54 protein-coding genes and 1 pseudogene (1 of these 55 running past the window's edge) are annotated in these 55,494 nt (G+C 63.2%); 31 read left to right on the top strand and 24 right to left on the bottom strand.

Annotated elements, in window-relative coordinates:
- On the top strand, nt 1-280 hold the 3' end of the coding sequence (locus AC0L2X_RS13545) for a gamma-glutamyl-gamma-aminobutyrate hydrolase family protein (protein ID WP_473557738.1). The gene continues 494 nt to the left of window position 1, outside the view; 280 of the gene's 774 nt are visible here — the last part of the coding sequence; the start codon falls outside the window, past its left edge; it ends in the stop codon at nt 278-280.
- A 6-nt stretch (nt 281-286) separates the two neighbouring features.
- Here the strand turns inward: AC0L2X_RS13545 and AC0L2X_RS13540 are convergent, their stop codons facing one another.
- The 6 genes from AC0L2X_RS13540 to AC0L2X_RS13515 all read right to left on the bottom strand — a co-directional run bounded on the left by AC0L2X_RS13540 (nt 287) and on the right by AC0L2X_RS13515 (nt 4,593).
- On the bottom strand, nt 287-682 hold the full coding sequence (locus AC0L2X_RS13540) for a hypothetical protein (RefSeq protein WP_352492673.1): 396 nt from the start codon (nt 680-682) through the stop codon (nt 287-289).
- 152 nt (nt 683-834) lie between these two features.
- Entirely contained in the window at nt 835-1,815 is a 981-nt protein-coding gene (locus AC0L2X_RS13535) for a 2-hydroxyacid dehydrogenase (protein ID WP_473557740.1), read from the bottom strand.
- Nucleotides 1,812-2,834, bottom strand: coding sequence for a LacI family DNA-binding transcriptional regulator (locus tag AC0L2X_RS13530; RefSeq protein WP_023676245.1), 1,023 nt, complete (start codon nt 2,832-2,834; stop codon nt 1,812-1,814). The genes AC0L2X_RS13535 and AC0L2X_RS13530 overlap by 4 nt, the downstream gene beginning before the upstream one ends.
- Before the next feature lie 68 nt (nt 2,835-2,902).
- Nucleotides 2,903-3,787, bottom strand: a complete 885-nt coding sequence (locus tag AC0L2X_RS13525; RefSeq protein ID WP_473599928.1) for a DMT family transporter — start codon at nt 3,785-3,787, stop codon at nt 2,903-2,905.
- A 198-nt stretch (nt 3,788-3,985) separates the two neighbouring features.
- Nucleotides 3,986-4,393 carry a DUF2000 family protein gene (locus AC0L2X_RS13520; protein WP_473599927.1) on the bottom strand — a complete coding sequence of 136 codons (408 nt, stop codon included), beginning with the start codon at nt 4,391-4,393 and terminating at the stop codon, nt 3,986-3,988.
- A 65-nt stretch (nt 4,394-4,458) separates the two neighbouring features.
- A complete protein-coding gene (locus tag AC0L2X_RS13515) occupies nt 4,459-4,593 on the bottom strand; it encodes a hypothetical protein (protein WP_352751874.1) in 135 nt (44 codons plus the stop codon).
- Between AC0L2X_RS13515 and AC0L2X_RS13510 the strand changes: the two genes are divergently transcribed.
- A complete protein-coding gene (locus tag AC0L2X_RS13510) occupies nt 4,546-5,319 on the top strand; it encodes an AraC family transcriptional regulator (RefSeq protein ID WP_473599935.1) in 774 nt (257 codons plus the stop codon). The two genes, AC0L2X_RS13515 and AC0L2X_RS13510, sit on opposite strands and share 48 nt — an antisense overlap.
- A 1-nt stretch (nt 5,320) precedes the next feature.
- On the opposite strand, the gene AC0L2X_RS13505 is transcribed toward AC0L2X_RS13510, so the two are convergent.
- Together AC0L2X_RS13505 and AC0L2X_RS13500 are read right to left on the bottom strand one after the other, a co-directional pair.
- A complete protein-coding gene (locus tag AC0L2X_RS13505; RefSeq protein ID WP_254816029.1) occupies nt 5,321-5,803 on the bottom strand; it encodes a MarR family winged helix-turn-helix transcriptional regulator in 483 nt (160 codons plus the stop codon).
- A gap of 203 nt (nt 5,804-6,006) precedes the next feature.
- Entirely contained in the window at nt 6,007-6,729 is a 723-nt protein-coding gene (locus AC0L2X_RS13500; protein WP_473599926.1) for an intradiol ring-cleavage dioxygenase, read from the bottom strand.
- Between the two features lie 199 nt (nt 6,730-6,928).
- Here AC0L2X_RS13500 and AC0L2X_RS13495 point away from each other — a divergent pair, with 199 nt between their 5' ends.
- Together AC0L2X_RS13495 and AC0L2X_RS13490 are read left to right on the top strand one after the other, a co-directional pair.
- Nucleotides 6,929-7,978 (top strand): CobW family GTP-binding protein, encoded by a 1,050-nt coding sequence (locus tag AC0L2X_RS13495; protein ID WP_352492679.1) that lies wholly within the window; start codon nt 6,929-6,931, stop codon nt 7,976-7,978.
- 154 nt (nt 7,979-8,132) lie between these two features.
- Nucleotides 8,133-9,107, top strand: a complete 975-nt coding sequence (locus AC0L2X_RS13490; RefSeq protein WP_352490370.1) for a WD40 repeat domain-containing protein — start codon at nt 8,133-8,135, stop codon at nt 9,105-9,107.
- 8 nt (nt 9,108-9,115) lie between these two features.
- Here the strand turns inward: AC0L2X_RS13490 and AC0L2X_RS13485 are convergent, their stop codons facing one another.
- Nucleotides 9,116-9,571: a hypothetical protein gene (locus AC0L2X_RS13485; RefSeq protein WP_473599925.1), complete on the bottom strand. Its 456-nt coding sequence runs from the start codon at nt 9,569-9,571 to the stop codon at nt 9,116-9,118.
- A 157-nt stretch (nt 9,572-9,728) separates the two neighbouring features.
- On the opposite strand from AC0L2X_RS13485, the gene AC0L2X_RS13480 reads away from it, so the two are divergent.
- The 3 genes from AC0L2X_RS13480 (at nt 9,729) to AC0L2X_RS13470 (ending at nt 13,355) form a co-directional block, all read left to right on the top strand.
- The gene (locus AC0L2X_RS13480; RefSeq protein ID WP_473599924.1) at nt 9,729-11,111 is read left to right on the top strand and encodes an aspartate aminotransferase family protein; all 1,383 of its coding nucleotides are present in this window, start codon (nt 9,729-9,731) and stop codon (nt 11,109-11,111) included.
- Nucleotides 11,112-11,125: 14 nt separating this feature from the next.
- Nucleotides 11,126-12,547, top strand: coding sequence for a glutamine synthetase family protein (locus AC0L2X_RS13475; protein WP_352915179.1), 1,422 nt, complete (start codon nt 11,126-11,128; stop codon nt 12,545-12,547).
- 85 nt (nt 12,548-12,632) lie between these two features.
- Nucleotides 12,633-13,355 (top strand): UdgX family uracil-DNA binding protein, encoded by a 723-nt coding sequence (locus AC0L2X_RS13470; protein ID WP_473557854.1) that lies wholly within the window; start codon nt 12,633-12,635, stop codon nt 13,353-13,355.
- 1 nt (nt 13,356) lies between these two features.
- On the opposite strand, the gene AC0L2X_RS13465 is transcribed toward AC0L2X_RS13470, so the two are convergent.
- The 4 genes from AC0L2X_RS13465 to AC0L2X_RS13450 form a co-directional block, all read right to left on the bottom strand.
- Entirely contained in the window at nt 13,357-14,622 is a 1,266-nt protein-coding gene (locus AC0L2X_RS13465; protein WP_352490374.1) for a glycerate kinase type-2 family protein, read from the bottom strand.
- Entirely contained in the window at nt 14,619-15,122 is a 504-nt protein-coding gene (locus AC0L2X_RS13460; RefSeq protein WP_352490375.1) for a heme-degrading domain-containing protein, read from the bottom strand. Before AC0L2X_RS13460 ends, AC0L2X_RS13465 begins: the two co-directional genes overlap by 4 nt.
- A gap of 74 nt (nt 15,123-15,196) precedes the next feature.
- Complete coding sequence (gene guaD / locus AC0L2X_RS13455; RefSeq protein WP_352490376.1) at nt 15,197-16,510, bottom strand: guanine deaminase; 1,314 nt, start codon at nt 16,508-16,510, stop codon at nt 15,197-15,199.
- A gap of 1 nt (nt 16,511) precedes the next feature.
- Nucleotides 16,512-17,729, bottom strand: a complete 1,218-nt coding sequence (locus tag AC0L2X_RS13450; protein ID WP_352490377.1) for a urate hydroxylase PuuD — start codon at nt 17,727-17,729, stop codon at nt 16,512-16,514.
- 139 nt (nt 17,730-17,868) lie between these two features.
- Here AC0L2X_RS13450 and AC0L2X_RS13445 point away from each other — a divergent pair, with 139 nt between their 5' ends.
- The 4 genes from AC0L2X_RS13445 (at nt 17,869) to dps (ending at nt 21,762) form a co-directional block, all read left to right on the top strand.
- Entirely contained in the window at nt 17,869-18,789 is a 921-nt protein-coding gene (locus AC0L2X_RS13445; RefSeq protein ID WP_352464534.1) for a LysR family transcriptional regulator, read from the top strand.
- A gap of 75 nt (nt 18,790-18,864) precedes the next feature.
- On the top strand, nt 18,865-19,878 hold the full coding sequence (locus tag AC0L2X_RS13440) for an LLM class flavin-dependent oxidoreductase (RefSeq protein WP_473599923.1): 1,014 nt from the start codon (nt 18,865-18,867) through the stop codon (nt 19,876-19,878).
- Nucleotides 19,875-21,128: an LLM class flavin-dependent oxidoreductase gene (locus AC0L2X_RS13435; RefSeq protein WP_473557763.1), complete on the top strand. Its 1,254-nt coding sequence runs from the start codon at nt 19,875-19,877 to the stop codon at nt 21,126-21,128. Before AC0L2X_RS13440 ends, AC0L2X_RS13435 begins: the two co-directional genes overlap by 4 nt.
- 145 nt (nt 21,129-21,273) lie before the next feature.
- A complete protein-coding gene (gene dps, locus AC0L2X_RS13430) occupies nt 21,274-21,762 on the top strand; it encodes a DNA starvation/stationary phase protection protein Dps (protein WP_473557765.1) in 489 nt (162 codons plus the stop codon).
- Nucleotides 21,763-21,771: 9 nt separating this feature from the next.
- Here dps and xdhC read toward each other — a convergent pair whose 3' ends face one another.
- The 4 genes from xdhC to uraH form a co-directional block, all read right to left on the bottom strand.
- Nucleotides 21,772-22,761, bottom strand: coding sequence for a xanthine dehydrogenase accessory protein XdhC (gene xdhC / locus AC0L2X_RS13425; protein WP_473557856.1), 990 nt, complete (start codon nt 22,759-22,761; stop codon nt 21,772-21,774).
- A 62-nt stretch (nt 22,762-22,823) separates the two neighbouring features.
- Nucleotides 22,824-25,175 (bottom strand): xanthine dehydrogenase molybdopterin binding subunit, encoded by a 2,352-nt coding sequence (gene xdhB, locus AC0L2X_RS13420; protein ID WP_473557768.1) that lies wholly within the window; start codon nt 25,173-25,175, stop codon nt 22,824-22,826.
- Nucleotides 25,175-26,656: a xanthine dehydrogenase small subunit gene (gene xdhA, locus AC0L2X_RS13415; protein WP_473599922.1), complete on the bottom strand. Its 1,482-nt coding sequence runs from the start codon at nt 26,654-26,656 to the stop codon at nt 25,175-25,177. Before xdhA ends, xdhB begins: the two co-directional genes overlap by 1 nt.
- Before the next feature lies 1 nt (nt 26,657).
- Nucleotides 26,658-27,032 carry a hydroxyisourate hydrolase gene (uraH, locus tag AC0L2X_RS13410; RefSeq protein WP_473599921.1) on the bottom strand — a complete coding sequence of 125 codons (375 nt, stop codon included), beginning with the start codon at nt 27,030-27,032 and terminating at the stop codon, nt 26,658-26,660.
- 173 nt (nt 27,033-27,205) lie between these two features.
- On the opposite strand from uraH, the gene puuE reads away from it, so the two are divergent.
- The 4 genes from puuE to AC0L2X_RS13390 all read left to right on the top strand — a co-directional run bounded on the left by puuE (nt 27,206) and on the right by AC0L2X_RS13390 (nt 30,644).
- On the top strand, nt 27,206-28,639 hold the full coding sequence (puuE, locus tag AC0L2X_RS13405) for an allantoinase PuuE (RefSeq protein ID WP_473599920.1): 1,434 nt from the start codon (nt 27,206-27,208) through the stop codon (nt 28,637-28,639).
- A gap of 63 nt (nt 28,640-28,702) precedes the next feature.
- Nucleotides 28,703-29,551, top strand: coding sequence for a bifunctional allantoicase/(S)-ureidoglycine aminohydrolase (locus AC0L2X_RS13400; RefSeq protein ID WP_473599919.1), 849 nt, complete (start codon nt 28,703-28,705; stop codon nt 29,549-29,551).
- Complete coding sequence (locus AC0L2X_RS13395; protein ID WP_473599918.1) at nt 29,548-30,051, top strand: ureidoglycolate lyase; 504 nt, start codon at nt 29,548-29,550, stop codon at nt 30,049-30,051. The genes AC0L2X_RS13400 and AC0L2X_RS13395 overlap by 4 nt, the downstream gene beginning before the upstream one ends.
- Nucleotides 30,051-30,644, top strand: a complete 594-nt coding sequence (locus AC0L2X_RS13390) for a nucleoside deaminase (protein ID WP_473599917.1) — start codon at nt 30,051-30,053, stop codon at nt 30,642-30,644. The genes AC0L2X_RS13395 and AC0L2X_RS13390 overlap by 1 nt, the downstream gene beginning before the upstream one ends.
- A 9-nt stretch (nt 30,645-30,653) precedes the next feature.
- Here AC0L2X_RS13390 and AC0L2X_RS13385 read toward each other — a convergent pair whose 3' ends face one another.
- On the bottom strand, nt 30,654-30,965 hold the full coding sequence (locus AC0L2X_RS13385) for a BrnA antitoxin family protein (RefSeq protein WP_473557784.1): 312 nt from the start codon (nt 30,963-30,965) through the stop codon (nt 30,654-30,656).
- The gene (locus AC0L2X_RS13380; RefSeq protein ID WP_473557858.1) at nt 30,952-31,206 is read right to left on the bottom strand and encodes a BrnT family toxin; all 255 of its coding nucleotides are present in this window, start codon (nt 31,204-31,206) and stop codon (nt 30,952-30,954) included. Before AC0L2X_RS13380 ends, AC0L2X_RS13385 begins: the two co-directional genes overlap by 14 nt.
- Before the next feature lie 182 nt (nt 31,207-31,388).
- Between AC0L2X_RS13380 and AC0L2X_RS13375 the strand changes: the two genes are divergently transcribed.
- The 6 genes from AC0L2X_RS13375 (at nt 31,389) to AC0L2X_RS13350 (ending at nt 39,531) form a co-directional block, all read left to right on the top strand.
- Nucleotides 31,389-33,371, top strand: coding sequence for a CocE/NonD family hydrolase (locus tag AC0L2X_RS13375; protein WP_473599916.1), 1,983 nt, complete (start codon nt 31,389-31,391; stop codon nt 33,369-33,371).
- Nucleotides 33,372-33,526: 155 nt separating this feature from the next.
- Complete coding sequence (locus AC0L2X_RS13370; protein WP_352490389.1) at nt 33,527-35,113, top strand: ABC transporter substrate-binding protein; 1,587 nt, start codon at nt 33,527-33,529, stop codon at nt 35,111-35,113.
- Nucleotides 35,114-35,129: 16 nt separating this feature from the next.
- On the top strand, nt 35,130-36,089 hold the full coding sequence (locus tag AC0L2X_RS13365) for an ABC transporter permease (RefSeq protein WP_023718086.1): 960 nt from the start codon (nt 35,130-35,132) through the stop codon (nt 36,087-36,089).
- A gap of 11 nt (nt 36,090-36,100) precedes the next feature.
- Nucleotides 36,101-36,928: an ABC transporter permease gene (locus AC0L2X_RS13360; protein ID WP_352469848.1), complete on the top strand. Its 828-nt coding sequence runs from the start codon at nt 36,101-36,103 to the stop codon at nt 36,926-36,928.
- Nucleotides 36,928-38,598 carry an ABC transporter ATP-binding protein gene (locus tag AC0L2X_RS13355; RefSeq protein ID WP_473599915.1) on the top strand — a complete coding sequence of 557 codons (1,671 nt, stop codon included), beginning with the start codon at nt 36,928-36,930 and terminating at the stop codon, nt 38,596-38,598. The genes AC0L2X_RS13360 and AC0L2X_RS13355 overlap by 1 nt, the downstream gene beginning before the upstream one ends.
- 93 nt (nt 38,599-38,691) lie before the next feature.
- The gene (locus AC0L2X_RS13350) at nt 38,692-39,531 is read left to right on the top strand and encodes an alkaline phosphatase family protein (RefSeq protein ID WP_473599914.1); all 840 of its coding nucleotides are present in this window, start codon (nt 38,692-38,694) and stop codon (nt 39,529-39,531) included.
- Nucleotides 39,532-39,611: 80 nt separating this feature from the next.
- Here the strand turns inward: AC0L2X_RS13350 and AC0L2X_RS13345 are convergent, their stop codons facing one another.
- A complete protein-coding gene (locus tag AC0L2X_RS13345; protein ID WP_473599934.1) occupies nt 39,612-40,616 on the bottom strand; it encodes a zinc-dependent alcohol dehydrogenase family protein in 1,005 nt (334 codons plus the stop codon).
- 503 nt (nt 40,617-41,119) lie between these two features.
- Between AC0L2X_RS13345 and AC0L2X_RS13340 the strand changes: the two genes are divergently transcribed.
- From AC0L2X_RS13340 to AC0L2X_RS13325, 4 genes are all read left to right on the top strand, one after another.
- Entirely contained in the window at nt 41,120-41,683 is a 564-nt protein-coding gene (locus AC0L2X_RS13340; protein ID WP_473557797.1) for a sigma-70 family RNA polymerase sigma factor, read from the top strand.
- Nucleotides 41,680-42,348 (top strand): anti-sigma factor, encoded by a 669-nt coding sequence (locus AC0L2X_RS13335; protein ID WP_473599913.1) that lies wholly within the window; start codon nt 41,680-41,682, stop codon nt 42,346-42,348. Before AC0L2X_RS13340 ends, AC0L2X_RS13335 begins: the two co-directional genes overlap by 4 nt.
- On the top strand, nt 42,338-43,789 hold the full coding sequence (locus AC0L2X_RS13330) for a S8 family serine peptidase (protein WP_473599912.1): 1,452 nt from the start codon (nt 42,338-42,340) through the stop codon (nt 43,787-43,789). Before AC0L2X_RS13335 ends, AC0L2X_RS13330 begins: the two co-directional genes overlap by 11 nt.
- 417 nt (nt 43,790-44,206) lie before the next feature.
- Nucleotides 44,207-44,644: a YybH family protein gene (locus AC0L2X_RS13325; RefSeq protein WP_473599911.1), complete on the top strand. Its 438-nt coding sequence runs from the start codon at nt 44,207-44,209 to the stop codon at nt 44,642-44,644.
- 156 nt (nt 44,645-44,800) lie between these two features.
- On the opposite strand, the pseudogene AC0L2X_RS13320 reads toward AC0L2X_RS13325, so the two are convergent.
- The 3 genes and pseudogenes from AC0L2X_RS13320 to AC0L2X_RS13310 form a co-directional block, all read right to left on the bottom strand.
- Nucleotides 44,801-44,905: pseudogene (locus tag AC0L2X_RS13320) on the bottom strand (transcriptional regulator); the annotation flags it as partial.
- A 73-nt stretch (nt 44,906-44,978) separates the two neighbouring features.
- Nucleotides 44,979-45,473 carry a hypothetical protein gene (locus AC0L2X_RS13315; protein WP_473599910.1) on the bottom strand — a complete coding sequence of 165 codons (495 nt, stop codon included), beginning with the start codon at nt 45,471-45,473 and terminating at the stop codon, nt 44,979-44,981.
- A gap of 23 nt (nt 45,474-45,496) precedes the next feature.
- Nucleotides 45,497-46,315, bottom strand: a complete 819-nt coding sequence (locus AC0L2X_RS13310) for a class I SAM-dependent methyltransferase (protein WP_352566969.1) — start codon at nt 46,313-46,315, stop codon at nt 45,497-45,499.
- Between the two features lie 95 nt (nt 46,316-46,410).
- Here AC0L2X_RS13310 and AC0L2X_RS13305 point away from each other — a divergent pair, with 95 nt between their 5' ends.
- Entirely contained in the window at nt 46,411-47,319 is a 909-nt protein-coding gene (locus tag AC0L2X_RS13305; RefSeq protein ID WP_473599909.1) for a LysR family transcriptional regulator, read from the top strand.
- Between the two features lie 82 nt (nt 47,320-47,401).
- Here AC0L2X_RS13305 and AC0L2X_RS13300 read toward each other — a convergent pair whose 3' ends face one another.
- On the bottom strand, nt 47,402-48,424 hold the full coding sequence (locus AC0L2X_RS13300; protein WP_031213013.1) for a substrate-binding domain-containing protein: 1,023 nt from the start codon (nt 48,422-48,424) through the stop codon (nt 47,402-47,404).
- A gap of 362 nt (nt 48,425-48,786) precedes the next feature.
- Here AC0L2X_RS13300 and AC0L2X_RS13295 point away from each other — a divergent pair, with 362 nt between their 5' ends.
- From AC0L2X_RS13295 to AC0L2X_RS13275, 5 genes are all read left to right on the top strand, one after another.
- Nucleotides 48,787-50,142 (top strand): ABC transporter substrate-binding protein, encoded by a 1,356-nt coding sequence (locus tag AC0L2X_RS13295; protein ID WP_352452249.1) that lies wholly within the window; start codon nt 48,787-48,789, stop codon nt 50,140-50,142.
- Nucleotides 50,143-50,370: 228 nt separating this feature from the next.
- The gene (locus tag AC0L2X_RS13290) at nt 50,371-51,384 is read left to right on the top strand and encodes a carbohydrate ABC transporter permease (RefSeq protein WP_473599908.1); all 1,014 of its coding nucleotides are present in this window, start codon (nt 50,371-50,373) and stop codon (nt 51,382-51,384) included.
- Between the two features lies 1 nt (nt 51,385).
- Entirely contained in the window at nt 51,386-52,540 is a 1,155-nt protein-coding gene (locus AC0L2X_RS13285) for a carbohydrate ABC transporter permease (RefSeq protein WP_473599907.1), read from the top strand.
- Between the two features lie 4 nt (nt 52,541-52,544).
- Entirely contained in the window at nt 52,545-54,209 is a 1,665-nt protein-coding gene (bglA, locus tag AC0L2X_RS13280) for a beta-galactosidase BglA (RefSeq protein WP_473599906.1), read from the top strand.
- 25 nt (nt 54,210-54,234) lie between these two features.
- Complete coding sequence (locus AC0L2X_RS13275; protein ID WP_352667390.1) at nt 54,235-55,347, top strand: ABC transporter ATP-binding protein; 1,113 nt, start codon at nt 54,235-54,237, stop codon at nt 55,345-55,347.
- Nucleotides 55,348-55,494 lie beyond the last annotated feature (147 nt).

Genomic DNA, 55,494 nt, shown 5'->3' with positions numbered 1-55,494 from the left:
GGCCGGGGTCTTCGGCGCCGGCGACGTCATGGTCAATTCGGTGCATCGCCAGGCCATCGACCGGCTTGGCCCGAAGCTGCAGGTCGAAGCGGTCGCCGCCGATGGCACTGTCGAGGCGGTTTCGGTGCGCGATGCACGGGCTTTCGCCGTCGGCGTCCAGTGGCATCCCGAATACTGGGTCAAATCGGACAGCATCTCGTTAAAGATATTTCGCGCATTTGGCGATGCGGTGCGCCTGCATGCTGCCGCAAAATCCGCGTCGCGCGCCGCGGCAGAATAGCGCTCGTCAGTTGCCGGTCGACGCCAGCGTCAGCAGCGGTAGCGCCGGCGCGTAGGATTCGTAACCATCGCCGTCGGCGACTGAGAACATGACGATCGGATCGGTACCGTTGGCGCTGAAGGTGACCGTGCCGTCATCCTGCTCTCGCCAGAACTTCGCCTGCTCGACGCCGGGCAACACCCGGCGGCAATTTGCGGCGACGGTCAACAGCGACAGGCCTTGCGAAATCTCGGCGCCGCGGCTGACCGCACAAGACGCCTCGTCGCCATGGGCTACCAGCCTGTAGTTGCCGGATGAAGGTGGTGCCTCACTGGCTGCACGGCTTTCACCGCTACCGGCGTAAAACAGTTGGGCGCTGCCGAACAGCGCAGCGACTGCCATTAATGCGGGAAGCGTCTTCATCCTGGTTCTCCGCGCATTTCAGGCGCGCCGCGTTCGAAGAGATCAGGGAGGCGCGCTTCATTTTGCTGTCATGTGCTGTCAGGCGGACAGACACTGCGAAGGGCTCAGAATGATTCCCAGGGGTTAAGCTGAAGTTAACAATAAAATGGCGGTCACAGCCTCGCCTTGACGTTTGCCGTCTCCGGCACCGGCGTCAGCGCCTTGCGCTGCGAAAACCACGAAACCAGATTGTCGACGCACAGGTCCGCCATGGCGCGGCGGGTGTGCTGCGAGGCCGAGCCGACATGCGGCAAAAGCGAGGTGTTGGGCGCGGCAAGCAACGCCGCCGGCACATTCGGCTCGTCGGCAAAGACGTCTAGCCCGGCAGCGGCGATGCTGCCGCTGGCAAGTGCGGCGGCAAGGGCTGGTTCGTCGACCGTACTGCCCCGGCCGATATTGACGAAGACGCCGTTCGGCCCAAGGGCCGAGAGGATTTCGGCATTGACGGCCTTTTCCGTCGAGGCCCCGCCGGGCGCCACCGAGATCAGTGTGTCGACCGCCTCGGCGAGACCTTTCAGCGTCGGGTGATAGTCATAGGACAGGCCTTCGACGCAGCGCCGGTTGTGGTAGGCGATGGGCAGCCCGAAAGCGTCGAGCCGGCGGGCAATGGCGAGGCCGATGCGGCCCATGCCGAAGATGCCGACATGGCGACCGCGCAGAGTCAGTCGGCTCAGCGGATAATTGCCTTTGCGCAGCCAACTTCCGTCGCGCAGCCAGGCCTCGGCGCGCGGCAGTTCGCGGATGGTATTGATCAACAGGCCGAGCGCCGTATCGGCGACCTCCTCGGTGAGCACGTCCGGGGTGTTGGTGACCATGATGCCGCGCCGTGCGGCGTGGCGGACATCGACAGAATCATAGCCGACGCCGAAATTGGCGATGATCTCGAGCTTAGGCAGCGCATCCATCAACGCGGCGCTTATGCCGCCAAAGGCGGCTATGCCGCGCACCGTACGACGCATCTGATCGGTGACCAGCGACGGATCGGCGCGTTCGGTCTGGACGCGGCAGAACGCCGCGTCGATGCGGCCGACCGCATGATCGTTGAACTGGCCCGGCACCAGAATGGCGACAGCTTGCTGTTCGGTTTTTGTCATGCACGTTCCACCGGTTTGCCGGTCGACTGGCGCACATGCAGTTCCGGCTTGATCAGTTCCTGCGACGGCCGCACCGTCTGTCCGTTGAGTTTGTCGAGCAGCGCGCTGGCGGCCCGGCGGCCAACCTCGCGCTGGCCGTTCCACACGGTGGTCAACGCCGGCGTCGCGATCGCCGCCTCCTCGAGGTCGTCATAGCCGGTAACCGAGATGTCGATGCCCGGCACCAGACCAGCGCGCGCAATGCCGTTCATCAGTCCGATGGCGACGAGGTCGTTCCAGCAGCACGCCGCCGTCGGCCTGTCCTTCAGCGCCAGGAACTGCCCGGCAGCCTCGAAGCCGGCCTGCTTGGTGCGCGGGCCGGCAATGCGCCATGACGGCCTGACCTCAAGCCCCGCCGCCTCCATGGCGTTGACATATCCCTGATAGCGGTCGCGGCCGGTCGACGTCTGATCAGTACCGCCGATCATTGCGATGCGCTTGTGGCCAAGCGAGATCAGATGATTGGTGGCAAGCCCGGTGCCGTAGGCATCGTCGCCGCGAAACACCGGCACGTCGGCACCTTCGACGGTGCGTGCAATCAGCACTGCAGGGAGACCGTTCTCCTCGGCCATGATGATGTCTTCGGGCGGCGTGCCGATGGCCGGCGACATGATGACGCCGTCAGCGCCGAGTTGCAGAAGCGTGTCGATGAAGGTGCGTTGTTTCTCGAGCTGGTCGTAATGGTTCGACAGGATGAAGGTCTGGCGGCTGCGGTCGAGTTCGCTCTCGATCGAACGCAGTATCTCGGCAAAGAACGGGTTCATGATGTCGTGGACGACGACACCGACTATTCCTGAGCGCGAGGTGCGCAGGCTGGCGGCGCGGCGGTTGTAGATATAGCCGATGGCGCGTGCATGTTCCTTGATGCGATCGCGGGTGCCGCCGGCGACCAGCGGGCTGTCGCGCAAGGCCAGCGAGACCGTGGCCGTGGACACGCCGAGCGCATCCGCGATGGTCGAAAGCTTGATCTTCTGTGCCAGCGCCCTGCGCTCCCGAAGCAATTTAAACTGTTTAAAGGCCGGCTCTTATGCCATCGATCCCGAGCAAATCAAAGTTTTTTTGCCAGCGCTTCCGTCTCCGCGTCCAGCGTCGTGCGGTTGCGCAAGCGAAGCCGGTGCTCGCGGTGGACGATGTAGAGGCCGCTGGCGACGATCACTGTGGCACCGGCCAGTGTCCAGCGATCGGGAAACTGGTTGAAGACGATCAAGCCGGAGACGATCATCCAGATCATCTGCGAATAGGGATAGGGGGCCAGGGCCGTGGTGGTGGCAAGGCGATAGGCCTGCACAAGTAGCCAATGGCCAAGGGCGCCGAAAACGCCAAGCATCAGCAATATGAACCAGTGCCAGCCATCCTGCGGCAGCGAAAGCGAAAACGGCAGTGTCGGCAGCAGCAGCACAGCCGGCGCCAGCGCCGAAAACAGGATGAGGCTTTCCGAGGTTTCCGTCGTCGACATGCGGCGCGTCATGATGACGTAGAAACTGTTCGATAGCATCGAGCCGAGCGCAAAGAGATGGCCGACGCCAAAAACCCCGACGCCCGGTCGGGTGATGATGAGGACGCCGACAAAGCCGCCCATGATCGCCAGCCAGCGCCGCCAGCCGGCCCATTCGCCGAGCAACGGACCGGCAAGCGCAGTGATCACCATCGGGCCGAAGAAGTAGATCGAGGTGGTTTCCGCCAGCTGCAGCGTCCGCAGCGCGAGAATGTTGCATATCGTCGATCCGAACAGGAGCAGACCGCGCGTGAGATGCGCCGGCAGGTTGGCAGGACGAAAGCGCAGCGGCTCGCGCCATCCACGCAGAAAGACGCCGACGATCAGCACATGGACCGCGAAGCGGGTCCAGGCGACGATCAGCGCCGAGACGCCGGCCAGCACAAGGTATTTGCTGCTGGTGTCGAGAAAGGTGAAAAACACGTAGACGGAAAGCATGCACAGGATCGCCGCCGGCGATGTCGCGCTTTCGTCATGTCTTGGGGGAGCATTCAATTTCAGGCCGGACGGGAAGCAAGGCAGTCCCTCACCAATGCGGCAATTGTCGCCTGCGGGCAAGCCAAAACAGGCTGGCACAACGACAGCCGCCGACAGGCTCAGTTTTTTGTTTTGGTGGCCGACCTAGTGGCCGACGACTCAGGCGTGCATGCGGGCGCCCTTGGTGATCTTGTCGACGAGCTTCTTTTCGGCGCGAAGCGCGATGCCGACCACCTTGGCATCCTCCGGCGCAAATTCGGCAAAGACGGCACGGTTGGCCAGATCATACCCAGTCGAAAACATTTCCTCGACATAGAGCGAAACCGTCACACCACGCTCCAGCGCCCGCCGCTGGATCGCGCCGAGCGTCTGGCCGTCCGCCGAAAGCACGATGACCGGCTGGATCGACAGCGGGTTGTAGATATTGCCGGCGCGATCACAGTAGGGCTCGCCGATAATGTCGGGAAACTGCGCGACAATGCCGCTGGTCAGAAAGGCGGTGACGTTGAGCTTTTGCCAGACGGGAAGATCATCCTTGAGCACGATTGCAAATTTCGTATCGAACATGCGACAGTTTCCAATCCGAAAAGGGGGGCCAATCCGAGGCTGCGAGTGAAGCGATGCCGCACGGTCTAGACGGGGAAGCCTTTCAGGGTCTTGGACGTTTGTGCGTGGATGCAGCCGAAAACTGCATCGTACCGGCACCCCGTGCTGCCGGCATGGAACGCATCGAGGCCCGGTTCCACGGCAACGCCTTCGATCTCCATCGCCACGACACCTATGCGATCGGGGTGACGCTTTATGGCGTGCAGCGCTTCCGCTATCGCGGCCAAACGCGTCAGAGCTTGCCTGGCCAGATCATTATCCTTCATCCCGACGAACTGCACGATGGCGGTGCCGGCACTGAAGACGGCTTGCGATACAGAATGCTCTATTTGGAGCCGTCCCTGATGCTCGATTGTCTCGGCGGCGGATCACTGCCATTCGTCGGGAATGCCGTGGTGACAGACCGCGATCTCCGGGCGACGCTGCTTTCGGCGCTCGGGCCGCTGAATCAGGAACTGGACGAGCTGTTTGTCGTCGATTTCATGACGCAGCTTATGCAAAGCCTGGCCCGGCACGCCGGTCAGCCGGCGAAACCGGTAGCGAAAACTGCGTGGCGCGCCGCCAGCCTGGTGCGCGACTATCTGGAGGAAAATGTCGCGCGGATTGTACGTTCGGATGAATTGGAGGCGATCACCGGATTGGACCGTTATGCCCTGTCGCGGCATTTCCGCGCCACCTTCTCCACCAGCCCGCACCGGTTCCTGCTGATGCGCCGGCTTCAACGAGCCCGTCGGATGATCGAAGCCGACGAGCCACTGGCGCAAATCGCCATCGCAGCCGGCTTCAGTGACCAAAGCCATTTCAATCGGCATTTCAAAAAGGCGTTCGGCGTCACACCGGGACGCTGGTCGGCACTCACGCGACGGCCGTCAGTGGCGAACGCGTGAGTTATTCAAGCATCTTGTCTTCGATGTCCAGTTCGTCATCGGGGAGCACCATTTCGCCGTTCGACAGGTTCGCCTCGACACGGGCAAGCAGCTTGAACAGCGCTTTCTGATCCTTCTTGTCGAGACCCTTCAATGCCTGCTTTTCGGTCTTCTTCACCGATTTCTCGATGGCATGGATGATTTCGCGGCCGGTATCGGTGAGGAAGATATGCGCCTGGCGGGCATCGGCGGACGAGGCGCGCTTTTCCAGAAAACCCTGCGCCTGCAGCCGGTTGATGGTCTTGGTGATGGTCGGTGGACGCACGCCGAGGCGGCCGGCAAGATTGCCGGGCGTCTGCCCGTCCTCGCGGTCGAGCGCCAGCATGATCTGGTCCTGGCCGGCATAGAAGCCATGCGCCAGAAGCCGGGCGGCGAGCGCCGTCCGCGCCAGCCGCGCCGCCGAATGCAGCCGGCTCATTGTTGCAGTCTTGTCCGCCTTGGCCATGCTCATCCCTCCTCGGCCGAACCGGTGCGGGCAGCATAGAAGCAGGCCGCCGATTGGCAATGACGATCGAAAACATTCCGGCTGGGAAAATAGCTTTGCCGGCAAGCTTCGCGGTGTTCGCCGTGGCTAATGCCAGATGTTTATTTCAGTTAGATGACAAACGACTTTCCGCAATGGCTGGATGGGGACATGACGAGGCGTTCTCAACCAGCCTTCACCGCGACCACCATCAAGGCCTGAAAAGCGTCCGCCATTTCCCGCAGCGCTGCCTGCGACAGCGGCCCGGCCTGCCGCGCAATGCCGTCCCGCGCGTTCGATGTGTCGCGTTTGCCGGGACGGTCGTTATAGGGCGCGACGGTGGCGAATATCTGCTCGCTGAGGCTGTCGGGGAAGAACATCTGGCCAGTCATCACCGAGCGGTCATCGGGGAAGATCTTGAAATGGATGTGGGTGGTGCGGCCGCGATACCAGCCGGGATAGATGGTGGCGAAAGAAGCAATGCCGCTTTCATCGGTTCTCTGCCAGCCGCGGAGAAAGCTCTGGCCGGACGTGTCGATATCCTGCCCGTCGCCCTGCCCGGGATAGCCGGAATAGGCGCCCTGGGCGTCGCAATGCCAGATATCGACGCGTGCGCCGGGAAGCGGCCGGCAGGCGGCGTCGACGAGTTGCAGCCGCACATTGAGGGCGATGCCCTTCTTGCCCTCGGTGACGTCGGTGCGTTCAAGCTTCGGGTCGAAATAGAACGGCCCTTCGGTGACCTCGGGCGTGATGGCGCAGACGCCGGCACCGGCTTCGAACAAAGCAAGCCCGGCATAGGGCGAAACCTGCCCGGCCCTTGCACCGGCGGGCAGGAATATGCCGCCAGCGGTAACCGCAACGAGACGGAGCGCCTGCCGACGGCTTAGTGGCGAGGACTTGTCGGACATCTGGCGTCTCTTCAATGCGAACAGCCCCCGTGAATGGCCCTTTGCCTATCTAAGCCCGTACCGCCAACGCGCCAATGAAAGTTCGGCAATGTGAGGAAAGTTCGGCAATACCAGCCTCTCTTTGGTCCACCGGTTTGCCTCGTGCAAAAGCCGAGCACACATCCTATATGGAGCCGACAATCCCTATTCGAGGCACAATATGAGCGACGCACAGACGCAGATCCCCGTAACCGTCCTCACCGGCTATCTCGGCGCCGGCAAGACGACACTGCTCAACCGCATCCTTTCGGAAAACCATGGCAAGCGCTACGCCGTCATCGTCAATGAATTCGGCGAGATCGGCATCGACAACGAGCTGATCGTGGAATCCGACGAGGAAATCTACGAGATGAACAATGGCTGCGTCTGCTGCACCGTGCGCGGCGACCTGATCCGCGTCGTCGAAGGCCTGATGCGCAGGCCCGGCCGCTTCGACGCCATCGTCGTCGAGACCACAGGCCTCGCCGATCCCGTGCCGGTAGCGCAAACCTTCTTCATGGACGACGACGTGCGTTCCAAGACCAGGCTCGATGCCGTGGTGGCGCTGGTCGACGCCAAGCACCTGCCGCTGCGCCTCAAGGATTCCCGCGAGGCCGAGGACCAGATCGCCTTTGCCGATGTCGTCGTGCTCAACAAGACCGATCTGGTCACCCCCGAAGAGCTGAGCAAGGTGGAGGCGACGATCCGCGCCATCAACCCGGCGGCACGAATCCATCGCACCACTCGCGCCAGCGTGGCGCTGTCCGAGGTGCTCGATCGCGGAGCGTTCGACCTGTCCCGGGCGCTGGAGAACGATCCGCACTTCCTCGAGGCGCATGACGATCACGACCATCACCACCATGATCACGACGGCCATGATCACCACGATCATGACGGGCATCATCATCATGCGCACGCTTCCGACATCCATGACGTGACGGTGCAGTCGGTGTCGCTGCGCGGCGGCGAGATGGACCCGAAAAAGTTCTTCCCGTGGATCGAGAAGGTCACCCAGATGGAAGGCCCGAACATCCTGCGGCTGAAAGGGATCATCGCGCTGAAGGGCGATGACGAGCGCTATGTCATCCAGGGCGTGCACATGATCATCGAGGGCGACCACCAGCGCGCCTGGAAGGACGGCGAGAAGCACGAGAGCCGGCTGGTGTTCATCGGCCGCGAACTCGACGCCGAGCGGCTGAAGACAAGCTTCGAGGCCTGCCAGGCCGCTTGATTTAGCTGCCCTTTCTTCCTTCTCCCCTTGTGAGAGAAGGAGCAGCCCGCAACGCTGGCGGTCTCTCCTCACGACGATCCGAAGCACGGGTTGAGACCCGCAGCTCAACCCCTTAAGGGTGAGGCAGCAGAAATCTCAAACGGAATGATCTCTCATGCCGACAGTCGCCCCGCTCGATCTCGAAGGCCACTGCCTCGCCGCCGTATTCCTCGGTGACGTGCCGCATTTTGCGCTGGCTGACGGCACAATCCATCGGCTCGACCACGGCCACAAGACGGTGCAGGCCAATGACGGAATGCTCGCCGCCTTCCATGATGCGGCAAACGACCGGCTGATCACCGGTGGTGAGGACGGCAAGATCTTTGCCGTGACCGCAGGCGGCAATACTGCGGAATTGGCGGCCGCGGGCAAAAAATGGATCACCAGCGTCGCCGCCGGGCCGCAAGGCGCTGTTGCCTATGCTTCGGGCAAGATTGCCTATGTGCGCTTTGCCGACAGCAAAACCAGGGAATTCTCGCATCCGCGCTCGGTCGAGGGGCTTGCCTTCTCGCCCAAGGGCATGCGCTTCGGCGTTGCCCGCTACAACGGCGCGACGCTGCATTTCCCGGCCGCCGACGGCAAGCCGGTCGAGCTCGAATGGGCCGGCGCCCACACCGGCATCACCTTCTCGCCGGACGGCGGCTTCGTCGTCACCACGATGCAGGAAAACGCGCTGCATGGCTGGAAGCTCGCCGACGGCAAGCACATGCGGATGTCCGGCTACCCCGGCAAGGTCAAAAGCCTGTCGTGGAGCGCCAAGGGCAAATGGCTGGCGAGTTCCGGCGCGCCGGCAGCGATCGTCTGGCCGTTTTCCGGCAAGGACGGGCCGATGGGCAAGGCGCCGCTGGAACTCGGCACGCGCGGCAATGCGATGGTCACCTCCGTCGCCTGTCACCCGAGCCAGGACGTCGTTGCCATCGGCTATGATGACGGCATGGTGATGGCGGTGCGCTTCGCCGACGCCAGGGAAGTGCTGTTGCGCCGGCCGGGCAAGGGCGCCATCACCTCGATGATGTGGGACAAGGAAGAGCGCCGCGTCGCCTTTGGCAGCGCTGCGGGCGATTGCGGCGTCATCGATATTTCGGCGTAACCTGTTACTTACTCGGCTCCGCAAGATACTTTGCCGGTCAATTCATCCGGTTTGCCGTCCTTTTCGGCATCAGCCGTAACATCATAGATTGAGAGCAAATAGCGGCCGTCATAGACGCCTTCGTCACTGGCCTTGGTCAGGATCGCCAGTTCGACATAGCCGTAGGCGTTTTCGACCTGCCGTTCGTGGTAGACGAGCAGCCGCAATTCCTTGTTGTCGAGCCAATATTGCGTGAGGTTCTGATCCCCGAATACCGTCTTGCGCAGACTGTCGCCAGCCGGCCTGCCCAGAATTTCGAGCTCGCCGCTAAAATTGAAGGTCGGCCCGCCCATGCCTCTGGTGACCCCGGCACCGACCTGAAATTTGACGGCTGCATCCTCGGCGGAACACCAGATGCCGCCGGACGCCAGAGCCGCACCAACCGACGACAGCAGCATTACTGCGCAGACGATCGCCCGCACCATCTTGTCCCCTCCAGCCGAAGTGCCATTGGCGCCCGAAGGCGGCTCGCGGTCAAGCGCCTGTTTTCATTCAAATGACCGCTGACCCAACACAGGGCAGCCACCCGGCCAATTGCGGTGGCGGATGCCGATTGTCTAAAGTGCGACTGAGAGGGCCGCCATGAACGTCATCAACCATGCAAAGACTTCCATCGGCGGCATCGGCCCGGCGCGGATCGCCAAGTTGCGCGCGACCGAGGCAGAAGTCTTCCGCCGGGCGCGGCCGAAATCGATGGCGAAAATCGGCAATGGCCTGCCCGGCTTCTTCGGCGGCGTGCCGATGCATTGGATGAACGACTGGCCGACGCCGTTCCCGATCCTCGTCGATAGCGCCAGGGGCGCCATCATCAGAGATATCGACGGCAACCGGCTCGACGATTTCTGCCTTGGCGACACCGGTTCGATGTTCGGTCATTCGCCGCCGCCGGTCGCACGCGCCATCCGCAGGCAGGCCGGACGCGGCCTGACCTACATGCTGCCTGCCGAGGACGCGCTTGTCATCGGGCCGCTGCTGCTGCAGCGTTTCGGTTTGCCGTTGTGGCAGATCGCGACGACGGCGACCGATGCCAACCGCTTCGCGCTGCGGGTTGCCCGCGCCGTTACCGGCCGGGAGAAGATACTGGTCTTCAACGGCTGCTATCATGGCTCGGTCGACGAGACGATGGTGCGGCTGGTCGCCGGCAGACCGGTGAATCGACCCGGACTGGCCGGCGAGTTCCGCGACCTGACGCGGGCAACTGATGTCGTCGAATTCAACGATCTGCCGGCGCTCGACGCTGCACTCCGGGGCAACGATGTCGCCTGCGTCATCGCCGAGCCGGTGCTGACCAATTCCTGCATGGTGCTGCCCGAAGCCGGCTTTCACGATGGCTTGCGGCGTCTCACCCGTGCGACCGGCACGCTGCTTCTAATCGACGAGACGCATACGATCTCGACCGGTCCCGGCGGCTATACCAGCAAACACGGGCTGGAGCCGGACCTGTTCGTGCTCGGCAAGCCGATTGCCGGCGGCGTACCGGCGAGCGTCTGGGGCATGAGCGAAGACGTTGCGGCCCGCTATGCCGCTTATATCAGCCGGAAGGAGCCCGGCTATTCCGGCATGGGGACGACGCTGTCGGGCAATCCGCTGCAATTCGCGGCGATGCGCGCCACGCTCGAACATGTCATGACCGACGCGAATTACAGCCATATGGACCATCTGGCGCGGCGGCTCGATGCCGGGCTGACCGCCGTCATCGATCGCTATCGTCTGCCCTGGCATGTTGCTCGCGTCGGCGCCCGCGTCGAGTTCATCTGCGCACCGGGCCCGTTGAGGAATGGCGGCGAGGCGGAAGCTGCGCATGCACCGGAGCTCGAAGCGGCAATCCATGTCGCGCTGGTCAATCGCGGCGTGCTGATCGCACCTTTCCACAACATGATGCTGATCTCTCCTGCGACCAGCGCCGCCCAGGTGAACCGGCTAATCACTGCCTTCGGCGCGGTTGCGGCAAAGCTTACGGCGTGAGACAAGCTTGCGGCATGAAACAAGCGCCCAAGCAAAGTTTGAACCTGGTCACGGCATCCCCTTCGGGCTCGACGCCTGCCGAGGCGCAGGCCTTTCTCGACGCTCATCCCGAGATCGAGGCGTTCGACATCGTGCTGACCGACGCCAATGGCGTCGGGCGCGGCAAGATCGTGCGCCGACATGAGTTGATGAGCATCTTCGAGGGTGGCCGGCACATGCCGATCTCGATCCTCGGCCTCGACATCACCGGCGAGGATGTTCACGAGACCGGGCTGATCTGGACGACCGGCGACGGCGACCTGCGGGCGTGGCCGATCCCCGGCACACTGGTGCCGCTGTTCGGCACCCAGCCGCCGCGCGGCCAGGTGCTGATGGCGATGTACCATCTCGATGGCCAGCCGATGTCGTCCGACCCGCGCCTGGCGCTCGCCCGCCAGGTAGACATCCTCGCGGCCAAGGGCCTGCATCCGGCCGGCGCATTCGAGCTCGAATTCTTCCTGCTCGCCAACGAGCGCGATGCCGAAGGCAAGGTACAGCCGGCGCACGCGGTGCTCGACGGACGCCGCTCGGCCAAGACGGAGGTCTATTCCGTCGACCATCTGCACGGCATGGAGCCGCTGTTTTCCGACATCTACGCCGCAGCCAAGGTGCAGGGCATCCCAGCCGAGACGGTCATCTCGGAATACGCGCCCGGCCAGTACGAGCTGACGCTGAACTACCGCAAGGACGTGATGCGGGCGGCCGACGATCTCGTCATGCTCAAGCGGCTGGTGCGGGCGCAGGCGCGCCGTCATGGTGTCACCGCTTGCTTCATGGCCAAGCCGATCGAGAAGTATGCCGGCTCGGGCATGCATTTTCATGTCTCGCTGCTGGACGATGCCGGCAAGAACGTCTTTGCCGAAACCGGCGGCGAAAGCTGGTCGCTGCCGCTGCTGCGCGGCCTCGGCGGACTGATCCAGACGATGGCGGAATCGATGCTGGTCTTTGCGCCGCACGCCAACTCATGGCGGCGCTTCGTATCGCAATCCTATGCGCCGGTGGCGCCGACCTGGGGCGTCAACAACCGTTCGGTGGCACTGCGTGTGCCGGCCGGCGATGCCAAGAACCGCCGCATCGAGCACCGGCCATCCGGCGTCGACGCGAATCCTTATTTGGTGGCAGCAACGGTGCTGGCAGGCATCGTCAAGGGCCTCGACGAAGGCCTCGATCCCGGTCCCGAGACCACCGGCAATGGCTACGAATCGGCCGTCACGCGCACGACGATGCCGGTCGACTGGCGTGCGGCGATCGAGGCGGCAAGGGCGTCGACCTTCCTCAAGGGCGCATTGGGCGAAGACCTGCACCGGACGTTCGTGGCGATCAAGCAGTCGGAATATCTGCGCGTGGCGCGCACGGTCAGCGAACTGGATTATCACCTGTATCTGCACGAGGTGTAGGCATCACATCGTCGGCCATCCGCTGGTGAAGGCCCATGCCGAATAATTTCAGCGGAACCTTCGGCAGGCTTTGCTCATTGCGTGTCTGATTGCAGGAGCGAACAAGGCCGCCCTAGTCATGATCGCCAAGATGCAGACAACCCCGACGCCGCACCATGCCAAAGTGCAGGCAAGACGCTTGCCGACCGGCAAATCCCCGGAAACGACAGAAATCGACGCCAGGACGATTCCCGAACTGCGCGAAACGGCTAAAATCTGCCGCCGTTGTCCGCTTTGGCACGACGCCACGCAGACTGTTTTCGGCGAAGGTCCCGACAGGGCCAAGGTGATCTTCGTCGGCGAACAGCCGGGCGACCAGGAGGATCTGGCGGGCAAGCCTTTCGTCGGACCGGCCGGCAAGGTGTTCGACGCGATCCTGGATGACGCCGGCGTCGATCGGCTGAAAGTCTACGTCACCAACGCGGTCAAGCATTTCAAGTTCGAGCCGCGCGGCAAGCGGCGCATCCACTCCAAGCCCAACGCCGGCGAGGTGCAGGCTTGCCGCTGGTGGCTCGACAAGGAGATCGATCTGATCAAGCCCAATCTGGCGGTAGCGCTCGGCGCAACGGCGGCGCAGGCGCTGCTCGGCAAGGTGGTGCCGATCATGAAGATGCGCGGGGCGGTCGTAGAGCGCGACGATGGCTTGCGTGTCTTCGTCACCATCCACCCGTCCTTCATCCTGCGCATTCGCGAGCCGGCGGACAAGCAGGCAGAACGCAAGCGGTTCCTGCAGGATATGAGAGCGGTGAAAAAGCTGATGGCCGCCTGAGCTATTTGATCAATATCGCCCGGAGATCGTTGACGTTTGTGCCGGTCGGACCGGGTACAAAAAGGTCATCTACGGCATTGAATGCCGTCCAGGCGTTGTTGCCGGCAAGCATGGCCTTGGCGTCGACGCTCGCCTTATGCATCCGCGACACTGTCGAGCCGTCGGCGAAGGCGCCGGCATTGTCTTCCGAACCGTCTATGCCGTCGGTGTCGGCGGCCAGTGCGTAGACGCCCGCCATGCCGCTGATGCCGATGGCGAAGGCGAGCAGGAATTCAGAGTTGCGGCCGCCCTTGCCTTTCGCGCGCAAGGTCACGGTCGTCTCGCCGCCCGACAGGATCAGCACCGGCTTTGCGAATGGCCGGTTGCGCGTCGCCACTTCGCGCGCGATCGCGGCGTGGACGCCGCCGACCTCACGCGCCTCGCCCTCGATGGAATCGGAGAGGATGACCGCTTCGATACCTTGGTGCCTGGCCTCGGCCGCAGCCGCTTCCAGCGATACGCCGGCCGAGGCGATCAGATGTACCTCGTTGCGCGAAAAACGCGAGTCGTCCGGACGCGGTGCATCGGCCGCCGGCGAATTGATATGCGCCATGACCGAAGCCGGCAGGCTCATGCCATAGGCAGCGATCGACGCCAATGCGTCCTCACGGCTGCTTATATCCGGCACGGTCGGACCAGAAGCGACCAGCGCCGGGTTATCGCCCGGAATGTCGGAGACCACCAGCGACACCACCCTGGCTGGATAGGCAGCGGCCGCCAGCCTGCCGCCCTTGATCGAGGAAAGATGTTTGCGGATGGTGTTCATCGCGGCGATCGGCGCGCCGGAGGCGAGCAGCGCCTCGTTGACGGCGATCTCATCGGCCAGCGTCAGACCTTCGGCAGGTGACGGCAGCAGCGCCGAACCGCCGCCGGAAATGAGCGCCACGACAAGGTCGTCCGCAGTCAGTCCCTGGATTTTTTCGAGCAGCCGTCGGGAAGCTTCGAGCCCCGCGGCATCCGGCACCGGATGCGCTGCCTCGATGATCTCGATGCGCCGGCAGGCTGCGCCATAGCCGTAGCGTGTGACGACCAGCCCCTCGATCGGCCCGTCCCACGCTTCCTCGAAAGCCGCCGCCATCTGCGCCGAGCCTTTTCCTGCACCGATGACGATGGTGCGGCCCTTCGGCCTTGCCGGCAAATGATCCTTGATCGTCCTCTGCGGATCGGCGGCGGCAACAGCGGCGTTGAAGATCGAGATGAGAAAGAGCTTGGGGTCTACCTCTGTCATTTTGCTTCCGCCGGCAATGCCAGCTCGCGCGCATTTATGCCGAGATACTCACAAAGCGCATTGACGACCACGCCGTGGTCCTCGCGCTCCGGCAGGCCGGAGACGGCGATCACGCCGATGACGCCGGCGCCCTTGACAGCGATGGGAAAGCCGCCACCGGCCAGCACGTAGTCGGCAACGTCCAGCCCCTCGCCAGGCTTGAAGCTGCGGTCGGGGCGCTGCTGCTCCAGCACCATGCGATAGGTGCTTTTCAGGAACCGCCGCACGACGTTGATCTTGCGCCGCGCCCAGTCCGGATTGGAAGCGTTCGAGCCGGGCATTGCCGCATAGAACAGCGGCCGGTCGAAGGTTCTGATATCGACGATGATCGGCAGGTTTTCCTCGAGGGCCCGGTCGTGGATCGCCGTGCCGATCTCGAAAGCGACAGCCTCGTCGAAGGCGGAGAAAACGAGCGTGGCTTCCTGTTTCTCGATCAGAGCGATGTCGTCCGCAACGGCCATGTCGTTCCCCTGTCAATCTCGCCTGTTGCTTTGGCGGATGGCTGCCGCCCGGTCAAGCCGGCCGCATACGACGGCTAAACCGCCATATCCGTCTTGGCCGCGCAGCCGGCGACATAGACCTCGCGCACGGCGCGGTCGTCGCCGAGCGTCTGCAGCAGAAACAATTCCTCGGCGAGCGTGTCCGCCGTCTCTACCCGCAGCCGCATCGCCGGCGTGGCGCGGGCGTCGAGCACGATGATATCGGCGTCGCTGCCTTCCTCCAGGGTGCCGATCTTTTCCACAAGCGACAGCGCCTCGGCATTGCCGCGGGTCAGTTGCCAGAAGGACTGGAACGGATTGAGCTTCTCGCCGTTCAGCGCGATCACCTTGTAGCCCTCGTCCATGGTGCGCAGCATCGAATAGTTGGTGCCACCGCCGACATCGGTGGCGGCGGCGATGCGAAGCGGCTTCTCGCGGCGACGATAGCGCTGATAATCGAACAGGCCCGAGCCGAGAAACAGGTTGGAGGTCGGGCAGAACACCGCCACCGAGCCGCTATCGGAAAGCGCATCCGCCTCGCGTTCCGACAGGTGGATGCAATGGCCGAACAGGCTTCTGCGCCCGAGCAGCCCATAGCGCTCATAGACATCGGTATAGTCCCGCGTCTGCGGGTACAATCGCTGTGTGAAGGCGATCTCCGCGTGGTTTTCCGACAGATGCGTCTGCATGTGCAGATCAGGATATTCGCGGCAGAGCGCGCCCGCCATCTCCAATTGCTCGGGCGACGAGGTGATGGCGAAGCGCGGCGTGATGGCATAGTGCTGGCGCCCCTTGCCGTGCCACTCATCGATCAACGTCTTGCTGTCGTCATAGCCCGATTGCGGCGTGTCGAGCACGCCGTCCGGCGCGTTGCGGTCCATCATCACCTTGCCGGCGATGTTGAGCATGTTGCGGTCGTGCGACTCGGCAAAGAACGCTTCGGCAGATTCCTTGTGTACCGAGCAATAGGCCGCGACTGTCGTCGTGCCATGCCGCAATACTTCATCCAGGAACAGCCTGGCGATACGGCGGCCATGCTGGGCGTCCTGGAATTTTGCCTCTTCCGGAAAAGTGTAGGTGTTCAGCCAGTCAAGCAGCTCGGCGCCGAAGGAAGCGATGACCTGCATCTGCGGAAAATGCGCGTGCGCATCGATGAACCCGGGCAGCAGCAGATGCGGCCTATGGTCGATCTTTTTTGTTCCCTCGCCCGCCTTTTTTTCGATCTCGGCATAGGCGCCCGCGGCAACGATCCTGCCGTCGCGGAGCAGCAAGCCGCCATCTTGCTCGTAGCGCCAGGCGGAATGGTCGTCGATGGTTTCGGGCCAGCGCAAAAACGACAGCGTGCGGCCGCGCAGCAGCGTGCTGGTCATGCTATTTCCCCGCGCCTTCGAACCATGCCACCAGCAGCGCCCGTTCCTTGTCGGTGATCTGGGTGACGTTGGCGGGCGGCATGGCGTGGCTGCGCCCGGCCTGCAGGTAGATCTCGCCGGCGTGCTCGGCGATGCCGGCATCGGTATCGAGCATCACGCCCTTCGGCGCGTGGTAAATGCCCTCGTAGGACGGCTCGGCCGCGTGGCACATCGAACAGCGGCCAAGCACCGTATCACGCACGGCGGGAAAATGCGCCGAGGCGACGTAGACCTGTGCCGCCGAGGACGTTTTGACCTCGCCGGTCAGCAGTTTCGGCACCGTCGACAGCCAGATGATGAGGACGAACAGGACGGCCGCCGCCAGCCAGGTCCAGGTCGGATTGCCTTTGCGCGCATGCCTGGTGTTGAAATAGTGCCGGATCAGCACGCCGATGATGAACACCAGCGAGGCGATGACCCAGTTGAACTCTGTCCCGAACGCCAGCGGATAATGGTTCGACAGCATCAGGAACAAAACCGGCAGCGTCAGGTAATTGTTGTGCAGCGAGCGCTGCTTGGCGATCTTGCCGTATTTCGGATCGGGCTTACGGCCGGCGATCAGGTCGGCGACGACGATCTTCTGGTTGGGGATAATGACCATGAAGACATTCGCCGACATGATCGTTGCGGTGATGGCGCCAAGATGCAGGAAGGCAGCGCGGCCGGTGAACAGGTGGGTCAGCCCCCAGGCCATGAATACCAGCACCCCATACAGCACCAGCATCAGGCCGGTGTCGCTGTTGCCGAGCGGCGAACGGCACAAGAGATCGTAGACCACCCAGCCGACACCGATCGTCGCCAGCGACAGCAGGATGCCTGTAGGCACCGACATCGCAAGCACATTGGGATCGATCAGGAACAGGTCCGCCCCGGCATAGTAGACGACGCACAGCATGGCGAAGCCTGACAGCCAGGTGGCGTAGGATTCCCATTTGAACCAGGTCAGGTGCTCGGGCATTTCAGCCGGTGCCACCAGATATTTCTGCACGTGGTAGAAGCCGCCACCATGCACCTGCCATTCCTCGCCGAAGGCTCCGGCAGGCATGCCCGGACGCTGGCGCAGCCCGAGGTCGAGCGCGACGAAATAAAAGGACGATCCAATCCAGGCGATGCCGGTAACGACGTGCAGCCAGCGCACGGCGAAACTCAGCCAATCCCAGAATATCGCGAAATCCATCATGAAAAACCGTCCCTGCCGATCGACTGACTTTACGGACTGGAGCGCAAACGGAAAGGGCCGAGACGCACGATGACTTTCAAAAAAAATTGGAAAATACTAGGCTGATCATACGCAGCCACATGAGAGCCACGGAAGCCGCATGGCCTATCTCGACAATATCGCCGTTTTTGTCCGCGTCGTCGAGCTCGGCAATTTGTCGGCGGCTGGGCGCGACATGCGCATTTCGCCGGCGGTCGCTTCCAACCGGATCAAGGAGCTCGAGAAGCACCTGGGCGTCAGGCTGTTCAACCGTACGACGCGGCAATTGATGCCGACCGAGCACGGCACGGTGTTCTACTCCGGCGCCAAGCAGGTGCTGGAGGCGGTCACCGAGGCGGAAGCGGCGGTCAGCGCGTTATCCGGCCAGCCGCGCGGCACCATAAAGGTGACAGCGCCGCTCGGCCTCGGGCGGCGGCTGGTGGCATCCGGCATCCCGGATTTCCACGACAGGTACCCAGATATCGAGGTGCGGCTCCGGCTTTCCGATCACAATGTCGATATCATGAAGGAAGGCATCGATGTTGCCTTCCGGCTGGGCATCATCGAGGATTCCAGCCTCAGGATGCGCGGCATCATGGAATGCGAGCGCGTGCTGGTAGCGGCTCCGCAATATCTGGACGTGCGCGGTGAGCCGACCGAGCCGCAGGAGTTGATCGGCAAGAAACACGATTGCCTGATGCTGCGCTATTCCGGCGCGCGCGAATATGTCTGGACGCTGCAGACGCCGAATGGGCCGCAAAAGTTTGAGGTGCACGGCCCCTACGATACCGATGATGGCGACGTGCTGACCGGCTGGGCGCTGTCCGGCCGCGGCATCATCAATAAGCCGCGCTTCGAGGTCGAGCCGTTTATCCGCGACCAGCGGCTGAAGGTGATCCTGAGCAACACGCCGCCGACGCCGGTGCAGTTCGCCGCCGTCTACCCGCACAAAAAGCTGCAGGATCCGAAGGTGCGGCTGCTGCTCGATTTCATGGCCGAGCGCTGCCAACGGCTGATCAGGGATATTCTGGCCGGCAAATGATCGCCCGCTGGCCGGTTGCTTTCCGTCCAGCCGACGAGATAATGCCCAAGGAATCTCGCTCAACAGGGAAAAGCGATGGCCAACGGCGCCACAATGTGTCTCGCCGTTTCACTGTCTCCGGAAGCCGCCCCTTCCCATCCGCCCGACGCCGGCCCGGACTTCAGTCTGCTGACGCGGTTCGTGCAAGAAGCCGAAGCGGCCGGTCTGGACATGGTGTTGCTCGGCGATTCCGCGCCGGTTGCAGGCGGGCTGAACCGGCAAATGCGCTTCGAAGCAACGACCTTGGCGGCGGCCCTGGCGACGCTGACAAGCAGGATTGGCCTCGTCGCCGCGGCCTCGACGGTCGCCCACCAGCCCTACAATCTCGCGCGCCGTTTCGCTTCGCTCGATATTATCAGCCATGGCCGCGCCGGCTGGAACGCGAGCCTGATGCCCGACCCGCGCGAGGCGGCCAATTTCAGCCGACCGGAAGGGTTTTCCGGCGACGATTTCCGCCTGCGCGCCGATGAATTCATCGGCATCGTGCAAGGCTTGTGGAAAGGCTGGGACGCAGACGCGCTGCTGTTCGACAAAGTTGGCGGCCGCTTCTTCGATCCCGAGAAGATGCACCTTCTCGACCACAAGGGCGAATATTTTTCCGTGCGCGGGCCGCTCAACGTGGCGCGGTCGCCGCAGGACACGCCGGTGCTGGTCATGTCCGGCCTGTCCGAGCCCGCCATGGATATCGCCGCACGCACCGCCGATGTCGTCCTGCTGGATGGGCCATCGATCGGGCCGGCGAAGGCTGGCGATCTGAAGCGCCGTGCGCTTGCCTTCGGGCGCAGGCCGGAGGCGCTGAAAGTGCTGATGAACGTTACCGTCAGCGCCGAAATAACCGCCGCACCGGACCTGTTTGCGGACAAGCTCGAAGAGTGCTTTCGCTCGAAAGCCTGCGACGGTTTCAACATCGCCACGCCGCTCACGTCGGCGCTCGACGATTTCATCGGTCTCGTGCTGCCGGAGCTTCGCCGCCGCGGCCTTGTCCGGTCCGGCTACAGCGCGGCGACACTGCGCGCCCATCTCGGGCTCGCCGGGGAGGATCGGCAATGAGCGCCGGTCGAGGCCAGATGAAGCTCGGCGTCTTCCTGTGGGCGACAGGCCATCACATCGCCGCCTGGCGCCATCCGCAGGCGCATGTCACGGCCGGCCTCGACATCGACCATTACATCCAGCTGGCGCGGACGGCGGAAGCAGCCAAGTTCGACATGATCTTCTGCGAGGACGCCGCCGGCGTGCGCGAGGCCAATGTCAACATCGCCAGCCAAACGTCGCGCTCGATCGGCTTCGAGCCGATAAGCCTGCTTGCCGCGCTCGCCGTCCAGACGGAGCGCATCGGCCTCGTCTCCACGGCGTCGACGAGCTATAACGAGCCTTACGGACTGGCGCGGACCTTCCTGTCGCTCGACCATCTGAGCGGTGGCCGAGCCGGCTGGAACCTCGTCACTTCGGCGAGCCAGATCGAGGCCGCCAATTTCGGCTCGACAGGACTGCGCCCACATGCGGACCGCTACGAACGCGCGCGCGAATTCGCTGCCGTGATTACCGGCCTTTGGCGAGGCCAGGGTGGACACGAAGGCAGAAGTTTTTCGGTGCGCGACCCGCTCGATCTGCCGCGCTCGCCACAAGGTGCGCCGGTCATGGTTCAGGCAGGAGCGTCGGACGAGGGCCGCGATCTCGCCGCCCGGACCGCCGATGTGGTGTTCACGGCGGCGCAGACATTCGAGGAGGCGAAGGCCTTCTACGACGGCCTCAAGGGACGGCTGGCGGCCCATGGGCGCGAGCCGGAGGACGTCAAGATCATGCCCGGCGTCGCGCCGGTCGTCGCGGCAAGCGAAGCGGAAGCCCGGGCAAAACATGATGAACTGCAGGAGCTGATCCCGGACGATGTCGGTGTCGCGCTGCTTTCCAGCTATCTCAGCATATCCGATCTCGCGCGCTATCCCATCGACGGACCGCTGCCCGAGCTGCCGGCCAGCGAAGGCATGCAGAGCCGGCAGGCGCTCGTCATCGAGCAATCACGCCGCGACAAGCTGTCCATTCGCCAGCTTGCCCGTCATTTCGCGGGCGCGCGCGGCCATTGGCGCGTCGTCGGAACGCCGGCCCAGATCGCCGACCAGCTCGAGGCACGCTTCGAGGGCGGCGCGGCAGATGGTTTCAACGTCATGCCATCCTATTTTCCCGGCGAACTCGAAGCCTTTGCCACACTAGTCGTGCCGGAGCTGCAACGGCGCGGGCTGTTTCGCACGGACTATGAAGGCAGCACGCTGCGCGACCATCTGGGCTTGAAAAGGCCGGCGTAAAACGACGAGCGGAACGAAAGCCGGACATCGCCGTTTTGGGATGCTGTGCCGCGGCGATGAGGGCGTCTGCGCGCATGTTCGATTGACCTTCCACAGACTTCGCCCTCTTCAAACCACGCGGACGCAACCGCCACAGGAGCCGATCATGGATGCCATCGCCACCCGCAACGACCTGCAATCCAATGCCAAGAAAGAGTGTATCGACCTTCTCAATGCCCGCCTCGCCGACGCCATCGATCTGGCCTTGATCACCAAGCAGGCGCACTGGAACGTCAAGGGACCGCAATTCATCGCCATTCACGCGATGCTCGACACGTTCCGCGAGGAGATCGACGGCCATGTCGACACCATTGCCGAGCGCGCCGTACAGCTCGGCGGCACGGCGCTCGGCACCTCGCAGGAGGTCTCGAAGGCGACTATGCTCGAGGCCTATCCGACCGACATCCACAAGACCCGGGATCACCTGGCGGCGCTGATCGACCGGTATGCCGCAACCGCCAAGCGGGCACGCGCGGCGATTGACGAGGCGGCAGGTGCGGGCGACGCCGACACTGCCGACATCTTCACCGCCTATTCGCGCTCGCTCGACAAATTACTGTGGTTCCTGGAGGCGCACACACAGGAAAAGGAATAGAAGGAAACGTCAGCCGGCCATCTCCTTGCCGCGACGGGCTTTGGACGGCGCTGCCGGTGTTATCGCGTGAGCGGCCAACGCCGTCATGATTTCGGCCGTGGCGAGTGCGGCGATCACCTGTGGGCGCTTGTCCTTGACCGCATCGCCGCCGATCGGCGAGACGAGGCGGGCAAATTCCGCCTCGCTTCCGTCCGCCGATTTCAGGAACCAGTTCCGGAACGTCGCCTTCTTGGTCCTGGAACCGATCATGCCGACATAGACGGCATCGCGGCGTTTCAGCGCCTCGGCGACGATCAGGAAATCCAGCGCGTGGTCATGGGTAAGGACGACGAAGGCGGATCCAGCCGGGGCTTCGCGCACCATTGCCTCAGGCATCGGCGTCAGCTTGGTTTCGACCGTATCCGGCATGCCCTCCAGCGCCTCGGCTCGCGTCTCGACAACGACGACATGCACCGGCAGCAAAGCCACCGCCGAGGCCAGCGCATGGCCGACATGGCCGCCGCCGAAGATGTAGACATGCGGCAGTTGCGCCTCCTCGGCCTCCGCCGCCGCAACAAGCTTGGCTTCAAGGGCGGGGTCAACCAGCCGGATCAGCAGCTCGACCCTGCCGCCGCAGCACTGGCCGATCTCAGGGCCTAGCGCGATGTCGAGGGTGGCGCGGATATCCCTCCCCCTTGAGGGGAGGGTGGCGGCGAAGCCGTCGGGTGGGGTCGCCGCGGCAGTGCTCGACGCGCTGGCGGTACCTTCTGAGACGACCCCCTCTGGCCGCTTCGCGGCCATCTCCCCCTCAAGGGGGGAGAAAAGCATCTGCCGCGCTTTGTCGATCGCCATATATTCGAGCTGGCCGCCGCCGATCGTGCCGAAAGTGGCCGATCCCGAGACGAGCATGAGGGCACCCGTCTCGCGCGGCGTCGAGCCTTTTGTCCCAGCCACCTCAACCAAGGCGACCCGGCCGGCACCGGCAAGAAAGGCTTTCAGGCTCTGCACTTTCGCGTTCATCATTCGCGTTCCCTATCGCGAAATATAGAGTTTTTCGGCCTGAATTGCACGTTTTCCGGGATTCAAGTGCCGGTCCTGGCTTCCCGCTTCAGCCGTTCGATCGCCATCAGCACACGCTCCGGCGTCGCCGGCGGGTCAAGACGCGGGCAGATCTTGTGGCTGGCAACGCTCGCCACAGCGTCCGACAGCGCATGCAGCACCGACATGGCGAGCGGGAAAGGCGGCTCCCCGACCGCCTTGGAGCGGTGCACCGTCGGCTCGCCCGCTTGCGCCCAGTCGGCCAAAGTGACGTTGAAAATCTTCGGCCGGTCCGACGCGAGCGGGATCTTGTAGGTCGACGGCGCGTGGGTGCGCAGCCGCCCCTTGTCGTCCCACCACAGTTCCTCCGTCGTCAGCCAGCCCATGCCCTGGATGAAGCCGCCCTCGACCTGGCCGAGGTCGATGGCGCGGTTCAGCGAGCGGCCGGTTTCGTGCAGGATGTCGGTGCGCTCGACGATATATTCGCCGGTCAGCGTGTCGACGGAGACTTCCGAGCACGCGGCTCCATAGGCGAAATAGTAGAAGGGATGGCCCTCGCCCTTGTCGCGGTCCCAATGGATTTTCGGCGTCTTGTAAAAACCCGCCGCCGAAAGCTGGATGCGCGCCATATAGGCCTGCCTGACGAGATCGGCGAAGGCGATCTCCTGGTTGCCGATGCGCACGCGGTTGGGCAGGAACAGCACCTGATCGCGCGGCACCTGGTATCTCTCGACGGCAAAATTGATCAACCGGTCCTTGATCTGGCGGGCGGCATTCTGCGCCGCCATGCCGTTGAGGTCGGAGCCGGAAGACGCGGCGGTGGCCGAGGTATTCGGCACCTTGCCGGTCGTCGTCGCGGTGATCTTGACCTGATCGAGGTCGATCTGGAACTCTTCCGCCACAACCTGCGCCACCTTGACATAGAGGCCCTGCCCCATCTCGGTGCCGCCGTGGTTCAGATGCACCGAACCGTCGGTATAGACATGCACCAGCGCGCCGGCCTGGTTGTAATGGGTGGCGGTGAACGAGATGCCGAACTTGACCGGCGTCAGCGCCAGTCCGCGCTTGATGAAGCGGCTGTTGGCATTGAAAGCATCGATGGTGCGGCGGCGCCTCGCATAGTCGGAACTCGCCTCCAGCTCGGCGACGATGCGGTGGATGATGTTGTCCTCGACCGTCTGGTGGTAGGGCGTGATGTTGCGGTCGCTAGTGCCGTAGAAATTCTTCTTGCGGATTTCGAGCGGGTCCCTGCCGACGGCAAACGCGACTTCGTCGATGACGCGCTCGGCGCCGACCATGCCTTGCGGACCGCCGAAGCCGCGAAAGGCGGTGTTCGATACCGTATTGGTGTAGAGCGGCGCCGATTGCGCGTGCACCGCCGGCCAGAAATAGGTGTTGTCGCAATGGAACAGCGCGCGGTCGGTGACCGGGCCGGAGAGGTCGGCCGAGAAGCCGCAACGCGCCGCGAACATGAAATCTACGCCCAGAATATTGCCCTCGTCGTCGAAGCCGACCTCGTAGTCGACGAGGAAATCGTGGCGTTTGCCGGTGGCGATCATGTCGTCGTCGCGGTCGGGCCGGATTTTCACGGCCCGATGATGTTTCTTCGCGGCGATAGCAGCCAATGCCGCAAACTGATTGCCTTGCGTTTCCTTGCCACCGAAAGCGCCGCCCATCCGGCGGATTTCCACCGTCACCGCGTGGCTCGGCACACCGAGCGCGTGGCTGACCATGTGCTGGATTTCGCTCGGGTGCTGGGTCGAGGAATAGATGGTGACGTCGTGGTCCTCGCCAGGAATGGCCAAGGCGATATGGCCTTCGAGATAGAAATGCTCCTGGCCGCCTATGCGCATTTTTCCCTTCAGCCGGCGCGGCGCCGCCTTAATTGCAGCCGCTGCATCACCGCGCTTCAGCGTCAGCGGCGGCGTGACCAGCTTGTCTTTCCTGGGATCGAGCTCGGCGACATCGGCGACGAACGGCAATTCCTTGTATTCGACCTTGGCCAGCCTCGTCGCGCGGCGCGCCTGCTCGCGGGTTTGCGCGATGACGCAGAAGATCGGCTGGCCGGAAAATTGCACCTTGCCGTCGGCCAGCACCGGCTCGTCGTGACGGCCGGTCGGCGAAATGTCATTCTCGCCTGGCACGTCACTCGCCGTCAGCACATCGATGACGCCGGGTGCGGCGCGCACCGCCGAAAGGTCCATGCTGGTGATGGTGGCATGCGTCGCCGTCGAAAGCCCAAGGCAGCCGTGCAGCGTGCCGGCCGGTTCCGGCATGTCGTCGATATAGACGGCCGTGCCACTGACATGCTTGTGCGCGGAATCATGGCGTTGGTCGGTGGCGACGCCGCCGGCGATTTTTTGCGCCTTCAGGTTTGGCGTGGCGTGCTTGTTCATCATGCCGCCTCGTGCCGTGATACCTGGATCGGCGCCCGGGTACCTGTGGTTTCGGCAAAGAAGCGCAGCAGCAGGTTGCGCGCCGCCAGCGCCCGGTATTCGGCGCTTGCCCGCATGTCGGTCAGCGGGGTGAAATCGCCGGCGTAGGCGGCCATCGCCGCCTCCACCGTCGCTTCCGTCCAGGGCCTGCCAAGCAATGCCTTTTCGACGCCAAAGGCCCGCTTCGGCGTTGCCGCCATGCCGCCATAGGCGATGCGCACATCCGCCACCTTGCCATCACCGGCGAGCTTCAGGAAAAACGCGCCTAGCGCTGCTGTGATGTCTTCGTCGCGGCGCTTGGTGATCTTGTAGACGGCAAATTTCGTCTCGCTGCCCGGCACCGGAACATGCACGGCCTCGACGAATTCGCCGGGCTGCCGGTCCTGCTTGCCATAGGCGATGAAAAAATCCTCGAGCGGGATCGTTCGACGCTTGTCGCCGCGGCGCAGCGTCAGGCGGGCACCTAGTGCGATCAGCGGCGGCGGCGTGTCGCCGATCGGCGAACCATTGGCGATATTGCCGCCGATTGTGCCCATGTTGCGCACCTGATCGCCGCCGATGCGGTCGAACAGCGGCCCGAGCGCCGGGATGCGCTTCGCCAGCGTCGAGAAGGCTTCGCTATATGTGACACCGGCGCCGATCGAGACGACGCCCTTGTCCTCGGAAATCCCGCACAGACCATCGAGATTGCCGATGAAAACCGCCGGCGCAATATCGCGCATGTGCTTGGTAACCCAAAGGCCGACATCGGTCGAACCCGCGACGATAGTGGCGCCCGGCTCCTTGACCAGCACGCTGGCCAGATCGTCGGCATTGGCCGGCACGATCAGTCGCCTGTTGCCGGAGCCGATCTCGATGCGCGAACCGTCCTTCATCGCTTCGAGCTTGGCCGTGACTGCCTTGCGCTCCGCCGCCAGCGGATCCTTTGCCGCCTTGCCGTAGCTGGAGATGGCACGTGCGGCGCGCATGATCGCCTCGTAGCCGGTGCAGCGGCAGAGATTGCCTTGCAGCGCCTTTTCAATGGCGGCGTCCGACGGCTCCGGCGACCGCATCCACAGCGCATAAAGCGACATGACGAAACCCGGCGTGCAGAAGCCGCATTGCGAGCCATGGAAATCGATCATAGCCTGCTGCACGGGGTGCAGTTTTCCTGCGTCGCCGCGCAGATGCTCGACCGTCACGACATGCGTGCCGTCCAGCGAGCCAAGGAAGCGAATGCAGGCATTGACGCTTTCATAGACCAGTGTTCCACCGGAGAGCCTGCCGACCAGCACCGTGCAGGCGCCGCAGTCGCCCTCGGCGCAACCTTCCTTGGTGCCGCGCAGCGAGCGGTCGAGCCGCAACCAATCGAGCAGTGTCTGGTCGGGTGCAACCGTGCCGAGCGCGACGTCCTCGCCATTGAGGATGAAGCGGATTTCGTTGCGTGTCTTGATCCCGGCCATCTCAGCTTCCCCGGTAAGTCGAATAGCCGAACGGCGACAGGAGCAGCGGCACATGATAGTGCATCGGCTCGGCCATGCCGAAGCGGATCGGCACATGGTCGAGGAAGGCCGGTTCCGGCAGTTTTGTCCCTTGCCGGCGCAGATAATCCCCGGCCGCAAAGACCAGCTCGTATTCGCCGGTACGGAATTCCGCGCCGGCAAGCAGCGGAGCATCGCAACGGCCGTCATCATTGGTGACGACCGTTTTCAGATGCGTCCGGGCATGGCCGTCAAGGTGATAGAGCTCGATCGACAGACCGGCCGCCGGCTTGCCGGCCGCAGTGTCGAGGACATGGGTCGTCAGGCGCCCGCCTTCGGCTTTCGACGTTTCCGCCACTGGCTGCTCCATTCCCTGCATAGTCGAACACTATTCATGAATTGTGCGCCAATTAAAGGCGATGCATAAGTCCCGGTCGAGCGGAGCGCGACAAAAACACTTTCAAAAATTTCGGGGGAATGCGCAGGCACTCCTTTCGACTATTCTGATCACAATTTCCGGCAGGAGCGAGAATGCGTTACGAACGAGACATGCGCGGCTACGGAGCCAATCCGCCCGATCCGAAATGGCCCGGCGGGGCGCATGTCGCGGTGCAGTTCGTCGTCAATTACGAAGAGGGCGGTGAGAATTGCGTCCTCCACGGCGACAAGGCTTCGGAGGCTTTCCTGTCGGAGATCGTCGGCGCCGCACCCTGGCCCGGCCAGCGTCACTGGAACATGGAATCGATCTACGAATACGGCGCCCGCGCCGGCTTCTGGCGATTGCTGCGCCTGTTCAGCGAGGCGCAAGTGCCGGTCACCTGTTACGGCGTCGCCACGGCCCTGGCGCGTTCGCCCGATCAGGTTGCGGCGATGCAGGAGGCCGGCTGGGAGATCGCCTCGCACGGGCTGAAATGGATCGACTACCGCGACCACGCGCCAGAAGACGAGCGCCGCGACATGGAGGCGGCGGTCCGGCTGCATTATGAGGTAACAGGCGCGCGGCCGACCGGGTGGTACACCGGCCGCACCTCGATCAACACGGTGCGGCTGGCAGCGGAAGAGGGCGGCTTCGACTATGTGTCGGACACGTATGACGACGAACTGCCTTACTGGTTCGAGCATGTCATACCGCACGGGTCGGCGAAGCCGCAGCTGGTCATCCCTTATACGCTCGACGCCAACGACATGCGCTTTGCCACGCCGCAGGGCTTCAACTCTGGCGACCAGTTCTTTGCCTATCTCAGGGATAGTTTCGACACGCTCTATGCCGAGGGCAAGGCAGGGCGGCCGCGCATGATGAATATCGGCCTGCACTGCCGCCTCGTCGGCCGGCCGGGCCGAGTCGCGGCATTGAAGCGCTTCATCGACTACGTCAAATCGCACGACAAGGTCTGGCTGGCACGGCGCATCGACATTGCAAAACACTGGCAGGAGACGCATCCGTTCCGGTTGCCGGCGCTGCGCCCGTCGAAAATGGAATTCGATGCCTTCGTCCACGCATTCGGCGGCGTCTTCGAGCATTCGCCGTGGATTGCCGAGCGCGCCTATGAGCTGGAGCTCGGCCCGGCGCATGACAGTGCCGGCGGCCTGCACAATGCGCTCTGCCGCGTCTTTCGCGCGGCAAGCGAGGCCGAGCGGCTTTCCGTGCTCAACGCCCACCCCGATCTTGCCGGAAAACTGGCGCAGGCCAGGCGGCTGACGGCGGAATCGACGAAGGAACAGGCTTCGGCCGGGCTCGACGCGCTGACCGACGACGAGCGCGAGCTGTTCGCAAAACGCAATGCCGCCTACGTCACCAGTTTCGGTTTCCCCTTCATCATTGCTGTGAAAGGCAAGACCAAGCAGGAGATCCTGGCCGAGTTCGAGGCGCGTATCGGCAACAGCCACGATGTCGAATTCGAAACCGCCTGCAGACAGGTCGAGCGCATCGCGCTGCTTCGTCTCAAGGACATGCTTCCGCAATAGGCTTTGGCTGCCGCGATGGGCCCTGGCTTCCGCAACAGGCTTGAATTTATGGATATGATGAAAATGGCCGAGCGAACCTATTATGCGCCGCAGGGCGGACATCCCGGCCAGAGCGAATTGCTGACCGGCCGCGCTGTATTCACGCAGGCCTATGCCGTCATCCCCAAAGGCGTGATGCAGGACATCGTCACCAGCGCCTTGCCGTTCTGGGATGGGACACGCGTCTGGGTGCTGTCGCGGCCGCTGTCGGGTTTTGCCGAGACATTTTCGCAATATATCGTCGAGCTCGCACCTGGCGGCGGCAGCGACCGCCCTGAGCTTGACGCCGCCGCCGAAGGTGCGCTGTTCGTGGTCGAAGGCGAGCTGAGCGTCTCGCTTGGCGGCAAGAAACATAGCTTAAGGCCGGGCGGCTTTGCCTTCCTGCCGCCGGCGAGCGGGTGGACGGTGCACAATGAAAGCGCCGCCGCCGTCCGCTTCCACTGGATCCGCAAGACTTATGATGCAGTCGACGGCATCGACCAGCCGCAAGCGTTCTTCGCCAACGAACAGGACATCGCGCCGACGCCGATGCCGGGTACCGAAGGCCGATGGGCGACCACGCGCTTCGTCGATCCTGAAGACATGCGGCACGACATGCATGTCACCATCGTCACGCTCGAGCCGGGTGCGGTCATTCCCTTCGCCGAGACGCATGTCATGGAGCACGGGCTCTATGTGCTGGAGGGCAAGGCGGTCTACCGTCTCAACCAGGACTGGGTAGAGGTCGAGGCTGGCGACTATATGTGGCTGCGCGCCTTCTGCCCGCAGGCTTGTTACGCCGGCGGCCCAGGCAAATTCCGCTATCTCCTCTATAAGGACGTGAACCGCCACGCCAAGCTTGGCAGCGCCGGCGTCGCGCGACCTACACCATGACCCGCATCGTCGCGCGGCCGCTGACCCGCGAGAGTTTCGCCGAATTCGGCGACGTCATCGATATGGGCGGCGACAACCATTACCCGATCAATGGCGGCAAGGCCGAGCGCTATCACGACCTCGCCACCGCGGAAGCACGAGGACCGAATGCGCGCGTGCTGATCTCGATGGTGCGTGGCACGCCCTATGAACTGCCGTTGAAGCTTACCATGGTGGAGCGCCATCCGTTTGGCAGCCAGGCCTTCATCCCGCTGTCACCACGGCCGTTCCTGGTCATCGTCTGCCATGACGGCGAGGAAGGCCCGGGCGAGCCGCATGCCTTCATCACCGCGCCCGGGCAAGGCGTCAACTATCCGCGCAATTTGTGGCACGGCGTGCTGACGCCGGTCGGCGAGCCGCAGGACTTCCTGGTCGTCGACCGTGGCGGCGACGGCTCCAATCTTGAAGAGTGCCACTTCTCGCACGCCTACGAGATCGATCTTCCCGATGGGAGCCGGTGATGACCGACATTTCGCTGATCGACCGCCTGCTCGACGTTATCGAGCACGACATCGTGCCGAAGACCGTCGAAGGCGTCGCGCATGGCAACAAGCTGTTCGGCGCGGCGATCCTGCGCAAGGACGACCGTTCGCTGGTGCTGGCCGAAACCAACAACGAGACAGAAAATCCGCTCTGGCACGGCGAGGTGCATTGCCTGAAGCGCTTCTACGAACTGCCGAAGGCCGAGCGCGTCGACACCAAGGATGCGATCTTTCTTGCCACGCACGAACCTTGCTCGCTCTGCCTGTCGGCGATCACCTGGACCGGCTTCGACAATTTCTACTATCTGTTCAGCCACGAGGATTCGCGCGACAGCTTCGCCATCCCTCACGATCTGAAGATCCTGAAGGAGGTCTTCACCCTCGACCCCGGCGGCTACAATGCCGAGAACGCCTATTGGAAGAGCTTTTCGATCCGCAGACTCGTACGATCGTTGCCCGAGACCGAACGCAAGCGGTTGGAAGCACGGATCGGCACAATCTCCGCCCGCTACGACGAGCTGTCCGGCGCCTATCAGGCAAGCAAGGACGAAAACGACATTCCGCTGAATTGACGCGGATGCCTAGCTTACCTTCGCCTTCTTCAGCACCTCATTAATCCTGGCTTGCCAGCCTTTGCCGGTGGCCTTGAATTTGCTGACGACATCCTGATCCAGGCGGATGGACACAACCTGCTTGGGCTTCTCCACGGCCGGCCGACCACGAGCACGTCTGATGCTCTCGAAAAGTTCAGGGAACACTTCCGCGAAAGGCCTGGCTTGCGCCAGCTGTTCGTCGGTCGCCTCCGCGTCATCAGGATCAGCAACAATTTGTCTTTGGATTTCCGCCTCCTCCTCATCGGTAAGCGGTCGAACGCGCGATTTAGGATCGTTCATATCCTGACCTTTCCTTTCGGCTGGCGCGACGCATCGAGATCACCGAAATGGCTTCGGAACCGAGCGGCTTGAAAATCACGGCGAGAATAGTCTCCTTGTATTTGCCAATCGCTTTGAACCGGCCAGCTTTGGCTGGGAGGACGGTCGCGGTCGCAAAGAACTCGATATCGAGTCTGGCAAAATCGAGACCGCGATTTTCGAGGTTCGTCACACGCTTCGGCTCATCCCAAACGATTTTCAGGCGAGACCATCCTCAGTGCGTCGGTCCAAGCGAATAAACGTAATACATAAATTAACGGAACAGCGCAAGATGGAAATCGAGTGAGGCCCCGCCAAAATCGTCGTCGCGACGACACAGACCGTCGCCGGTTTGACTTCATGGCATAGGCGCTTCGTGCGTCACTGACATCCTGGAGAGCATGCATGAAAACCGTCACTGAATTCCCCCGCAAGATCGTCGAATTTCCCGACATGGGGATCGTCATGCCCGACGGCTGTCGCCTGTCGGCGCGGGTATGGATGCCGGCCGATGCTGCCGACGATCCGGTGCCGGCAATCCTCGAGCACCTGCCCTATCGCAAGCGCGATGGCACGATCTACCGCGATCAGCTGACGCATCCCTATTTTGCCGGCCACGGCTACGCCTCGATCCGTGTCGACATGCGCGGCAATGGCGATTCCGAAGGGCTGATGGGCGACGAATATTCCGAGCAAGAGCTGCAGGACGCCTGCGATGTCATCGCCTGGGCTGCGGCCCAGCCCTGGTGCAACGGCAATGTCGGTATGATGGGCATTTCGTGGGGCGGCTTCAACTGCCTGCAGGTGGCGTCTAAGCAGCCGGCGGCGCTGAAGGCGGTCATCAGTCTCTGTTCGACGGTCGACCGCTATGCCGACGACATCCATTACAAGGGCGGCTGCCTGCTGATCGAGAATTTCGGCTGGGCCTCGACCATGCTGTCCTATTCGTCGCGGCCGCCGGATCCGTTGCTGGCCGGCGACAACAGATGGCGCGACCTGTGGCTGACCCGGCTGGAGAACCAGCCCTTCCTGGCGCCGCAGTGGCTGAAGCACCAGCATCGCGATGCCTATTGGAAGCGCGGCTCGATCTGCGAGGACTATTCCGCCATCCATGCCGCGGTGCTGTCGATCGGCGGCTGGCATGACGGCTATCGCAATACGATTTCCCACCTCGCCGCCAATATCGAGGCGCCGGTCAAGGGCATCGTCGGCCCGTGGATCCACAAATACCCGCATTACGCCGCGCCCGAACCGCGCATCGGCTTCCTGCAGGAGGCCTTGCGCTGGTGGGACCACTGGCTCAAGGACATCGACACCGGCGTCGAGGCCGACCCCGCCTACCGCGCCTATCTCATGGACAGCGTGCGTCCGGCGCGCTGGCATCCCGAGCGGCCGGGCCGCTGGGTCGCTGAATCGGAATGGCCGTCACCCAACATCAAGACGCAAGAGGTTGAGCTTATCGCTGAGGGCAACCACGCTATCGTCGCTTCGCCGCAAAACTGCGGCCTTGCCGGTGGCGAATATTTCCCCTTCACCTTCGGCCCGGAACTGCCGGGTGACCAGCGTCCCGACGATGCGCTGTCGGTGTGTTTCGACCAGCCGGTGCTGATCGAAGCGATCGACATCGTCGGTGCTCCCGAAGTTGTGGTCAGGGTCTCGTCGGACCGGCGCCAGGCGAACATCGCGGTTCGGCTGTGCGACGTCCATCCGGACGGAGCGTCGGAGCTGATCTCCTACGGCGTGCTCAACCTGACGCATCGCAACTCGCACGAATTTCCCGAAGCGCTGGTACCCGCCGAAACCGTCAGCGCCCGGGTGGTGCTCGACCAATGCGCCTATCGCGTGCCGGCCGGCCACCGCTTGCGTGTTGCCATCTCCAACAGTTATTGGCCGATGATCTGGCCGTCGCCGGAGCCGGTCCGGCTGGAATTGTCGGCCGCGGCGTTGATGCTGCCGCTGCGCCCGCCGGCGACATGCGACGAGGTCACCTTCCCCGCCCCCGAAGGCGCCACGCCCTGGGCAACCGAAACGGTCCGCGCCGCCAATTCCGAGCGTCATGTCGATCGCGACGAAAAGACCGGAATGATCACGCTTTCCATCGTCGACGATTTCGGCGAAGTGCGCGACCTGGAGCATGGCCTCGCCAATGGGAGCGTCGCCAGAGAGACATGGTCGATCCATCCCGACAATCCGCTGTCAGCGTCGGGCAAGACGCATTGGACCCAGACGCTGTCGCGAAATGAATGGTCGGTGCGCACCGAAGCCTTCGCCGAAATGCGCTCCGACGCGCAAAGCTTCATGGTTAGCGCCAGAATTGAAGCCTATGAAGGCGAGAAACTGGTCTTCGAGCGCAACTTCGAGGAGAAAATCCCGCGCGAACTGCTTTGAGCGCTTATAGCGATTGGTCCAATTGCGACGCACGATTTACGCCACGGCATGTCGCATTCGGTCTTGCTTACCGCTTTCCCTTACGGTCATTATTCTCCCGATTGAAATGAGAAAAAACGACCATAAGGTCGGACCAACAGAGTGAGGAACTCAACATGTCGAACGAACTGGAATACCTGAGCCGGCGCGTTGCGTCCGGCAAGCTGAGCCGTCGCGATTTTCTCGGCCGGGCGGCAGCGCTCGGCGTCACCGCAACCTTCGCCAATTCGCTGCTTTCCGGTGCCGCACGCGCGGCGGGTCCGGTCAAGGGCGGCACGCTCAAGGCCGGCCTGGTCGGTGGCGAGTCCACCAACAGCCTCGATCCGGCGCTGTTCATGACGCAGGTGCCGTTCGCCTTCGGCAAGATGTGGGGCGAACTGATCGTCGAGCTGTCTCCCGAGGGCAAGCTCGAGAACCGCATTGCCGAAGAGATCGGCTCGTCGGACGACGCCAAGACGTGGACGCTGAAGATCCGCGATGGCGTCGAGTTCCACAACGGCAAGAAGGTGACCGCTGAGGACGTGGCCGCCACCCTCGAACGCCATTCGGACGAGAAGTCGAAGTCCGGCGCGCTCGGCTACATGAAAGGCATCGAGAGCATCAAGGCCAGCGGCAAGGAAGTGGTGCTGACGCTGAAGGAGCCGAATGCCGACCTGCCCTATCTGCTTAGCGACTATCACCTGATCATCCAGCCGAACGGCGGCAAGGACAAGGCCGATGCCGGCATCTCGGCGGGCCCTTACAAGGTCACCACCAACGAGCCCGGCGTGCGCCATGGCGGCGAGCGCTTCGCCAATTACTGGCAGGGCGACAAGATGGGCCATGCCGACCAGATCGAGATCATCGTCATCAACGACGCCACGGCGCGCACGGCGGCGCTGCAGGGCGGCCAGGTCCACATGATCAACCGCGTCGAGCCGAAGATCGTCGACCTGATCAAGCGCGTGCCCGGCGTCACCATCCGCAACCATTCGGGACCCGGCCACTACGTCTTCATCATGCACTGCGACACCGCGCCGTTCGATAACAACGACTTGCGGATGGCGTTGAAGCTGGCAATCGACCGCGAGGAAATGCTGAAGAAGGTGCTGCGCGGCTATGGCTCGCTTGGCAACGACTTCCCGATCAATGCATCGTACCCGCTATTCACCGAGATCGAGCAGCGCAAGTACGATCCGGACAAAGCCAAGTTCCACTACAAGAAGTCGGGCCATGACGGTGCCGTCCTGCTGCGGACGTCGGATGTCGCCTTCCCCGGTGCCGTCGACGCCGCACAGCTGTTCCAGCAGAGTGCTGCCAAGGCCGGCATCAAGCTGGAGATCAAGCGCGAACCGGGCGACGGCTACTGGTCGGAAGTCTGGAACAAGCAGCCCTTCTGCGCCTCCTATTGGGGCGGCCGCTCGACCCAGGACCAGATGTACTCTACCGCCTATCTGTCGACGGCCGACTGGAACGACACACGGTTCAAGCGTCCGGATTTCGACAAGATGGTGCTGGCGGCTCGCGCCGAGCTCGACGAGGCCAAGCGCAAGGCAATGTACCACGACATGGCTGTGATGGTGCGCGACGAGGGCGGCCTGATCCTGCCGATGTTCAATCAGTTCATCGACGCGACGGGCGCCAAGGTTGCCGGGTGGGTGGATGATCCGCATCAGGAGTTGATGAACGGATATGCTCTGGCGAAGTGCTGGCTCGAAGCCTGAGCCCGGCCTTGCGGACATGTCCTCACCCATCGTGAAACTGGTGGCCCAGCGCATTGCGCTGGGCATCATCCTTCTATTGGCCGTTTCGGTCCTGATCTTCGCCGGCACCCAGATCCTGCCCGGCGACGTCGCGCAAGCCATTCTCGGGCAGTCGGCGACACCGGAGTCGCTCGCCAATCTGCGCGAGCAGCTCGGCCTCAATGATCCCGCTTACATCCGTTATTTTCGCTGGCTCGGCGGCATCCTGACCGGTGATCTCGGCACGGCTATGTCGAGCGGTCAGGATATCGCAACCTCGATCAAGGGAAGGCTGTGGAACACGCTGTTCCTCGCCTTCTGGGCGGCGGTCGTCGCGGTGCCGCTGGCGATCATCCTCGGGCTGATCGCGGTGCGCTACCGCAATGGCTGGGTCGACAAGCTGATCTCGGGACTGGCGCTGGCCTCGACGTCCTTCCCGGAATTCTTCGTCGGCTATGTGCTCGTCTTTTTCTTTGCGGTGCAACATCAATGGTTTCCCGCCATTTCCACCGTCTATGACGGAATGCCGTTCGGCGAACGCATCCAGGCCATCGCATTGCCGGCGGCGGCGCTGACCCTGGTGGTGCTCGCCCATATGATGCGCATGACGCGCGCCGCGATCCTCAACGTCATGCAGTCGGCCTATGTCGAAACCGCCGAACTCAAGGGGCTTTCGGCCTTCGCGGTTATCCGCAGGCATGCCTTCCCCAATGCGATTGCGCCGATCATCAACGTCGTCATGCTCAATCTCGCCTACCTCATCGTCGGCGTCGTCGTGGTCGAAGTCATTTTCGTCTATCCGGGGATGGGCCAATACCTCGTCGACCACGTCACCAAGCGTGACGTGCCTGTGGTGCAGGCGGTCGGGCTGATCTTCGCCGCCGTCTATATCAGCCTGAACATCATCGCGGACATAGCGGCGATCGTCGCCAATCCGCGCCTCAGACATCCGAAATGAAGGGGTCGGGTATGCTCGTCATCAAACGCATCCCCATCCCGGCATTGGTCGGCATCGTGCTGACGGCGCTGTTCGTGCTGGCAGCAATTTTTGCGCCGTGGATCGCGCCGCACGGCAATGCCGAGATCGTCAGCGACGTCCCTTGGGAACCGATGTCGGCGGCGCATTGGCTGGGCACCGACAATCTCGGTCGCGATCTGTTGTCGCGCATGATCTACGGCGCCCGCATCACCCTTTTCATCGCGGTGCTGGCGACCGCGCTGTCGTTCTCGCTCGGCGCCATTCTCGGCTTCTCGGCAGCGGTTTTCGGTGGCTGGTTCGACACGCTGCTGTCGCGTCTCGTCGATCTCCTGATGTCGATCCCGACGCTGATCATGGCGCTTGTCGTGCTGTCGGTGCTGCCATCCAACCTGGTGACGCTGATCCTGGTCATGGGCGTTCTGGATTCGACCCGCGTCTACCGACTGTCGAGGGCGGTCGCCGTCGACATCAATGTCATGGACTACGTCGAGGCGGCCAAATTGCGCGGCGAAGGCAGCGGCTGGATCATCTTCCGCGAAATCCTGCCCAATGCGCTGTCGCCGCTGGTTTCGGAACTCGGCCTGCGCTTCATCTATGCCGTGCTGTTCCTGTCGACGCTGTCCTTCCTTGGGCTTGGCGTGCAGCCGCCGGACGCCGATTGGGGCGGCATGGTCAAGGAAAACAAGGATGGCATCGTCTTCGGCATAGGCGCCGCCCTCATTCCGGCGGCGGCGATCGCAGCGCTGGCGATTTCCGTCAATCTCGTCGCCGACTGGGTGCTCAACCGCACGACAAGCCTGAAGGGAGGACGCGGGTAATGGCTGACAAGCAACCAAAGCCCGGGCAACCGAAGTCCGGCGTGCTGCTCGACATCCGCAATCTGCGCATCGAGGCCACCGTATATCCGCCGGGCGAGGCGCCGAAGAACATCGTGCTGGTGCACGATGTCTCGCTGACGCTCGAAAAGGGCAAGGTGCTCGGATTGATTGGCGAGTCCGGCGCCGGCAAGTCGACCATCGGCCTGTCTTCGATGGGCTACGGCCGCGGCGGCGTGCGCATCACCGGCGGCGAGGTCATCCTCAATGGCCGCGACATCCTGAAGGGCGGCAACGAAGGGTTCCGCAAATTGCGCGGCCGCGAGGTCTGCTATGTCGCGCAATCGGCGGCAGCGGCCTTCAATCCGGCGCACAGGCTGATGGACCAGGTGGTCGAGGCCGCACTCCTGCACGGCACGGCGACGCGGGCCGAAGCTGAAAAGCGCGCCGTGGCGCTGTTCAAGAAGCTCAGCCTGCCGAACCCCGAAAGCATCGGCGAGCGCTTCCCCCACCAGGTGTCGGGCGGTCAGCTGCAGCGCGTGATGACGGCAATGGCGCTGTGCTCGGAACCCGACCTGATCGTCTTCGACGAGCCGACCACGGCGCTCGACGTGACGACGCAGATCGACGTCTTGGCGGCGATCAAGGATGCCATCCGCGACACGCATGTGGCGGCGCTCTACATTACCCATGACCTTGCGGTTGTCGCCCAGGTCTCGGACGAGATCATGGTGTTGCGCCATGGCCGGCTGGTTGAATGGGGCGGCACGCGCCAGATCATCAAGGAGCCGCGCCAGGAATACACCAATGCGCTGGTCTCGGTGCATGAGATCGAGCACCAGGAGCAGAAGCCCGGCACGAGCCCGTTCCTGTCGGTCAAGAACATCACCGCCGCCTATGGCCGCAGCCATATCAAGGTGCTGAAGAACGTCTCGGTCGATATTTCCCCGGGCCAGACGCTGGCGGTGGTCGGCGAGTCCGGCTCCGGCAAATCGACGCTGGCGCGCGCCATCACCGGCCTTTTGCCGCCCGAACAAGGCACCGTCACCTTCGACGGACGGCCGCTCGCCAACCGGCTTGCCGACCGGCCGAAGGAGGATCTGCGCCAATTGCAGATGATCTACCAGATGGCCGATGTGGCGATGAACCCGCGCCAGACGGTCGGCACCATCATCGGCCGGCCGCTGGAATTCTATTTTGGGATGCGCGGGCGCGAGCGCGACAAACGCGTCGCCGAACTGCTCGACAAGATCGAAATGGGCAAAGGCTATGTCGACCGCTATCCGGCCGAGCTTTCGGGCGGCCAGAAACAGCGCGTCTGCATCGCCCGCTCGCTCGCCGCCAAGCCGAAGCTGATCATCTGCGACGAGGTGACCTCGGCGCTCGACCCGCTGGTCGCCCACGGCATACTGGAGCTGCTGCTCGGGCTGCAGAAAGAGGAAAACGTCGCCTATCTGTTCATCACCCACGACCTGGCCACGGTCAAGTCGATCGCCGATTCGATCGCCGTGATGTATCGCGGCGAAGTGGTGCGCTACGGCGCCAAGAGCACCGTGCTGACGCCACCCTTCGATGCCTACACCGATCTTTTGCTGTCGTCGGTGCCAGAAATGGAGATCGGCTGGCTGGAAAAGGCGATCAAGGGACGGCGCATGGCCAGCGCGGGGAACTAGCGGGCCGCCCTTTGCGCCCGACGGTCCTGTCCGGGCGTGGATTGAACGACAGGCCCGCCCTGACTTTTCCGATTAAGCCGCATGGAGGCGCCCTTGGCGCTCAACACAAAACTATTGCTCATCATCCTCGACGGCGTGCCTTACCGGAACTGGCGACGGCTGATGGGCAATCTCGAAGGCTGGGTGCAATCAGGCGAAGCGCGCGTATGGAAGATGCGCTCCGTCCTGCCGTCGACCTCGGCATCCTGCTATGCCTCGATCCACACCGGCGTGCCGCCCCAAGTGCACGGCATCCTGTCGAACGAAAACCGGTTTCGCGTCGAACAGCCGGACGTTTTTTCCGAGGTCACGAAGGCCGGCGGCAAGACGGGTGCGGTCACCCATTCCTACTGGTCCGAATTCTTCCGGGCCTATCCGTTCGACCTGGTGGAGGACATGGAGTTCGACGAGCCGGGCAGGCCGATCAGCCATGGCCGGTTCCACACCATGACCGGCTACAATGCCAGGAACCAGATGACGCCGAGCGACGTCGACCTGTTCGCGACGTTGACCATGCTGACCAGGCGCTACGGCATCGACTACGGCATCCTGCACAGCTGCACGCTGGACTCGATGGGCCACCGCTTCGGCCATGACTGCCACGAGATGGATCATGCCGTCTATGCAATGGACGCCATGCTCGCCGGCTTCCTGCCGCGCTGGCGGGAAGCCGGCTACGAGGTGATCGTCACCGCCGATCATGGCCAGACCGATCGCGGCCATCATGGCGGCCACGACGAGGAGATGCAGGATTTCGCACTTTACTACTTCGGATCCGGCGAGGGTCCGGAAGCCAATACGCTGCTCGATCAGCTGCAGCTCGCGCCGACGGTGCTTGCGCGCCTCGGCGTGCCGGTGCCGGCGACAATGAAGGCTGAGCCATTTCTCGACTGATTGGTGCCCGGCCTGCCTGCTTGCGGAGAACATGAAGCCAGGCCGAATGCGCGACGCCACATGGAGGCCGGATACCGCAGTCAAAGTTCGAGACAGACCTTGCCAAAATGCTTTTGGGACTCGTAGTGCTTGAAGGCGTTGGCGATCTCCTGCAGCGGAAAACTGCGGTCGATAGCAGGCTTCAAACGGTTGGCATCTATGGCACGAATCATGTCGTCCTGGTCTGCCCTGCTGCCAATCGAGATTCCGCTGATCCTAATCTGATTGGAAAACAGGGCCGGGATCGAAACTTGCCCGGCAAAACCGGTCAAGACACCGATCAGTGCGATGTGGCCGCCCATCCTGCATGCTGTTATCGACTGCGCCAACGTGCCGGGCCCGCCAACCTCGATCACATGATCGACGCCGCGTCCGTCCGTCAATACCCTTACCTCCTGGCCCCAATCCGGAACTGCCTTGTAATTGACGACAATGTCGGCCCCAAACCGCTTTAGCTTTTCCAGCTTCTCCTCCGATGAAGAGGTGGCAATAACCCGAGCGCCTGCAATTTTTGCGAATTGCAGCGCGAACAGCGATACGCTTCCACTGCCAAGGACCAGCACCGTATCACCGGGCTTCACCTGGCCGCACACCATCAGGGCTTTCCAGGCGGTGACGCCGGCACAGGTAAGCGTTGCCGCCTCCACATGCGTGAAGTCTGCCGGTGCCCTTGTGAAGGCATGCCAGGGCATGCACACATACTCGCGGGCATAGCCGTCAGCATCATCGCCCAATTCGCCGCTCTTATTGGCTGGCGTCGGTTCGCCTGCCAGCCAACGGGGCCAATAGGTGCTGACGACGGCATCTCCGACCTTGAATTCTTGGACATCGTCTGAGACCGCAACCACCTCTCCGGCGCCATCGGACAGCGGGATACGGCCATCGGCGCACGGTTTCTTGCCCAGCGCCACCATGCTGTCGTGGAAATTCAGCGAACACGCACGTATCCTGACAAGCAACTCACCCGGCCCTGGTTCCGGGCAATCTTCCTCGACCAGCTTGAGATTCTCCAAGCCTCCCGGCGCTTTCAGCCTAATCAGTCTCATGGAAAGCTCCTTCCGACCGCGCAAGGCTTCATGCGCCCCACCACTCGCGTCGAGGCTTGACCGCGGCGAACACCGCCATCGGCGACTGATCCACGAGAATCGCGGCCGCAGAGCTGTTGTTGGTCATGAGACTCGTCTCTTCAGGCTGGGTTGCCGTTTGCGATCGGGACCTTAGTCGCCCAGCAGCGGACCGTTGAGTTACAAAACTGTCGGGAATCCCTGCACGGCGATGTCGTCCAATTACGCTCCGCCCGAGGCTGAACGACTGCACCTTGCCCGATGGGTATGAGCCATCTCGTGGCCGCCGTCATTGCCAGCCTGGCGGCCGCCTTCCGCTTGGCGCCACTGAGTGAGACAGTATCCCAAAAAAGGGGGAGAACTGTACACTCTGGCAACCTCTCCGCTCTTCGGCTAGCCTCCGCAAAAATCCTCGGGCGGATGCGGTGAACCTTTTTGGGCCGATCAGCGACAGAGCAGGCAGGAGCCGGGCGGCTCGACCGGCGATGACGGCCGCGGAGACCGATCGCGCGCTCGTCGAGCGGGTCGCGAAGGGCGACCGTGCCGCCGTGCGGCTCCTGTTCATGCGCCACCACGCGCGGGTCTACCGCTTCGTGGCACGCCAGACGGGATCGGAACTGATGGCCGACGATATCGCGAACGAGGTGTTCCTCGAGCTCTGGCGGCAGGCGCCGGCCTTCGAGGGGCGCTCGGAGGTCTCGACATGGCTGCTCGGCATTGCCCGCTTCAAGGCGCTGTCCCTGCTGCGCAAGAAGAAGGAAGACTGGATCGACGACGATGACGCGGCCCAGGTCGCCGACGGCGCCGACACGCCGGAAGTCGTGACGATGAAGGAAGACAAAGCCGCTGCCTTGCGACGCTTTATCGACGCCATGCCGGAAGAGCACCGCGCGGTGATCGACCTTGCCTACTATCACGGGCAATCGGTGAGCGAGATCGGCGAGGTACTCGGCATCCCGGTCGCCACCGTCAAGACCAGGATGTTCTACGCCCGCAAGAAACTCGGCGAAGCCCTCAAGGCCGCCGGTTACGACAGGGGGTGGCCATGAGCGCCGCTGAAAAAATGTCACGCCGCGACGAAATGGAAATGCTGCTGCCGTTTTATCTGAACGGCTCGCTGGAGGGCACCGAGCTCGAAGCCATCGAGGAATGGCTGGCGAGCGATCCGGCGGCGATGGCCGCACTAGGCGAGGCCGAGGCCGAATTCTCCGGCACCGCTGCCGCAAACGAGGCGATCCGCCCGCCGGCCGATGCGCTCAGCCGCTTTGCCAAGGCGCTCGACGCCGAGGCCGGCCCGCCCCGCGCGCCTGCGGCATCGTCCTGGCTAGCGCAGGCCTGGAGCCGCTTCATGGCGGTGCCGGCCGGCGTCGCCTGGGCGGCGGCCGCGGTGCTGCTGGCCCTGGTCGTCGCGCAATCCTTTGTGCAGACCGGCAACAGAGGTGGTGATTTCGAGATTGCCGGATCGGAAGACGATCTGGCCAAAATGCCGTTTGCCCTTGTGAAGTTCAAACCGGATGCGAAACTGTCCGACATCGTCGCTTTTCTCGACCAGAACCAGTTGAAGATCGCCGGCGGGCCGACCGCCGACGGCGTCTTCCGCCTCGGCGTTCCGGCCAAGACCGCCGCCGACTATCAGAAGCTGCTTGGCCTTATTGCCGCCCAGCCTTTCACCGAAGCTGCGCTGGAGGGAAGGAAACCGGCTGATGGCGGCTAAGGCGGTCATTCGATTGACGGCGGCGATGACAATCTTCGCCGCGTCCGCAATGGCCCAGACCAACGACCCGAACCTCAGCCAGGCTGAGATCGACTGCCTGAACCGGGGAAGTGCTGCCAACACCGACTGCCCCAAGGATGGCGGCGGCGTGAAGGATGGCAGCAAAGCGCCGGCTCCTGGAACGACGGACGCGGTGTTTCTTCCGGGCTTGATTGTCGACCTGTTCCCCAATCCTGCCGTAGTCACCGAGACGCCGATACCTCCTGGCGATACTGCGGCGCCGCCGTCCGCTCCACCCGCCGGTGCGCCGGCAATACAGGCTGCCGCGCCGGGCGGTCCCGTCGTGGCGCCGACCGATCTTGTCGCAACCGTGCCGCCGCGCGCCGTGATCGGCGATTTCGTGCCCGACGAGGTGCTGGTCACCGTCAATGGCGATGCCGGCGCGGTCCAGCAGATCGCCGCCTCGTTCGGCCTCGAGATACGCTCGCAGCGGCAGTCGCGGCTGCTCGGCAACATACTGGTGCGCTTCGGCATACCCGACGGCCGCCCGGTCGGCGTCGTGCTGGCGCAGCTTGCCGCCGACGGCCGTACTTTGCGGCGTGAGGCCAACCACGTCTATGCGCTGCAGCAGGCGGCCAGCATCGTCAATTATGCGTTCGAGCGCATCGCACTCGACGCCAACGCGGCCAGCGGCGAGAATGTCCGCATTGGCGTCATCGACACCGGCATCGACGACGGCAATCCGGCGCTCTCCGGCGTTATTGCCGGGCAGTTCGATGCCATGCCCGACGTGCCGATCAAGGCGCGCGACCACGGCACTTCGGTCGACGGACTGATCGCCGGCACGGGCGCGTTCAAAGGCATGGCGCCGGGCGCCAGGATCTATCACGCCCGCGCCTTCGAGGGCGGCAAGTCGACCATGGACGTGATCCTTTTGGCGCTCGACTGGGCGGCGGAGCAGGATGTCCGCATCATCAACATGAGCTTCGTCGGCCCGAAGAACGGCCTGCTCGGCATCGCCTGCCGCAATGCACGCGCGCTCGGCATCGTGCTGGTCGCGGCCGCCGGCAATAACGGACCGAAGGCGCCGTATGGTTATCCGGCCGCCTTCGACGGCGTGATCGCGGTGACGGCCACCGATGCCAAGGACGGGCTGATGCCGCAGGCCAATCGCGGCGCCTACGTCTTCATCTCCGCTCCCGGCGTCGAGATGGTGGCGCCGAGCGGCACCGGCTCGGATGTGGTGACCGGGACTTCGTTTGCAGCGGCGATCGTGACCGGCGCGATCGCCAACCTGTTGCATGCCGCGCCCGACCGCTCCGCCGACTGGGTCGAGAAAGCACTTGCCGCCACGGCAAAGGATCTCGGCCCCAAGGGGCGCGACAATGATTTCGGCTTTGGCCTGCTGGACACACAGGCGGCCGAGGCGGCCAAGGACTAAGTCTTGTGTTTGAAGCTTCTGCCCTATCAAAGCTCAATCAGTTGGTTGTCGCAAATGGCCGAGAAGGGTGGAGGCCGTGTAAAAACTCGACTCTGGCCGATGCTCTAAGAATATTGTTCCTGACCTTTGTATAAACTGAGAACGTTTATGCTTCTCAAGGGCAGCAGCAGCATTATTCGAGAACAGAATTCTACGCTCAGGATATCGCGACGGGTTTCCACCTGCCTCGGTGGAGAGCGGCCGTTTGCCGAGCCGTCTCACAACGCTGTCGCGAAACTTGTCTCACGCCGTTCTATAATGACCAAGCCAACCTGCACTATGCCGCAGCAGGGAAAATGCTTCAGCGCTGCGGGCACACAGAATGTAGACCTGTGGTCGCCAGTCTGGATCAGAAATAAAAACGACAGGGAGGATGACGTGTCCCTCGACGCCAGTGACTTCGATCAAGCAGTTGAAAAATACCACCTGGCCCTGGATGAGTTCATGAAAGGAAACCCCGCGCCAGCGGAGAAGCTCTTCTCCCAACGAGACGATGTAACACTGGGCAATCCGTTTGGCCCTTTCGTGCATGGATGGAGACAGATCGTTGAGACGATGGAGCAAGCGGCATCGAACTACAGGGACGGCGACGCTACCGGCTTCCAGAACATAGCGAAATGTGTGACGTCTGAGCTGGCATACATCGTCGAAGTGGAGCAGCTCAGGTCCAAGATTGGCGGTCGGAGCGATGTCACGCCTCTTGCGTTACGCGCGACGAGCGTCTTTCGCCCAGAAGATGGTCTGTGGAAGATTGTGCATCGTCATGCCGATCCGATAACGACAGCTCAGCCGGCCGATTCGGTACTCCACCGATAGCGGTTGGTATGGGGAAGCGATCGATCTCCTTTGCTGCTGCAGCGCGGCTATTCTTCAGTCCGTTTTCTGCTAAGGGTTGGCCCGCGTCATCGGGCTCGCAGGGTCGGACGCCGCTCTGGGTCGAACTCGGTCGCCCGGAGTGATTGAGTTATGCTCCTAGGCCGGCGAGCCGGCGACCGATCCCCTGCCCACCAGGTCGACCGGCCAGACTTCGCCACGAGCCCCCTCCTCCTCGCCGGAAATGCGCGCCGCCAGCCGTTCCGGCTTCAGGACTATGATTTCGGCTTTGCCTGCTGGACACCAAGGCGGCCGAGGCGGCCAAGAAATAGCCCGCTCAAGTCGCGTTTTGCCGGGGACGTGCCAGAAAATAAAACGCAGTGATGTGCGTGACCATCAGCAGCGGTACGTAGATGATCGGGATCGCGTAGGTTGCGCCCAGTTCCCCCGCGCGTGCAGGAAGGCCGATCTGAATGGCGTGGTAATAGTCGACGATGAGGTCGACCGTCCCTACGACGTTGAAGGCGACGACCAACGGCCAGAACAGCGGGCGTATCCTCACCGTGAGCAGCGCCAGCATGGCCAGCACGCCAGTCGCGAAATCGCCGTAGGCGGCGAACACGGCGAAATCAGCGGGCAAATTGGGGCTTACGACGCCCGGAACCATGAAGACGAGCCCGAAGAAGCGGAAGCTGTGCAGCGTAGCGATAGCGCGCTGCGCCGCGACCCGGTCCATCGACCGGAGCCACGGCAAACCGTACGCGCCGAAGCAAAGCAGCCACGCGACATAGCCCAGAACGAGATGGGTTTGAAACAGCACTTCCGTGGACATCTGACGTCCTCCCAACAGTTGGTTCACACGGCCTCGAACACCGCGGTCAGGACGCCGAGCCGGCCTTGCATGAGATTTCGTCCCAGGTTGGTCGAAAGCTGAGCGAAGTCCGGTCCCATCACCACGCCGAGATTTGGTGAAGGCGGCGGCCCGGATGCGCGCAGTTGCGCGAACCAGGCCTTGGCGGTCTCGGTATCGTCTTGCCACGCCAGCACGCGGAAGCCGGCCGGTTCGATCGCCTCGCCCGTCGCTTCGGCTGTGAGGAGGAAGCTCGTCGCCGGCGTTCGCGCCCAAGGCAGCGGATAGTGCGGCTCGCCAATGGCCGAGACGACGTCGAAGGTGGCAAACCTGCCGCCTGGTTTCAGCACGCGCCGGATCTCGCCGTAGAGCCGCGCCCGGTCGGAGATGTTCATCGCCACATGCTGCAGCAGCACGACGTCGAAACGGCTATCATCGAATGGAAGCTCCAATGCGCTGGCGGTCTGAAACGACAGCTGTCCGCTTTGTCCCGTGCGCTCGGTCAAATAGCGCGCAGCATCCACGAAAGGCTCGCTGAGGTCCACGCCGGTAACCCGGCAGCCATAGGTTGCAGCCAGAAAGCGCGCCGGCCCGCCGACGCCCGAGCCGACGTCCAGAACCGACGTGCCAGCCGCGATCCCTGCCAATTGGGCAATCTCGGCGGTCGAGGCCAGCCCACGGGTGTGAAACTGGTCGAGGGTGCCCAATTGCTGGGGCGTAAGAAGCTGATCCTCCGGGCCGAGGGCCGCCAGTACCGTCTTCAGCCGCTCGGTCAGGCCGGTCGCGCGATAATGGTCGCGCACGCCATCAAGTTCATCGGTCATTGCAATATATCTCCTGGGCAAGATGTCTCCTGGCTTGCAGCTCTTACCTAAGCCCGCTTCCATAATCCGACTATCCGCTGTAATCAGAACAACCTATGAAGCAGGACTACACAATCCGGCGTGGTGCACTGGAGGGGGTCGAGATGTTCCTGGCTGTCGCCAGGCACCGCAATTTCCGCCGTGCCGCTGCCGATCTCGGCGTGACGCCGTCTGCCGTGAGCCAGGCGGTGCGCACGCTGGAAGCCCGCATGGGTGCGGCGCTGTTCGCCCGCACGACGCGGAGCGTCGGTCTGACCGAGGCCGGCCAGCGCTTCCTCGACCGCGCCGGCCCTGCCTTCGAGGAGATCGCCGCGGCCGGCGAGGCTGCGCGCGACGTCGGCCAACGGCCGACCGGGCTGCTGCGCCTGTCCGTGCCCCGCGCCGTCGTGCCATTGATCCTGGAGCCGATGATCGCGTCGTTCTGCCGAGCTTATCCCGAGATCGAACTGGAGATCGCCGCGAGCGACGAGATGGTCGATCTCGCGACCGGCGGGTTCGACGCCGGCATCCGCCTCGGCCAGCTCATCGCCGCCGACATGGTCGCGGTGCGGCTGACCCCGCCGTTCACGTTCGTGGTCGTCGGCAGCCCTGACTATCTCGAGCGCCACGGCTACCCCGAACGTGTCGACGACTTGCGCCACCACGCCTGCCTGCGCTTGCGCCGCTCGAACGGCACCATCGCGCCCTGGACCTTCGCCGACGGCAACGGTGCTATCGAGGCGATCGTCTCAGGCCCACTGATCGCGCACGACTATCCCACGTTGCTCGGGGCTGCGACAAAGGGCGTTGGGCTGGCGCAGACGCCTCGACCCGTCGCCGAAGGTCCGATAGCCGAAGGAAAACTCAGATCGGTGCTGGACGACATCGCTGCGACGACGCCGGGCGTCTTTCTCTACCATCTTGGCAAGCGCCAAGTCCTGCCGAAGCTGCGCGTCTTTATCGATCACCTCAAGTCCGGGGCCTGAGACATAACGCATGGCGATTGCCTGTGCTGCCAACAGCCACCCAACGGCGACTTTGGTCGTTCAAAGTGATTGAGTTATGCCCCTAGGCCGGCGCGCCGGCGACCGATCCCCTGACCACCAGGTCGACCGGCCAGACCTCGCCGCGAGCGCCCTCCTCCAGGCCGGAAATGCGCGCCGCCAGCCGTTCGGCGATGCGTGCGCCGGCCAGGCGGATCGACGAGCGCGTCGTCGACAATGGCACCGAAAAATTTTCCGGCTTCAGCCAGGGAAAGACGTCGTCATGGGCGATCAGCGACAGGTCGCCCGGAATGGTCAGGCCGAGATCGCGCACCGCGCGCACCACGCCGAGCGCCATGATCAGGCTGGAGCAGGCGATCGCCGTCGGCGCGTCGCTTTGTTCCAGCAGGCGCCTGGCGGCGCGGTAGCCGTTCTCCTCGGTCATGGTGAGGGAACAGACATGCTGATCACGAAGCACCAGGCCGCTTGCCGCAAGCGCGCGCCGCACGCCGCGCTCGCGATGGATGGCGAAGGTCTCGCGATCGTCGCCATTGATCAGTGCCAGCCGCCTGTGCCCGAGTTGCACGAGGAGCCGCGCCGCCTCGTGGAAGGCGCCCTCATTGTCGATGTCGGTGAAGGGGTAGTCGAAATCGAAGCCTTCGCTGCGGCCGTGGACGATGAAGGGAATGCCGAGCGTATTGACCAGCGCCACCCGCCGGTCGGCCGGCCTCGGCGAGGAGATATAGACCGCGTCGACCTGCCGGTTGGCGACGATGCGGCGGTAGGTCGTCTCCTGGTCGTCGGCATCGGCCGGTGATAGCACAAGGTCGAGCTCGTGCGAACGCGCATAGTCGCCGAGGCCGGACAGGAACTCGACGAAATGCGGGTCGATATCGACGGTCGTTCCGGTCGGCAGCACATAGCCGATCATGCCGGTCTTGCCGGTCGCCAGCCGGCGCGCGCTCGGATTGGGGCGATAGCCGTGACGCTTGGCGGCATCGACCACCCGCCGGCGCGTTTCCTCGTTGACTTCCGGGTAGCCGTTCAATGCACGGCTCACCGTGGTCTGCGAAAGCGCCAGCATGTGGGAGAGCTGCTTGAGGTTCACCGGAGGCCTCCAAACCTCAAAGCGCTTTTAATCTGAATCGATCTGGCCGCCACGAACCGCGCTGCCGAGCGCAATGACCATACGCACGGTTCGGACCGGTTTGAAGCCGAATTTGCTGCTGCACCGCCAGAAAACTGTGCTGCAGCGCACTTTCGCCGGCAATCGGCTGCAGAAATTAAATCGATTAAGCCGGCTCCCTCTTGACTCCGGATTAATTCAGTGGCGAGATCAAAATCACCAAAGCGCTTTGGAAGACTCCACGAAAGGTTGCAGTTCCTTTCCGACTGAGTCACAGTCCTGCAGCGCCGGCGGACGGAATGGAGGTTTCGTTCGGTGTTTGTCACCACTGGGAGGGAATACCGATGAAGAAAATGCTTCTGCTGGGCGCTGCGTTTGCCACGCTCGCCCTGGCCATGCCCGCGCAAGCCGAACTGAAGTTCAAGCCGGGCGAAGATCCCCGTTTCAACTGGGCCAACTACGAAGAGCTCAAGAAGGTCGACCTCAAGGGCGAGACGCTGACGATCTTCGGACCGTGGCGCGGCGAGGACGAAGGGCTGATCCGCACCGTCCTCGATTACTTCTCCGAAGCGACCGGCGCCGAGATCAAGTACTCCTCGTCGGAGAATTACGAGCAGCAGATCGTCATCGACACGCAGGCCGGCAGCCCGCCCAACATCGCCGTGCTGCCGCAGCCGGGCCTGATCCAGGATCTGGCATCGAAGGGCCTTTTGACGCCGCTCGGCGACGACACCGCCAACTGGGTCAAGGACAATTACGGCGCCGGCCAATCCTGGGTCGACCTCGGCACCTTCAAGGACAAGGACGGCAAGCCAGGCTTCTTCGCCTTTCCCTACAAGGCCGACGTGAAGTCGCTGGTCTGGTACTCGCCGGACAATTTCGAGGAAGCCGGCTACAAGGTGCCGAAGACGCAGGAAGAGCTTGCCGAGCTCGAAAAGAAGATCATCGCCGACGGCGGCACGCCATGGTGCATCGGGCTTGGTTCGGGCGGCGCCACCGGCTGGCCGGCGACCGACTGGGTCGAAGACATCATGCTGCGCACCCAGACGCCCGAGACCTACGACAAATGGGTGAAGAACGAAATTCCGTTCAACGATCCGGCCGTGGTCAACGCCATCGACATTTTCGGCAAGATCGCGACCGATGACAAGATGGTCGAGGGCGGCGCCAAGGCGGTTGCGGCGACCGATTTCCGCGACAGCCCGAAGGGCCTCTTCTCGGTGCCGCCGAAATGCTATCTGCACCACCAGGCATCGTTCATCCCGACCTTCTTCCCGCAAGGCACCAAGATCGGCGAGGATGCCGACTTCTTCTATTACCCGCCCTACGCCTCCAAGCCCGAGCTCGGCACTCCGGTGCTCGGCGCCGGCACGCTGGCCATGATCACCAAGGATAGCAAGAGTGCCCGCGCGTTCATCGAATTCCTGAAGCTGCCGCTCGCTCATGAGATCTGGATGGCACAGGGCGGCTTCGTGACGCCGTTCAAGTCGGTCAACAAGGACGCCTATGCCAGCGACGCGCTGAAGAAGCAGGGCGAGATCCTGGCCAACGCTTCGACCTTCCGCTTCGACGGGTCCGACCTGATGCCGGGCAAGATCGGCGCCGGTGCGTTCTGGACCGGCATGATCGACCTGGTCGGCGGCAAGTCCGCCCAGGACGTCGCCACCGACATCCAGAAAAGCTGGGACGCGATCAAGTAAGCGGCCGGCCTGAGTTCCCAATCTGATGCGATCCGGGCCTCAAAACGGCCCGGATCCTACCCGGTGCTTGGCGTCGCGTCGATTGTCGTGAGTACAATGCATTCCGGCATGACGCGCGCCCAGTGACCTGCTTTTCGGCTGGTCGCGCTCCAGACAACTGAATCGGCGCATGATCCCGTCGCCAAAGCCATTCTCGACTGGCGGATCCGTGCGCAGGGGGAGGGACCCATGGCGGCTCAGATTTTTTCGGCGATATTCGTCATCATCATCGGCGTGGGCGGCTGCGTCGCCTATTTCTGGGGCGCCAACAAGGCACTCGACACGATCTTTCCGGCACGCGGCGTTTCCGGCAAGGCGGCGATTAACAATCTGCGCCGGCAGGGGGTGATCCGGCCCTGGCTGTTCGTCGGCCCGGCGATGATCATCCTCACCATCTATCTGATCTACCCGGTGGTGGAGACGCTGAGGCTGTCGTTCCTCGATCGCGGCGGCGCCCATTTCGTCGGCTTCGCCAACTATCAATGGGCGTTCGGCGACCGCGAGTTCCGCAACTCGATCCTCAACAACATTATCTGGCTGGCGGTGGTGCCGGCCGCCTGCACCTTCCTCGGGCTGATCATCGCCGTGCTCACCGACAAGATCTGGTGGGGCACCATCGCCAAGAGCCTGATCTTCCTGCCGCTGGCGATCTCCTTCGTCGGCGCCAGCGTCATCTGGAAATTCATCTACGAGTATCGCGGCGACGGGCAGACGCAGATCGGCCTGCTCAACGCCATCATCCAGTATTTCGGCGGCCAGCCGCAGGTCTGGATATCGCTGCCGTTCTGGAACAATTTCTTCCTGATGGTCATCCTGATCTGGATCCAGACCGGCTTTGCCATGGTCATCCTGTCGTCGGCCTTGCGCGGCATTCCGGAAGAGACGCTGGAAGCCGCCGTCATCGACGGCGCCAACCCTTTCCAGATCTTCTGGAAGATCATGGTGCCGCAGATCTGGGGCACCATCGCCGTGGTCTGGACCACCATCACCATCCTAGTGCTGAAGGTTTTCGACATCGTGCTGACCATGACCAATGGCCAGTGGAACAGCCAGGTGCTGGCCAATCTGATGTTCGACTGGATGTTCCGCGGCGGCGGCGATTTCGGCCGCGGCGCCACCATCGCCATCATCATCATGATCGCGGTCATTCCGATCATGGTCTGGAACATCCGCCAGGCGAACAAAGAGACGGAAGGACATTGAGATGACTGTCTCGACCGGGAAGTCCTTTGTCAGCCGTTTCGGCGTCCATATCGCCGTTTTCATCTTCGTGGCGATCTGGACGATCCCGACGCTCGGCATTCTGGTCTCGTCGCTGCGCGACAAGGACCAGATCATCGCTTCGGGCTGGTGGAACTCGTTCACCAGTTCCAGCCAGACGGAAGCCGGACGGCTGCCGCCCGCCTCGGCGCAGGTCGAGAAGGACGGCAAGTTCGTCCTGCAAGGCAATATCTTCGGCGACGGCCCGGCCCGCAACATCAGCGCCTTCGGCGTCAAGTCGGCAGCGCCGACGCAATATCCCGCCGGCACGACAGCCGATCTCGGCGACGGCGTGACCTTGCAGCTCAATGCCGACGGCAGTTTCGTCATGACCTCGCCGAAGGCTTTCGAAAGCGAACGCGGCCAGCGCGTCTATTACGCCTCGTCGGCGCCGCCGAAATTCACCACCGACAATTACGACACGGTGCTGTTTTCGGAAGGCATCGGCCGCTCCTTCATGAACTCGCTGACCGTCACCATTCCGTCGACCGTGATCCCAATCCTGATCGCGGCGTTCGCGGCCTATGCGCTGGCCTGGATGCGCTTTCCCGGCCGGGCGCTGCTGATCGCGGTCATCATCGGCCTGCTGGTCGTGCCGCTGCAGATGTCGCTGATCCCGCTGTTGAAGCTCTATAACGGTGTCGGCAGCTTCTTCGGCGTGCCATCGAAGACCTATCTCGGCATCTGGTTGGCGCATACCGGCTTCGGCCTGCCTTTCGCCATTTATCTGTTGAGGAGCTATATTGCCGGCCTGCCACGCGAGATCATGGAATCGGCGCGCATCGACGGAGCCAGCGATTTCGAGATCTTCGTCAAGATCGTGCTGCCATTGTCGTTCCCGGTGCTGGCCTCGTTCGCCATCTTCCAGTTTCTCTGGGTGTGGAACGATCTGCTGGTGGCGATGGTTTTCCTCGGTACCGAGGGCGACCAGATCGTGCTGACCGCCAAGCTCAATGCGTTGCTCGGCTCACGCGGTGGCGACTGGGAGATCCTGACGACATCGGCCTTCGTCACCATCATCGTGCCGCTGATCGTGTTCTTCTCGCTGCAGCGCTATTTCGTCCGCGGGCTGCTTGCCGGCTCGGTGAAAGGAGGTTGAGATCATGCAATCCGCTTTGAAGGCCACCCCGAAGCCCGATCTCGCTATCGATCGCGACTGGTGGCGAGGTGCCGTGATCTACCAGATCTACCCGCGCAGCTATCAGGATTCGAACGGCGACGGCATCGGCGACCTCAGGGGCATTATCGGCCGGCTGGCCTACATCGCCTCGCTCGGCGTCGACGCCATCTGGATCTCGCCATTCTTCAAATCGCCGATGAAGGATTTTGGCTACGACGTGTCGGATTATTGCGACGTCGATCCGATGTTCGGCACGCTGGCCGACTTCGACGCGCTGACCGCAGAGGCGCATCGGCTTGGCCTCAAGGTGATGATCGACGAGGTGCTCTCGCACACCGCCGACATCCATCCGTGGTTCAAGGAAAGCCGCTCGAGCCGCAGCAATCCAAAAGCCGACTGGTATGTCTGGGCGGATGCCAAGCCGGACGGCACGCCGCCCAATAACTGGCTGTCGATCTTCGGCGGCTCGGCCTGGCAGTGGGACACCAGCCGCCAGCAATATTATCTGCATAATTTCCTAGCCGAGCAGCCCGACCTCAATTTCCACAGCCGCGCGGTCCAGGACGCGCTGCTCGACGTCACCCGCTTCTGGCTGGAGCGCGGCGTCGACGGCTTCCGCCTCGATACCATCAATTTCTATTTCCACAGCCAAGGCCTGGAAGACAATCCGCCGCTGCCGCCCGAGCAGCGCAACGACCAGACGGCGCCGGCCGTCAACCCCTACAACTACCAGGACCATCTCTACGACAAGAGCCGGCTTGAAAACCTCGGCTTCCTCGAACGCTTCCGCGCCTTGCTCGACGAATATCCGGCGACGGCAGCGGTTGGCGAGGTCGGCGATTCGCAGCGCGGGCTGGAAGTGGTGGCGGCCTATACGGCCGGCGGCAAGCGCGTGCATATGTGTTACTCATTCGACTTCCTGGCGCCGGAGAAGATCAGCGCGGCAAAGGTGCGCTCGGTGCTGGAAACCTTCGGCAAGGTGGCCAGCGACGGCTGGTCGTGCTGGGCCTTCTCCAACCATGACGTGATGCGCCCTGCCTCGCGCTGGGCAGCCGGCGAGCCCGACCCGACCGCCTACCTCAAGGTTATCTCGGTGCTGCTGATGTCGTTGCGCGGCTCAGTCTGCATCTATCAGGGCGAGGAGCTCGGGCTTAGCGAGGCCGAGCTCAGCTTTGAGGATCTGCAGGACCCATACGGCATCCGCTTCTGGCCGGAATTCAAAGGCCGCGACGGCTGCCGCACGCCGATGGTTTGGGACGGCGCTGCCCGCAATGGCGGCTTCTCGACGGCAAAGCCCTGGCTGCCGGTGCCCAGCAAGCACCTTGCGCAAGCCGTCAATGTGCAGCAGGGCGACGACGGCTCGCTGCTCGAGCACTACCGGCGCTTCCTGGCTTTCCGCCGCGCTCATCCGGCACTGGCCAAGGGCGATATCGAGTTCATCGAAAGCGAGGGCGACACCGTCGCCTTCACGCGCCGCGAAGGCAACGAGCAGATCGTCTGCGCCTTCAATCTCGGAGCAAAGCCGGCCGAGGTCGATCTTGGCGGCCGCTCACTGCAGCCCTTGCCGGGACACGGGTTTTCGGGACAGACTGGCGCCGGCACTATCCGCCTCGGCGGCTACGGCGCCTGGTTCGGGCGTATCGACTGAATTCAAGGAAGAACTGGAGGGTACCATGGCCGATGTCACGCTAAGGCAAGTGAGGAAATCATATGGCAATCTCAACATTCTGCACGGCGTCGACCTCGACATAAAGTCGGGCGAATTCATCGTCTTCGTCGGCCCCTCCGGCTGCGGCAAGTCGACCTTGCTGCGCTGCATCGCCGGGCTGGAGGAGATCACCTCGGGCGAGCTCAAGATCGACGGCGAGATCGTCAACGACGTGCCGCCGTCGAAGCGCGGCATCGCCATGGTGTTCCAGTCCTATGCACTCTATCCGCACATGACCGTCTACGACAACATGGCCTTCTCGATGAAGATCGGTAAGGAAAGCAAGGCCGAGATCGACAAGCGGGTGCGCCAGGCGGCCGAGATCCTGCAGCTGACCAAATATCTCGACCGTCTGCCCAAGGCGATGTCGGGCGGCCAGCGCCAGCGCGTCGCCATCGGCCGCGCCATCGTGCGCAATCCCAAGGTCTTTCTGTTCGACGAGCCGCTATCCAATCTCGACGCGGCGCTGCGTGTCGCCACCCGCATCGAGATCGCCAAGCTCAAGGAATCGATGCCGGCCACAACGATGATCTACGTCACCCACGACCAGGTCGAGGCGATGACGCTGGCCGACCGCATCGTGGTGCTGAAGGAAGGCCATATCGAACAGGTCGGCACGCCGATGGAGCTCTACAAGCGGCCCGGCAATCTGTTCGTCGCCCAGTTCATCGGCTCGCCGGCGATGAACATCCTGCCGGCAACCATCGACAGGACCGGCAACCCGACGGTCGTCAGTCATGTCGGCGGCCGCAAGGCAACGGTACCGATCGCAACGCCTGCGTCGGCGAAAGGCGCTGCGGTGAGCTTCGGGGTGCGGCCGGAGGATCTGATGATTGCCACCGGCGCCGACTATTTGTTCGAAGGGACGGTCGATTATGTCGAGCAGCTCGGCGAGGTCCAGCTCGTCTATGTCGACATCGGCCGCGCCGACCTGCCGCTGGTGACCAAGCTGCCGGGCAATGTCGAGGTCAAGCGCGGGGCTACGCTGCGGCTGACGGCGGACGCCGGCGACCTGCATATTTTCGACGCGGACGGGCGCTCTTTCGCGCTCCATGAAGCAGAAGCAAAGGCGGCTTGAGGCAGGCGTCTTTTTGGTATGCAAAAAACAAGAGCGGGGGGGGGTGGGCCCCCCGGGGTGGTGGGGTTTACATGTGGGGGGGTTTTTTTTTGGGGAAAGGTTTGGGGGGGGGGCCGGGGGGGGGGGCGGGGGGGGGGGGGGGGGGGG

Source organism: Mesorhizobium sp. WSM4828, assembly GCF_055811175.1.
Note: the sequence above shows the minus strand (reverse complement) of the source record. Positions and strands in the feature narration are given on the sequence as shown.

Excerpts from the sequence above, each read along its gene's own strand:
- AC0L2X_RS13340 (WP_473557797.1), top strand. The coding sequence starts at position 41,120 with ATGACGGCCGCGGAGACCGATCGCGCGCTCGTCGAGCGGGTCGCGAAG.
- AC0L2X_RS13475 (WP_352915179.1), top strand. The coding sequence starts at position 11,126 with ATGAAACAAGCGCCCAAGCAAAGTTTGAACCTGGTCACGGCATCCCCT.
- AC0L2X_RS13295 (WP_352452249.1), top strand. The coding sequence starts at position 48,787 with ATGAAGAAAATGCTTCTGCTGGGCGCTGCGTTTGCCACGCTCGCCCTG.
- AC0L2X_RS13285 (WP_473599907.1), top strand. The coding sequence starts at position 51,386 with ATGACTGTCTCGACCGGGAAGTCCTTTGTCAGCCGTTTCGGCGTCCAT.
- AC0L2X_RS13290 (WP_473599908.1), top strand. The coding sequence starts at position 50,371 with ATGGCGGCTCAGATTTTTTCGGCGATATTCGTCATCATCATCGGCGTG.
- AC0L2X_RS13345 (WP_473599934.1), bottom strand. The coding sequence starts at position 40,616 with ATGAGACTGATTAGGCTGAAAGCGCCGGGAGGCTTGGAGAATCTCAAG.
- AC0L2X_RS13480 (WP_473599924.1), top strand. The coding sequence starts at position 9,729 with ATGAACGTCATCAACCATGCAAAGACTTCCATCGGCGGCATCGGCCCG.
- AC0L2X_RS13385 (WP_473557784.1), bottom strand. The coding sequence starts at position 30,965 with ATGAACGATCCTAAATCGCGCGTTCGACCGCTTACCGATGAGGAGGAG.
- AC0L2X_RS13445 (WP_352464534.1), top strand. The coding sequence starts at position 17,869 with ATGGCCTATCTCGACAATATCGCCGTTTTTGTCCGCGTCGTCGAGCTC.
- AC0L2X_RS13495 (WP_352492679.1), top strand. The coding sequence starts at position 6,929 with ATGAGCGACGCACAGACGCAGATCCCCGTAACCGTCCTCACCGGCTAT.
- AC0L2X_RS13305 (WP_473599909.1), top strand. The coding sequence starts at position 46,411 with ATGAAGCAGGACTACACAATCCGGCGTGGTGCACTGGAGGGGGTCGAG.
- AC0L2X_RS13390 (WP_473599917.1), top strand. The coding sequence starts at position 30,051 with ATGACCGACATTTCGCTGATCGACCGCCTGCTCGACGTTATCGAGCAC.
- xdhC (WP_473557856.1), bottom strand. The coding sequence starts at position 22,761 with ATGAACGCGAAAGTGCAGAGCCTGAAAGCCTTTCTTGCCGGTGCCGGC.
- AC0L2X_RS13525 (WP_473599928.1), bottom strand. The coding sequence starts at position 3,787 with ATGCTTTCCGTCTACGTGTTTTTCACCTTTCTCGACACCAGCAGCAAA.
- xdhA (WP_473599922.1), bottom strand. The coding sequence starts at position 26,656 with ATGGCCGGGATCAAGACACGCAACGAAATCCGCTTCATCCTCAATGGC.
- AC0L2X_RS13435 (WP_473557763.1), top strand. The coding sequence starts at position 19,875 with ATGAGCGCCGGTCGAGGCCAGATGAAGCTCGGCGTCTTCCTGTGGGCG.
- dps (WP_473557765.1), top strand. The coding sequence starts at position 21,274 with ATGGATGCCATCGCCACCCGCAACGACCTGCAATCCAATGCCAAGAAA.
- AC0L2X_RS13360 (WP_352469848.1), top strand. The coding sequence starts at position 36,101 with ATGCTCGTCATCAAACGCATCCCCATCCCGGCATTGGTCGGCATCGTG.
- bglA (WP_473599906.1), top strand. The coding sequence starts at position 52,545 with ATGCAATCCGCTTTGAAGGCCACCCCGAAGCCCGATCTCGCTATCGAT.
- AC0L2X_RS13460 (WP_352490375.1), bottom strand. The coding sequence starts at position 15,122 with ATGGCCGTTGCGGACGACATCGCTCTGATCGAGAAACAGGAAGCCACG.
- AC0L2X_RS13400 (WP_473599919.1), top strand. The coding sequence starts at position 28,703 with ATGGCCGAGCGAACCTATTATGCGCCGCAGGGCGGACATCCCGGCCAG.
- AC0L2X_RS13535 (WP_473557740.1), bottom strand. The coding sequence starts at position 1,815 with ATGACAAAAACCGAACAGCAAGCTGTCGCCATTCTGGTGCCGGGCCAG.
- AC0L2X_RS13485 (WP_473599925.1), bottom strand. The coding sequence starts at position 9,571 with ATGGTGCGGGCGATCGTCTGCGCAGTAATGCTGCTGTCGTCGGTTGGT.
- AC0L2X_RS13505 (WP_254816029.1), bottom strand. The coding sequence starts at position 5,803 with ATGGCCAAGGCGGACAAGACTGCAACAATGAGCCGGCTGCATTCGGCG.
- AC0L2X_RS13515 (WP_352751874.1), bottom strand. The coding sequence starts at position 4,593 with ATGGAGATCGAAGGCGTTGCCGTGGAACCGGGCCTCGATGCGTTCCAT.
- AC0L2X_RS13540 (WP_352492673.1), bottom strand. The coding sequence starts at position 682 with ATGAAGACGCTTCCCGCATTAATGGCAGTCGCTGCGCTGTTCGGCAGC.
- AC0L2X_RS13440 (WP_473599923.1), top strand. The coding sequence starts at position 18,865 with ATGGCCAACGGCGCCACAATGTGTCTCGCCGTTTCACTGTCTCCGGAA.
- AC0L2X_RS13465 (WP_352490374.1), bottom strand. The coding sequence starts at position 14,622 with ATGACAGAGGTAGACCCCAAGCTCTTTCTCATCTCGATCTTCAACGCC.
- AC0L2X_RS13365 (WP_023718086.1), top strand. The coding sequence starts at position 35,130 with ATGTCCTCACCCATCGTGAAACTGGTGGCCCAGCGCATTGCGCTGGGC.
- puuE (WP_473599920.1), top strand. The coding sequence starts at position 27,206 with ATGCGTTACGAACGAGACATGCGCGGCTACGGAGCCAATCCGCCCGAT.
- AC0L2X_RS13510 (WP_473599935.1), top strand. The coding sequence starts at position 4,546 with ATGGAACGCATCGAGGCCCGGTTCCACGGCAACGCCTTCGATCTCCAT.
- AC0L2X_RS13375 (WP_473599916.1), top strand. The coding sequence starts at position 31,389 with ATGAAAACCGTCACTGAATTCCCCCGCAAGATCGTCGAATTTCCCGAC.
- AC0L2X_RS13450 (WP_352490377.1), bottom strand. The coding sequence starts at position 17,729 with ATGATGGATTTCGCGATATTCTGGGATTGGCTGAGTTTCGCCGTGCGC.
- AC0L2X_RS13370 (WP_352490389.1), top strand. The coding sequence starts at position 33,527 with ATGTCGAACGAACTGGAATACCTGAGCCGGCGCGTTGCGTCCGGCAAG.
- AC0L2X_RS13310 (WP_352566969.1), bottom strand. The coding sequence starts at position 46,315 with ATGACCGATGAACTTGATGGCGTGCGCGACCATTATCGCGCGACCGGC.
- AC0L2X_RS13395 (WP_473599918.1), top strand. The coding sequence starts at position 29,548 with ATGACCCGCATCGTCGCGCGGCCGCTGACCCGCGAGAGTTTCGCCGAA.
- AC0L2X_RS13275 (WP_352667390.1), top strand. The coding sequence starts at position 54,235 with ATGGCCGATGTCACGCTAAGGCAAGTGAGGAAATCATATGGCAATCTC.
- AC0L2X_RS13355 (WP_473599915.1), top strand. The coding sequence starts at position 36,928 with ATGGCTGACAAGCAACCAAAGCCCGGGCAACCGAAGTCCGGCGTGCTG.
- AC0L2X_RS13500 (WP_473599926.1), bottom strand. The coding sequence starts at position 6,729 with ATGTCCGACAAGTCCTCGCCACTAAGCCGTCGGCAGGCGCTCCGTCTC.
- xdhB (WP_473557768.1), bottom strand. The coding sequence starts at position 25,175 with ATGAACAAGCACGCCACGCCAAACCTGAAGGCGCAAAAAATCGCCGGC.
- AC0L2X_RS13335 (WP_473599913.1), top strand. The coding sequence starts at position 41,680 with ATGAGCGCCGCTGAAAAAATGTCACGCCGCGACGAAATGGAAATGCTG.
- AC0L2X_RS13315 (WP_473599910.1), bottom strand. The coding sequence starts at position 45,473 with ATGTCCACGGAAGTGCTGTTTCAAACCCATCTCGTTCTGGGCTATGTC.
- guaD (WP_352490376.1), bottom strand. The coding sequence starts at position 16,510 with ATGACCAGCACGCTGCTGCGCGGCCGCACGCTGTCGTTTTTGCGCTGG.
- AC0L2X_RS13490 (WP_352490370.1), top strand. The coding sequence starts at position 8,133 with ATGCCGACAGTCGCCCCGCTCGATCTCGAAGGCCACTGCCTCGCCGCC.
- AC0L2X_RS13330 (WP_473599912.1), top strand. The coding sequence starts at position 42,338 with ATGGCGGCTAAGGCGGTCATTCGATTGACGGCGGCGATGACAATCTTC.
- AC0L2X_RS13520 (WP_473599927.1), bottom strand. The coding sequence starts at position 4,393 with ATGTTCGATACGAAATTTGCAATCGTGCTCAAGGATGATCTTCCCGTC.